Here is a 55284-nt window from a genome sequence, read left to right on the forward strand (position 1 = left end):
ATGAAGAAAGGGTGCAACGGGCGCCGTACAACACATCCAACGACAGCGCCTTCAAGGTTTGACGTCCGATGCATCACGATGCGCCTTTCCGTTATCAGGCTCCGTAGACGGGGAACTTCTTGCACAGCGAGGCCACCTCGTTGCGCACGCGTTCCAGCACGGCTTCGTCATTCGGGGCATCAAGCACATCGGCTACCAGGTGGGCGATGCGTTCGGCCTCGATCTCGGTGAAGCCGCGGGTTGTCATGGCCGGGCTGCCGATGCGGATACCGCTGGTGACGAAGGGCTTTTCCGGGTCGTTCGGGATGCCATTCTTGTTGACCGTGATGTGTGCCTTGCCGAGGACGGCTTCCGCTTCCTTGCCGGTGATCTTCTTGTTGCGCAGGTCGACCAGGAAAACATGGCTCTCGGTGCGGCCGGACACGATGCGCAGGCCACGCTCTTCGCCCAGGACGCGTGCCATCACGCGAGCATTGCGGACGACCTGTTCCTGATAGTTCTTGAACTCGACCGTTGCAGCTTCCTTGAAGGCGACCGCCTTGGCCGCGATCACGTGCATGAGCGGGCCGCCTTGCAGGCCGGGGAAGATCGCCGAGTTGATGGCCTTTTCGTGTTCGGCTCGCATCAATATCACGCCACCACGCGGCCCCCGCAGCGTCTTGTGGGTGGTCGAGGTCACCACATCGGCGTGCGGCACCGGGTTTGGGTAGTAGCCGGCGGCGATCAGGCCTGCGTAGTGGGCCATGTCGACCCAGAAGATGGCGCCGATTTCCTTGGCTACCTTGGCGAAACGTTCGAAGTCGATGCGCAGTGCGTAGGCCGATGCGCCGGCAACGATGATCTTCGGCTTGTGCTCGCGGGCGAGCGCTTCCATCTTGTCGTAATCGATCTCTTCCTTCTCGTCGAGACCGTAGGCCACCACGTTGAACCACTTGCCCGACATGTTCATCGGCATGCCATGGGTGAGGTGGCCACCTTCAGCCAGGCTCATGCCCATGATGGTGTCGCCAGGCTTGGCAAAGGCCATCAGCACGGCCTGGTTGGCCTGGGAGCCGGAGTTGGGCTGGACGTTAGCCGCTTCCGCGCCGAAGAGCGCCTTCAGGCGATCGATCGCGATCTGTTCGGCCACATCCACATGTTCGCAACCGCCGTAGTAGCGCTTGCCCGGATAACCCTCGGCATACTTGTTCGTCAGCTGCGAGCCCTGAGCCTCCATGACGGCGCAGCTCACATAGTTTTCGGAAGCAATCAGTTCGATGTGGTCTTCCTGACGCTTGTTCTCGGCGGAAATCGCGGCGAACAGTTCGGGATCGATGCGGGAGAGGGTGTCTTGTCTGGAAAACATGGTGTCTGGCCGGAAAGAACGATGAGGGAAGAGGCCGAATGATAACCCGGGTGGCCATTCTCCGGCGAATTCCGGCGCCCGCCGGGCTACGGGGCAGAACGTGCTTCAGACGGCGATTTCGTCCTGGCTGCGAGTGAGGTGGGCGCGTTCGTCCCAGGCGAGGAGTTTCCAGCCGTCCTTGCCGGATTCGATCCAGTTCAGCGTGGCATTGCCCAGAGGAAAGTCCCGTGGCTCATTCATCAGCTTGCCGGTCACCATGCGGTAGATCACGTCGAGACAGCCTCCGTGGCAGACCACCAGGATCTGTGAGTCCGCGTGGCGCTCGGCGATCTGCCGGATCGTAGTGCTCACCCTCGCTGCGAAGGCGAGAAGGGATTCGCCACCGCCCGGGGGCGTGGCTTCGGGCTCCCGCGTGCGGAGTCTTGCGTATTCGCCGGGGTGAAGCTGATCGGCCTCTTCGCGTGTGAGTCCCTGGAACATGCCGAAATGCCGCTCGCGCAGTCCCGCGTCGAGTTGAACGGACTGGCCCCTGTCATGTGCGATGGCTTCCGCAGTTTCCCTGGCGCGAATCAGGTCGGAGCTGTAGATCGCGGAAAACGCGTGCGCTTTCAGCGCCTCTGCGGCGGCCCTGGCCTGCTCGCGCCCCCTTGCGTTGAGCGCGATGTCTTCATGACCCTGGAGCCGGGTTTCGGCGTTCCAGGCGGTTTCACCATGGCGGACGAGACAGATTCGTGTAATTGGCATCAGGACAACCGCAAAGCTCATGCCGAACGCATTGGCAACGCGTGACCGGACAGGAATTCTCGTATTCTACCCGTCGCAACCGGGTCTTTGCTCTGGAGGGCAGATGCAGGCATTGTTGAAGATATCGCGGGGGATCGACATCCTGAACGCGAAAGTGGGCGGCATCGCCGTGTGGCTCGTGCTGATCGTGACGCTGATCGGCGCGGGTAACGCCATCGTGCGCAAGTTCTTCGATTTCAGCTCCAACGCCCTGCTGGAAGTGCAGTGGTATCTGTTTTCCGCCATTTTCCTGCTCTGCTCGGCGCATGCGCTGCAGAAGAACATTCACGTACGCATCGACGTGCTGGCCGGGCGATTTTCTCGACGCACCCAGGCGTGGATCGATATTTTCGGCGCGCTGTTTTTCCTGCTGCCGGTCTGCCTGTTGATCCTGTGGCTGTCTGCCGGTGTGTTTCTGGAGGCGTGGCAGAGTGGCGAGCGCTCGTCGAGTGCGGGCGGCCTTGCGCTCTGGCCCGCGCGCCTGCTGGTGCCCACCGGATTCTTGCTGCTGGTCCTTCAGGGTATTTCCGAGCTCATCAAGCGGGTCGCCTTTCTTGCAGGACAGGGGCCGGACCCGCTCGGCACCCATGATGGTCCGAGCGCAGAGGAGCAACTGGCGGCAGACATCGCCCGCTCACGCGCCGAGGCGAAGGAGGGGCAGGCATGATCGCCTTCCTGACAGCGAACATCGCGCCGCTGATGTTCTTCACCATGATCGTTTTCCTGTTGCTGGGCTACCCGGTCGCGTTCGCGCTGGCTGCCTGCGGGATGCTCTTCGGCTTTGTGGGGATCGAGCTGGGCATCCTGCCGGCGGCCCTGTTCCAGGCCTTGCCTGACCGGATCTGGGGCGTGATGAGCAACGATACGATGCTCGCCTTGCCTTTCTTTACTTTCATGGGGCTGATTCTCGAGCGAAGCGGCATGGCAGAGGATCTGCTCGAAACCATCGGTCAGCTGTTCGGACCGGTGCGGGGCGGTCTGGCCTTCGCGGTGATTTTCGTCGGTGCGATGCTGGCCGCAACAACCGGGGTGGTGGCCGCATCCGTGATTTCCATGGGGCTCATCTCGTTGCCGATCATGCTGCGTTACGGCTATGAGCCGCGTCTGGCGACCGGGGTGATTGCCGCGTCGGGCACGCTGGCACAGATCATTCCGCCCTCGCTTGTTTTGATCGTGATGGCAGATCAGCTCGGGCGCTCTGTTGGGGACATGTACAAGGCCGCTTTCGTGCCGGGTCTGGTCCTGACGCTGCTGTATGCAGTGTATGTGGCAGCCATCGCGATCCTGAAGCCCTCGTGGGTGCCGGCCATTCCGCCCGCAGACCGGATTTTCCGCGAACCCTCCGGTCGCAGCGGCTTCCGCTCGCTGCTGGTGCTGTCTGCCGTCGCCGGCGCGGTGACCTGGCTCTTCCTGAAGAGCAGCGTACCGCTCTGGATCATGGTCACGCTCTCGAAGGGAACGGTCGAGGAAGTCGCGCTGGATGGCGCGATCGTGCTGGGGCTGACCTGCTGGACGCTGGTGGCTTTCGCGATCGCCGGGCTGCATCGCGTGCTGGGGCTGCGCTTCCTTTCGCGCATGAGCGAGCAGTTCACCTTTGTGCTGGTTCCGCCGCTGGCGCTGATCTTTCTGGTGCTGGGTACGATCTTTCTGGGTATTGCGACACCCACCGAAGGCGGCGCAATGGGCGCGACCGGGGCATTGCTGATGGCGATGGTACGCAAGCGGCTGGGCATGCCGCTGCTGCGTCAGGCGATGGAATCCACCGCGCGTCTCACCGCCTTTGCGGTCTTCATCCTGATCGGTGCGCGGGTGTTCAGTCTGGCCTTCTACGGGGTCAACGGCCATGTCTGGGTCGAGCATCTGCTGACGGCACTGCCCGGGGGCGAGACCGGTTTCCTGATTGTCGTGAACATCCTGGTGTTCGTGCTGGCCTTCTTCCTCGATTACTTCGAGCTCGCCTTCATCATCATCCCCTTGCTGGCGCCGGTGGCCGACAAGCTGGGCATCGACCTCATCTGGTTCGGCGTACTCCTCGCGGTGAACATGCAGACCTCGTTCATGCATCCACCTTTCGGATTTGCGTTGTTCTTCCTGCGCTCGGTCGCACCGGCCTCGGTCCGGACCATGGATATCTACTGGGGCGCCGTGCCTTTCGTGCTGATCCAGATCCTGATGGTGAGCCTGATCATCGTCTTTCCGCAGTTGGTGAAGGTCGGACTGGGCAGCAAGGCGGGCGTCGATCCACAGTCGATCCAGATCAACGTGCCGGTCGAGGAGACGGAGACTCCGTCGCTGGAAGATCTTTTTGCCCCGCCGCCCGATCCGGCCGCCTCCGGTGCAGCGGCGGGTGCTCCGGCGAGCATTGACGACGAAATCCAGCGTCAGCTCGGAGGGCAGGGCGCAGGGCCCGGCCGCTGATCATTCCATCAACCGTGCGCGCTCCCGGGCGCGTGCCTGTGCGCGGCTGAAACGGGCTTCTCGTTCGCGACGGGTCTTGCGCGTCTTGACGATGCCGTGACCACAGGCGACGACGAGGCACAGACCTGCAATGGCTGCCATGTAGGGCATAAGTTCCTCCTTCGGGTGTCGGGAGTGCATTCTTGCGTTCTCTGCAGCCCTTGGGCAGGGCTCAAAGGATGCAGATCGTTTCGCTGCAAGCCGCGCCCGTCCGAATTTTCAATTTCTTGCAAAGCGGCCTGCCGGAGGGCGTTTTCCCGGGCCTGCCGCTCCCATTCCGGGTAAGCGGATGTCCTGATCAGGCATTTCCGCCGGGCCTGCTTGCCGCCCGTCAGCCCGCCTGCCGAATCGGGTGAATGACTTATAGGGGTTTCCCCTTATTGCGATAGAATCCGCTCCGGATTGACGGCTTTGATCCGCCGGTCGAAAGGCCGTTCTGCCCGTTCACCGGTGGCCCCGCCGTCTCGTCGCAAGTGAAGTCACGTACCCCTATTCCCGCAGGAGTTTTGCAATGTTCCGTTTGTGTGTTCGCCCCTCCCTGAAGATCGTCGCCAGCGTGCTGGGCCTCTCCCTGCTCTCCGGTGCGGCGCTCGCCGGCGCGTCTTGTCCGCTGACCAGCAAGGATGCAGGCGGCAAGGTGGAGTCGCTGGCCGAAGTGCAGGTGGTGGCTTGGCCCGCCAAGGAAGCGCGCCCGGCAGGCGTGCTGCAGACGCCGGCGCTGCATCCGGATGAGGAAATGCCGGTCAAGGGCGGGCTCAAGCAGGTCTGGAACATCAATCCGGCCGGCCGCAACGTTCAGGCGGACTGCTACTACGGCGGCAACAACAAGCCGGTGAGTGTGGACGTCACGGCACTCAAGCACTGCACCGCCGAGATCTCGACCAAGGGCGTCTGGAACTCGTTCAACTGCGATTGATTCCAGCTGCGCTGCCCCGAAGGGAGCAGAACAAGCCGCCCGTGCGAGAGCCGGGCGGTTTTTTTTCGCCTGCCGAAACCGGTCGGGCGACACGAAGCGCGATTGATGCGGCGCGCATCGGGACTCCGGCCCTTGCGCTATGCTTGCTCCTTGCCCTGAATCAGGGCGGGACGGTGCGCCGGCAAGCCTGGCGCGGCCCCTCGATCCACGCTTGGCGGAGAAGGCATGGCCCAGGAATTCCGGACGGTTTCAATCAGGCAGGGGCTGCTCGTCCAGATTTTCGCGATTGTTTCGCTGGCGCTCGGTGTGTTTGCGCTGAGCATCTGGCTCCTGATCATTCGCCCTGCCGAGCAGAGTTCGGCTCAGCTGCAGCTCGATTCCACCGCTTCCGAAATCGAGCAGCAGATCCGCCAGCTGGTGCGAACCGTGGAAACCACGCTCTCGACCAGTCGTCGCTGGCTGCGCGATGTGCATCCGGAGATGAATTTCGACGTCGACTTTGATCAGGGCATGAACCTGAGCATGGCGACGCTGGTCCGCATCAACCAGTATTTCGTGCCGATGATGGATACCAGCCATGAGATCTCTTCGGTGCTGTTTGCCCATGAATCGGGCAGCGAGGTGCTGGTCCTGCGCCTGCCTGACGGGCAATTGCTGAACCGCCTGAGTAACCCCGCGCGCTGGGGCAATCGCGTCTACTGGGTGATGTGGCCACTGGATGGCGGGCCGCCGGTGATCGATCGCCGCGAGCTCGATTATGACGCTCGCACGCGCCCCTGGTTCCGTGAGGCGATGGCTCACCCGGCAGGGCCACAGTCCTACTGGACGCAGCCCTACAAGTTTTTTTCCACCGGTGACCCCGGCATTACGGTGTCAACCCGGCTGGTGATGCCGGATGGGCAGAACTATGTGGTGGCGCACGATGTGCTGCTGATGGATATCTCCAACTTCACGCGCGAACTGCGCGCCGGCAAGCGGGGCGTCGGAGCGCTGTTCGATGACCGCATCCGCCTGCTCGGCGTGCCGAATGACCCGCGCTACCGTGACGTCGCGGCGATCCGGCGCGATGTGCTGCAACCGGTGAAGAACACCCATCTGGCGGTCGGCGAAGCCACGAGTGCCTGGGTCCGCGATGGCAGCAAGCCGGGCAGCTTCGAGTCTGTCGTCCTTTCCGATGGCGCGCGCTGGTTCTATCAGTTCCGCTCGATGAACATGGGCAGTACGCCGGTCTGGCTGGGGGTCTTCGTGCCGGAGTCGGACTTCTCGCTGCTGGGCCTGCGTGAAATGGGCCTGCTGTTCCTGCTGGCCTGCGGAACGCTGCTGCTCTCCGGGCTGGCCATGTTGCGCAACGCCAGACGCTTTGCCCGGCCGCTCGAAAAACTCGTGCAGGAGAGCGAGCGCATCGGTCGCATGGCGCTCGAAAAACCGGTGGAGGTTTCGTCCGGACTGCTCGAGGTGAGTCAGCTCGTGTCCGCACAGGAGCGCATGCGTCTGAGCCTGCTCGACGCCACGCGCGGGCTGGAAGAGGCAAACGCGACGCTGGAAGCGCGCGTCTCGGAGCGCACGCACGAGCTTGAAAACCTTACGCAGGAAGCGGAGGACTCGCGACGCCAGCTCACTGCCATGGCGGACTCGCTGCCCTGCGCGGTATTTCGCTTCGACCTGGATGCCGACGACAAGGTGCAGTTCAGCTTCATCAGCGCAATGGCCTGCGACATCTGGGGCATTTCGCTGGCCGAGCTGATGCGCGGCTTCGAAGTCCGCTGGGAGCGTCTGCATCCCGATGATCTGGCCGAAACCCGCCGCCGCTATCAGGAAGCCATCGCGAGCCGCAGCGACGTGAAGCTGCTTTGCCGGATTGCCCGTACTGACGGCGCCCTGCGCTGGATCGAGACGCGTGCCAAGGCCGCAGCCCAGCCGGATGGCTCATGCATCTGGAATGGCTACTGGCTGGATGTGACCGATCAGCAGAACGCCAGCATCGAGCTGGCCGACCGGATTGCCTTCCAGCGCGTGCTGATGGATACGATTCCCTATCCGATCTTCTACAAGGACGCGGAGGCCCGCTTCCTGGGCTGCAATCGCAGCTACAACGAAACCTTCGGTGTGACCCTGGAGGCCGTGCAGGGGCTCAAGGTCAGGGAGGTCGCGCATTACTCGGAGGCGGAGCGCGAGCATTACCAGCAGGAGGACGAGGAGATCATCCGGAGCGGCGGCAGCCTGCAGCGTGTGACCGACATTCCCTATGCCGATGGCGAGCTGCATCACACCCTTTACTGGAAGTCGGCCTTCTTCAAGGCGGACGGGCGCCCCGGCGGCCTGATCGGCACCTTTGTCGATATCTCGGCGCAGAAGAAAGCGGAAGTCCAGATGGCCCAGGCGAAGGAGCTTGCCGAGGAGGCCGCACGCGTCAAGGCAGACTTTCTGGCCAACATGAGCCATGAAATCCGCACGCCGATGAACGCGGTCATCGGCATGGTGCATCTGCTGCAGAAAACCTCTCTGGACGATCGCCAGCGTGACTACCTCGACAAGGTGCAGCGCTCCAGTCGCCATCTGCTGGGCATCCTGAACGACATCCTCGACTTCTCGAAGATCGAGGCCGGCAAGCTGGGGCTGGAGCAGGGCGATTTCGAGCTCGAACGGGTCTTGCGCAATGTGGCCGATCTGATCGGCGAGAAGGCCGCGGCCAAGGGGCTGGAGCTGATCTTCGATGTCGCGCCCGATGTGCCGGCGACCCTGACCGGGGACGCCTTGCGCGTGGGGCAGGTCCTGATCAACTACGCCAACAATGCGGTGAAGTTCACCGAGACCGGAGAGGTCACCATCGAGGTTCGCCGCCTGGCAGCCAGCGATGAGCAGGTCACGCTGCGCTTTACTGTCCATGACACAGGCATTGGCCTGACCGAGGCGCAGAAAGGGGGACTGTTCCAGAGCTTCCAGCAGGCGGATGCTTCGGTCACGCGCCGCTTCGGCGGTACCGGCCTGGGTCTGGCCATCAGCAAGAGTCTGGCCGAGCTCATGGGCGGCGAGGTGGGGGTGGAGAGCACGCCCGGGCAGGGCAGCAGCTTCTGGTTCAGTGCCGTGTTCGGTCTGCCTGCCGAGGGCGCGCACGCCCTGCTGCCGGACCCGGATCTGCGCGGGCTCCGGGTACTGGTGGTGGATGACAATGCCCAGGCACGCAGCGTGCTGGCCGACATGCTCACCGGCATGAGCTTCAAGGCCCGGACGGCCGCGTCCGGCGCCGAGGCGCTGGCACTTGTGGGGCAGGCCGATGCAAGCGGCGAAGCCTTCGGCGTGATCTTCATGGACTGGCAGATGCCCCGCATGGACGGCCTCGAACTGGCCCGCCGGGTGCGCGGCCTGGCGCTTGCAGAGCCGCCGGCAATGGTCATGGTGACCGCCTACGGCCGCGAAGAAGTCATGAAGGCTGCCCCGGCTGCCGGCATCGCCAGTGTGCTGGTGAAGCCGGTCGCCCCCTCCATGCTGTTTGACACCGTCATGAGAGCGCTCGGGCGTTCGGCAGGCAGCAGCACACGGGGCGCGGCACCGGCGCCGGAGCTTGATGCGCGCCTCGCCGCGATTGCCGGCGCCCGCCTGCTGCTGGTGGAAGACAACGAACTCAATCAGGAAGTGGCCTGCGGCCTGCTGCGCGACGCAGGCTTCGAAGTGGACGTTGCCGCCAACGGCCTTCTGGCGCTCGAGGCTCTGCGCAAATCGACCTACGATCTCGTATTCATGGACATGCAGATGCCGGTAATGGACGGCACCACCGCTGCGGTGGAAGTCCGGCGGATTCCGGGCCTGTCCGACATTCCGATCGTGGCGATGACCGCCAACGCGATGCAGGCCGACCGCGATCGCTGCATCGACGCCGGCATGGATGATTTCCTGACCAAGCCGATCGAGCCCGGTGAGCTGCAGGCCGCGCTGCTGCGCTGGATCAAGCCGCGGCGCAGGGCGGAAAAAGCCGCGGCGGCTGGGCCAACCTCCTTGTCCGCAGTGCCTGCCATGCCTTTGCCCGACGCCATCGCCGGGCTCGATGTGGCGGCCGGCCTGCATTATGTGATGGACAAGCGCGAGCTCTATCGCACGCTGCTCGACGGCTTTGTCGAGGAACACGGCCGCTTCGGTGAGCAGTTTCGGGCTGCCGTGGCTTCGGGGGAGCCGGGTGCTGCCGAGCGCCTCGCGCATACGCTCAAGGGGGCTGCCGGCACCCTGGGGGCCGGAGAGATCCGGCGTCTGGCGGCTGCGCTGGAGGACTGCCTGCGGGGGCGCGCGGATGACGCCGCGGTGGAGCAGGCCTTGCTGGCGCTGACCCTGCAGCTTGAAGCCCTGGTCGAGGCCCTGCTTGCCTGGCGCGCGAGTCTCGCGTCATGATCAGACGCTGCGATTGCCCCGGTTGTTGTCGGAAAATGATGCAGGAGTGTTGAGGATGTTTCTGGGTATTACCGATCTCTGGACCTATGTGCTGGGCGCCATTTTCATTGTGCTCCTGCCCGGGCCCAACTCGCTCTATGTGATGTCGGTGGCCTCCCGCGAGGGCGTGGCGGCAGGCTACCGGGGCGCCTGCGGCGTTTTTCTCGGCGATACGGTCCTGATGGTGCTGACGGCAGCGGGCGCGGCCTCGCTGCTTCGAACGCATCCGGCCGTGTTCCTGATGCTCAAGTATGCGGGGGCGGCCTATCTCGCCTGGGTCGGGCTCGGCCTGCTGCGCCAGTCTTTCGTGAGCTGGCGCGGGGGGGCGTCTGCTGCGGGCAGCTCGGTAGCGGAGGCTTCAAGCCCCTTCCGCCGTGCGCTGGTGATCAGCCTGATGAACCCGAAGGCGATCCTTTTCTTCCTCTCCTTCTTCATCCAGTTCGTCGACCCGCAGGCGGCTCAACCGGCGCTGGCCTTTCTGGTGCTGGGGCTGATCCTTCAGCTGCTCAGCGCGCTGTATCTCTCGCTGCTGATTTTCGGCGGAGCCTTTCTTGCTGCCCAGTTCCGCCGTCGGCAGCGCCTTGCCGCGGCGGGCACGGCCAGTGTCGGCGGGGTCTTTCTCGGTTTCGGTTTCAAGCTGGCCACGGCCAGTCTGGGTTGAGGTGCGCATGCCTGCCTGGATGATTCTGGCAGTGGCCATCCTGAGCGAGGTGATTGCTACCTCCGCCCTCAAGTCGGCCGAGGGCTTCACACGCCTGTGGCCGTCGCTGGTGGTCGTGGCCGGCTACGGGCTGGCTTTCTTCTGTCTTTCGCTGGTGATGAAGACCTTGCCGATCGGCGTGATCTACGCGATCTGGTCCGGTGCCGGCATCGTGCTGATCGCGCTGGCCGGCTGGTTGCTCTTCGGCCAGAAACTGGACGGGCCCGCCGTGCTGGGGCTGGGCCTCATCATTGCCGGCGTGGCGGTGATCCAGGTCTTCTCGAAAACCGTCAGCCACGGCTGAAGGCGCCGGGCTGCAGGAGCGCTTTCCAGCCCGGCTCAGAGCTCGCCTGATTCGTCCCGCCTGTCGATGCCCTGGTTGCGGTAATGAGCACGCTTGGCGGCGTACATGCCTTCGTCGGCACGCTGCATGGCCAGCAGCAGGCCGCCGCCCTCGTCGCAGGTCGCCGTGCCGATGGCAAATGAGAGGCGCGGCCCGGCATAGAACTGGTTGTTGAGTTCGCTGACCGCCTGGATCCGCTCGATCGCGCTTTCCGCTTCTTCTTCGTTTGCGCCGGGCATCAGGATGGCGAACTCGTCGCCACCGATGCGTGCGATGCAGTCGGCGTCTCCCATCGCTTTTCTGAGTGCTTCGCCCGCGCGGCGCAGCAGGTCGTCGCCCGCCGCATGACCGATACTGTCGTTGGCGTGCTTCAGCCCGTTGAGATCCGCGATGATCACGCTGACCGGGAAAGGACCCTTGCGGGTAAGGCGCGCGATCTCTTCATCAAACCAGGCCCGGTTGCAGAGTTTTGTCAGTGCGTCATGACGACCCAGGAATTCGAGATAGGCCTCGGCTTTCTTGCGTGCGGTGATGTCGGTCAGCGAGATCAGCACGCGTGACCAGTCCGCCTCATGCCCCGGCAGGATGGAGAACTGCATGTGCACATTCACGACCTGGCCGGTGAGTGAGTAATTGATGGCCTCGCGCTGCTGGAAGAGCTGGCCGTTCCAGAGATCGATCAGCTGTTCGGCAAAGTGCAGACGCATCTCGTCGCGGAAGATGCGCCAGACGTTGTGGATGACGTCCGCCTTGTCGCGCGCGCCGAACATTCGCAGCGTCTGCCGATTGACGTCCAGCACCTGGATTTCCTGCATGCACAGCGACACGAACTCCGGGTGTACGTTCAGGAAGGTCCGGAAATCCTGGATTCCGGCTTCACGGACTTCGTTGATCAGGACGCGGATGCGCGAAAAATCCTCGACCCACAGCGACACGGGCGAGTGCTCGAACAGCCCCTGGGCATAGGCTTCGCTTCGGCGCAGCTGTTCTTCTGCCCGGGCGCGCGCGGTGATGTCTTCCACGCTCACGATCACTCGTTGCCAGTCCTCTTCATGACCGGGCAGGATGCGGGCATTGATCAGCACATCGATGCGCTCACCGCGGATCGTGTAGTTCACGCTCTGGCTCGAGAATCCGCCTTCGCCCCGCCAGAGCGCGGCCATGTCATGAGCATGCTGGTAGTTCATGTCGCCGCTGAAGATCCGCTGCAGGTTGGCGACCAGTTCGCCCTGATCCGCCGCACCTACCAGCGCGAGGGTGCGCTGGTTGACCGCGATGATGCGGATGGCTGCCGCGCATTCGTCGACCGCAGCCGGGTTTGCTGCAAAGAAGGCGTCGATATCCTCGACACCATCGGCTCGCCAGCGTGCGAAGCAGGCCTTGATCCCGGAGAAATCCTCCAGCCACAACGCGATCGGTGCATGCTCGAAGAGCGGATCGGGGTGGGTGATGTCGTGCGGGACCGGCGAGTTCATGCTGAAGCTTTCACGGCAGACATTGGCGGGTAGGGGCACGCCGGGCGGCTGCCCCCGGGGTACAACAGGGTCAGGCGGCGCGCAGCATGCCCTGGCTTTCGATGAAGGCAATGATCTCGGCGAGGCCCTGACCGGTTTTCTGGTTGCTGAAGACGAAGGGCTTGGCGCCGCGCATCTTTTTCGCGTCGCGATCCATCACCTCCAGCGAGGCGCCCACGAGCGGCGCGAGGTCGATCTTGTTGATGACCAAGAGATCGCTCTTCATGATGCCCGGCCCGCCCTTGCGCGGGATCTTGTCGCCGGCGGACACGTCGATCACATAGAGCGTGAGGTCCGACAATTCCGGCGAGAACGTGGCGGCGAGGTTGTCGCCACCGCTTTCCACGAAAATGATTTCCAGACCGGGGAAGCGGCGGTTGAGCTGATCGATTGCTTCGAGATTGATCGAGGCGTCTTCACGGATCGCGGTGTGCGGGCAGCCGCCGGTTTCCACACCGAGGATGCGGTCGGGCGAGAGTGCTTCGTTGCGCACCAGGAACTGCGCATCTTCCGCCGTGTAGATGTCATTGGTGACGACGGCGATGTTGTACTTCTCGCGCAGCGCGCGGCACAGCGCGAGCGTGAGCGCCGTCTTGCCGGAACCGACGGGGCCGCCGATGCCGACGCGGAGGGGTTGGGAGGTGGCTTGATTCATTTAGCGGTCCTTTTTTGCCGGGAGTCGAGAGTCGGGAGTAGAGAGTCGTTGATATTTCCGGTCGGCGCTGCCGCCCGCATTTTCGACTCCCCACTCTCTACTCCCGACTCCCCGATTTCATGAACGGAACAATCTCGTGTACTGCGTTTCGTGCCGGCAACTTGCCAGCGTCATGCCAGGCGTGAAGTTTTCCCAATCCTCGTCGTCCGCGCGCCGGCAGGCTTCTGCGGCGAGTGCGGGCAGGTCCGGCGCGAGTGCGGCGAGCATGCGCTGGCCAGCGGTCTGGCCCAGCGGCACGAGCTTGACCGCGGCCATCACCTGGTTCTCGAGCCAGGCCCAAAGGTAGGTGCCGGCGGCTTCCGTTTCGTCGATCTGCCACATCGCGGCCGCGGCGGCCCAGGGCAGCGGGTAGGCGAGCTCCTGGCCGGACGAGAGCGGGCCACGCAGGGCGTCAGGCGTGTCCGGCAGGTCACGGAGCAGCCGCGCCAGCGAGTAGCCCATCTGCAGGGTCTCGCTGCGCAGCTCGGCGGTTTCTCGCGTGGCGATGAATTCGGTGTTGAGCCGGAGGGCTTCCGCGGGCGTGCCGGCTTTCCATGCCCCCATCATGCCGATCAGCGCCGGGGTTTCGCAGCGGGCGAGCGCAAAGTGCAGCGCGTCGCGGATCCAGCCCAGCGCAGCGGATTCGTTCGCGACCTTGCCGCATTCCACGGCCCATTCCAGCCCTTGCGAATACGAGAAGGCTCCGACCGGCAGGGCGGGGCTGGCGAGATGCAGCAGGCGGATGAGCTGCAGGTTCAAGCCGCGCCGCCCATCACATGGATGCGGGCTTCGGTGGCGCCGCGTTCCGAATGGTGATGGCCGTGGGCATAGGCACCGGCTTCCGGCTCGAAGGGTGCGTCGAGCCGGGTGAGGCGGGCACCGAGGCCTTCGAGCATGTGTTCCAGCACATGATCCTGCTGGATGCGCAGTGCGTTGTCGCAGACCTGAACTGCTACATGGCGGTTGCCCAGGTGGTAGGCGGCGCGGGTGAGTTCCAGCGCGCTGGCGCAGCGGGCCTCGACCAGTGCTTCCGGCGCGGAGACGACTTCAACGATCCGCCCGTCCTTGCTTTCAAGCATTGCGCCGCCGCGCAGGATGGTGCCGCGCGGCAGGAAAAGCCCCACTTCTTCGCCAGACGCCAGCTGCGTGCGCAGCCGGCTCTTGGTGCGGGCATCGAAGTTCAGGACCAGTTGTTCGGTGGCCGGCGTATCGCCGGTGTAGAGAGATTCGATCAGCAGCATGTTTTTTCTGGAGCGGGCCGTTCATGCTGCGGGTGTCGGAGCACGAGCGGCGGGTTGCCGGAATGTCACTCGCCCCTTTGACCGATCCGGGGCGAATGACATTCCCTGGTTAGAACAGGAAGTAGCGCTGAGCCATGGGCAGCGAGGTGGCCGGCTCGCAGGTGAGGTGTTCGCCGTCAGCCCGGACCTGATAGGTTTCGGGATCGACCTCGATCTTGCCGCACCAGTCGTTGAGGATCATGTCGGCCTTCTTCACCTTGCGGATGTTTTTCACCGCGACCAGTGGTTTCGAGAGGCCGAGGCCTTCCAGCGAGCCTTTGTCGAGGGACGATTGCGACACAAAGGTGAGCGAGGTTTTCAGACCGCCACCGAAAGCGCCGAACATCGGCCGGTAGTGCACCGGCTGCGGCGTGGGGATGGAGGCGTTCGCGTCGCCCATCGCAGCCGCGGCGATCATGCCGCCCTTGATGATGGTGGTGGGCTTCACGCCGAAGAAAGCGGGGCGCCACAGCACCAGGTCGGCCAGCTTGCCGACTTCGACCGAGCCCACGATGTGGCCGATGCCGTGCGCGATGGCCGGGTTGATCGTGTATTTGGCGATGTAGCGGCGGGCGCGGAAGTTGTCATTGCGGGCGCCATCACCCTTGAGCGCGCCGCGCTGCTGCTTCATCTTGTGCGCGGTCTGCCAGGTGCGGATCACCACTTCGCCGACGCGGCCCATGGCCTGGGAATCCGACGAATACATCGAGAGTGCGCCGATGTCATGCAGGATGTCTTCAGCGGCGATGGTTTCGCGGCGGATGCGGGATTCGGCAAAGGCCACGTCTTCAGCGATCGAGGGATCGAGGTGGTGGCAGACCATCAGCATGTCGAGGTGTTCGTCGATCGTGTTGACGGTGTAGGGGCGCGTCGGATTGGTCGAGCTCGGCAGCACGTTCTCAAGACCCGCGAGCTTGACGATGTCCGGTGCATGACCGCCCCCCGCGCCTTCGGTGTGGAAGGTGTGGATGGTGCGGCCCTTGAAGGCGGCGGCCGTGTCTTCGACGAAGCCGGATTCGTTGAGCGTGTCGGAGTGGATCGCGACCTGCACGTCCTTCTCTTCCGCCACAGCCAGGCAGTTGTCGATGGCGGCCGGTGTCGTGCCCCAGTCTTCATGCAGCTTGAGGCCGATGGCGCCGGCATCCACCTGCTCACGCAGCGGGTCGGGCAGGCTCACGTTGCCCTTGCCGAGGAAGCCGAGGTTCATCGGGAAGGCGTCTGCCGCCTGCAGCATGCGGGCGATATGCCAGGGGCCCGGTGTGCAGGTGGTGGCGTAGGTGCCGGTAGCAGGACCGGTGCCGCCGCCGATCATGGTGGTCACGCCGGACATCAAGGCTTCTTCGATCTGCTGCGGGCAGATGAAGTGGATGTGGGTGTCGATGCCGCCGGCGGTGAGGATCATGCCTTCGCCGGCGATGATTTCGGTGGCGGCACCGATGGCGATGGTCACGCCGGGTTGCACATCCGGGTTGCCGGCCTTGCCGATGCCCGAAATGAAGCCGCCCTTGATGCCCACGTCGGCTTTCACGATGCCCCAGTGATCGATGATCAGCGCGTTGGTGATCACGGTGTCGGCCACTTCAGCAGCCACGCGCTGGCTCTGGCCCATGCCGTCACGGATGACCTTGCCGCCCCCGAATTTGACTTCTTCACCGTAGATCGTGAAGTCTTTCTCCACTTCCACGATGAGGCCGGTGTCAGCGAGCCGCAGGCGATCGCCCGCGGTGGGACCGAACATTTCCGCATAGGCGCGGCGCGAAATGCTTGTCATCTCAGAGTGCTCCTTGCACGAGGCCGCGGAAGCCGTAGACCTGGCGGTCCCCGGCATAGTCGACGAGTTCGACGGTGCGGTGCTGGCCCGGCTCGAAACGCACGGCGGTACCGCTCGCGATGTTGAGGCGCATGCCACGCGCGGCGGCACGGTCGAACGCGAGTGCCGCGTTGGTTTCGGCAAAGTGGTAATGCGAGCCGACCTGGATCGGGCGGTCGCCGGTGTTGGCCACTTCAAGCGTGAGGGTGCGGCGTCCTGCGTTGAGGATGTGCTCGCCCTCGTCGACGAGGAGTTCTCCCGGAATCATCGCGATGCTCCTCAGGCGGCCAGCAGCGAGAGGCCGAACAGCGCCACGCCGGTACCTGCCAGGCGCGGCAGCCAGACGTTGCGGGCCAGGCCGAAGCGGGCGATCAGCATGCCGGAAGCATGGAGCGCCAGGGTGCCCAGCAGCATGCCGGTGAGCGCAGCCGCGGCGCGGGCAGCGGGCAGTTCGGCGCCGTGGGCCAGACCGTGGAAGATCGCGAAGGCGCCGACGATGGCCGCACCGGCTGAGGCCGGCAGCTTCACCTGCAGCGCGACCATCAGGCCCAGCACCAGCAGCGAGGCGGCAATCATCGGTTCCACGCCGCCGATCGTGACACCGGCAAAGCCGGCGATGCCACCGGCCAGCAGCAGGCCTGCGAAGGCGAGCGGGCTGGCGAGCGCTGCACGCGGGCTGTGGCGGAAGCTCAGCATGCTCCACACGCCAACGGTGATCATCGCGGCAAGGTGATCCAGCCCGGTGAAGGGGTGAGTGAAGCCTTCGAGAAAAGCCGAGCCGTGATGCATGCCGGCATCATGTCCGGTGTGGGCGAAGGCGAATGCCGGCAGCAGGGCGGACAGGGCGATCAGAGTGCGTTTCATGGTTTCTCCTGAAGTGTCGGGCGTGTGAAGCGGCGTTTGCGGGTTCCGGGGCCGGGGCACGCAGCGCCTGCTTCAGGCGTGTCAGATGATGGGGTTGTGGACGGTCACGAGCTTGGTGCCGTCGGGGAAGGTCGCTTCCACTTGGATTTCCGGGATCAGCTCGGCAATGCCTTCCATGACATCGTCACGCGAGAGCAGGGTGGTGCCGTAGTGCATCAGCTCTGCCACGCTGCGACCATCGCGCGCGCCCTCCATGATGGCGGCAGTGATGAAGGCGACGGACTCCGGATAGTTCAGCTTGAGGCCACGCGCACGACGGCGCTCGGCCAGCAGGGCGGCGGTGAAGATCAGCAGCTTGTCTTTCTCGCGAGGGGTCAGTTCCATGGGCGTTTTCCAGTCAGGTCTGCCAGTGATGGCTGTGTGGACGATGCGTGGCCGGATTGTGCGTCATCCGGCAGGCACTGCGATCAGGTTTTCCAGATTCTCGGCCGCAGCGCCTCGCGTGCGGTGAGGGGCGGGCGCGCCAGCGTCCACGCGGCTTCGAGGTATTCACGGGCATGTTCGGCAGAGTGTGCCAGTACACGCACGATGGTGACATGCGGCAGCGCCGATACGCCGCATATGCCATGGCGGATATCGAGCGTGCGCAACGCTTCGGTGAGGGCGGCGGTGTCATGCCGGCCGGCGATCCAGAAGGTGGCGAACACGCGGTGGCCATCGAGGGAGGCCGCGGCCTGCATCGCAGGATCGCTGCCGGCAAGGTGCATGGCCTCCTGCCACACGGGGGTGCCGTCCGGGCGCTCGAGGCGCAGTTTCTGGCGGAAGCTGCCGCTCAGGAAATCTTCACCGCTGGCCTGACGCCCGAGGCACAGGATGTCCCAGCCGAGGCAGCAGCCTTCTTCATGCAAGCGGATGGTGGTGCTGGCGCGTGCGCGGGCCTGGTCGAAAACGATCACTTCCTGCGGCAGCCATTCCAGTGTTGCGCCGGCCGCCACCTCCAGCACGATGTCCTGGGTTGCCAGCGGGCCGAGGCTCTTGTACCACTTGCCTGCACCGGGGGTGGTGAGCTGGGCGTGCGCACCCGACGCAACGCTGACATTGATGCGCAGCTCGTCACCGCCGGCGATGCCGGCAGGCGGGTGCAGCATCAGGATCTGGCAGACGCCGTCGCCCTCCGGATAGAGCGCTTTCTGCACCCGCAGCGGCCCCTTGTGCAGATTGTGGGCCAGCACGCTGCGGCCGCCCCGGGCCTCGCAGCGCAGATCGAGCGAGGCTTTCCAGCCGGTCTTGTGGGAGTGTTCCTGCAGCAGGCTGGAGTCGGTGACGGCGTTCACGGATGAGGAAAACAGAAACGTTGGCGGGCGCTCAGATCGCGACCAGACTCTTCACGTTTTCGGCCTGCATCTCGGCTCCGGGTCCGGCCTTGATGATTTCGCCTCGAGCCATGACTGCGTACTGGTCGGCAAGGGATTCGGCGAAATCATAATACTGTTCGACCAGCAGGATGGCCATTTCGCCGCCTTCTGCCAGCTTGCGGATCGCGGCACCGATGTCCTTGATGATCGAGGGCTGGATGCCTTCGGTGGGCTCGTCAAGGATCAGCACCTTGGGCCGCATCGTCAGCGCGCGGCCGATCGCGAGCTGTTGCTGCTGCCCGCCGGAGAGGTCGCCGCCGCGCCGCTTCAACATGTCTTTCAGCACCGGGAACATCTCGTAGATGTAGCCAGGGATGCCGCGCGAAGCCTTGCCGTTGGCGAGCCCCATGAGCAGGTTCTCTTCCACCGTGAGGCGCGGAAAGATTTCGCGCCCCTGCGGCACATAGGCCATGCCCAGCGCCGCACGCGTGTAGGACGGCAGCTTCGTGATGTCCCGTCCGTCGAAACTGACCGAGCCGCGAGCCACGGGCAGCAGGCCCATCAGGCATTTGAGCAGGGTGGTCTTGCCCACGCCGTTGCGCCCCAGGAGCGTGGTGACTTCTCCCTGCTTGAGGGAGAGCGACACGCCGCGCAGCGTGTGGCTGCCGCCGTAGTACTGGTTGAGGTTTTCGATTGTCAGCATATGTTCGGGAGTGGGGAGCAGGGAGTGGGGCGTCGCTTGCCGACCGTTCCCCGACTCCCGACTCCCGACTCACTATCTCCCTAAGTAAACTTCGATCACGCGTTCATCGTTCTGCACCTGCTCCAGCGAGCCTTCGGCCAGCACGCTGCCTTCGTGCAGACAGGTGACGCGGCCGCCGTGCGAGATCTGCTTGATGAAGTCCATGTCATGCTCGACGACGACCAGCGTGTAGTCGCCCGCGAGTTCGAGAAAGAGTTCGCCGCTGCGCTCGGTTTCCTCGTCGGTCATGCCGGCAGCGGGTTCATCCAGCAACAGCAACAGGGGCTCCTGCATCAGCAGCATGCCGATTTCCAGCCACTGCTTCTGGCCGTGCGAGAGCAGGCCGGCCGGGCGGTGGGCGTGGTCCTTGAGGCGGATGAGTTCGAGCTTCTGCTCGATGGTGCTGCGTGCCTCGCCCGAGAGCCTGAAGAAAAGGCTGGCCCAGATGCCCTTGTCGGTTTTCATCGCGAGTTCGAGATTTTCGAACACGGTGAGCTCCTCGAACACCGTGGGTTTCTGGAACTTGCGACCAATGCCGGTGTGGGCGATCTGCGCCTCGTTGAGGCGGGTCAGATCAATGGTCTGGCCGAAGAAGGCGCGGCCTTCGGTAGGGCGTGTCTTGCCGGTGATCACGTCCATCATCGTGGTCTTGCCGGCGCCGTTGGGGCCGATGATGGAACGCAGCTCGCCGCGGTCGATCGCGAGGTTCAGGTTGTTGATAGCCTTGAACCCGTCGAATGACACCGTAATCCCGTCGAGATACAGGATCACGCCGTGGCTGGTGTCGAGCTGGCTGACGTCGACCGGCCGTTCGAGACCGACGGCGCGATCCGCGGCGCCGTCGATGGACGCCCGCGGCTCGCCCGCCGCGCCGGTATGGATGGCGGCGTTCATGCGCGCTCCTCCTTCTTGTTGAACCAGGCCTGCAACTGGCCGACCACGCCGCGCGGCAGCCACAGGGTGACCAGGATGAAGATCAGGCCGAGGAAATACAGCCAGTATTCGGGGAAGGCCACGGTGAACCAGCTCTTCACGCCATTGATGAGGCCGGCGCCGATCAGTGGGCCGACCAGGGTGCCGCGCCCGCCCACGGCCGTCCAGATCGCGATTTCGATCGAGTTCGCCGGGCTCATTTCGCCGGGGTTGATGATGCCGACCTGCGGGACATAGAGCGCCCCGGCAATCGCGCAGATCACGGCCGACAGCGTCCAGATGAAGAGCTTGTAGGGCAGCGGGTTGTAGCCGGAGAACATCACCCGCGACTCGGCATCGCGGATCGCGGCCAGCACGCGGCCGAGCTTGCTGGTCACGATGTAGCGGCCCAGCAGCAGGAAGCCTGCGAGCGCGAGGGCGGTCAGCGCGAAGAGGGTGACGCGGGTCTCCGGCGCAGTGATCGCGAAACCGAGGATGCGCTTGAAGTCGGTGAAGCCGTTGTTGCCGCCGAAGCCCGTTTCATTGCGGAAGAAGAGCAGCATCGCGGCATAGGTCAGCGCCTGGGTGATGATCGAGAAATACACCCCCTTGATCCGCGAGCGGAAGGCGAAGAAGCCGAAGACCAGCGCGATCAGGCCCGGCACCAGCACCACCAGCAGCATCGCCCAGAGGAAATGCTCGGTGCCCTGCCAGTACCAGGGCAGCTCTTTCCAGTTCAGGAAGACCATGAAGTCCGGCAGATCGCTCTGGTAGTTGCCTTCGCGGCCGATGGCGCGCATCAGGTACATGCCCATCGCATAGCCGCCGAGTGCGAAGAAGATGCCGTGACCGAGCGAGAGGATGCCGGTGTAGCCCCATACCAGATCCATCGCGAGTGCCACGATGGCATAGCACATGATCTTGCCGATCAGCGTGACCCAGTAGGTGGAAAGGTGGAAGGCGCTGCCCTCGGGCACGGCCAGGTTCAGGACCGGGACGAGGACCACGGTGACCAGCGTGAAGGCCAGCAGCGCGGCCCAGGCCTTGGGGCCGAAGAGGCGGGAACTGAGTGTCTTGTTCATGATGTGATGTGGCTCGCTCGGTGTTCGATCTCAGTTGTCAGCAAACCGGCCCTTCACCGCGAAGAGTCCCTGCGGACGCTTCTGGATGAAGACGATGATGACGACCAGAACGGTGATCTTGGCGAGCACCGCGCCGGCAAAGCCTTCCAGCAGCTTGTTGAGAATGCCCAGACCCAGGGCGGCATACACGGTGCCGGCCAGCTGGCCGACGCCGCCCAGCACCACCACCATGAAGGAGTCGATGATGTAGCTCTGGCCCAGATCCGGCCCCACGTTGCCGACCTGGGAGAGGGCACAGCCGGCCAGCCCGGCAATGCCGGAACCGAGCCCGAAGGCGAGGGTATCGACACGCGGTGTGGCCACGCCGACGCAGCCCGCCATCTGGCGGTTCTGGGTGACGGCCCGAACGAAGAGACCCAGCCGGGTGCGGGTGAGGATCAGGCTCATGCCGATCACCACGATGATCGCGAAGGCCACGATGGCGAGCCGGTTGTACGGCAGGATCAGGTTGCTCATCGCCTGCACGCCGCCCGAGAGCCAGGCCGGGTTTTCGACCATCACGTTCTGCGCGCCGAACACGTTGCGCACCAGCTGGATCAGCACCAGGCTGATGCCCCAGGTGGCGAGCAGGGTTTCGAGCGGGCGGCCATAGAGGTGGCGGATCACCAGGCGCTCCATCAGGATGCCGACCAGGGCCGAGGCGCAGAAGGCCACCGGAATCGCCAGCAGCGGGTAGAACGCGAAGAGGCCCGGTGCATGCGCCTGAACGAGGTTCTGGACCATGTAGGTGGCATAGGCGCCGATCATGATCAGCTCGCCGTGGGCCATGTTGATGACGCCCATCAGCCCGTAGGTGATCGCGAGGCCGAGGGCGGCGAGCAGCAGGATGCTGCCCAGGCTGATGCCGGTAAAGGCGCTGCCGAGCGCTTCGCCCAGCTTGAGGTGGGAGTTGATCGAGTTGATCGCCTGCTGGGCGGCCACGCGCACCGATTCGTCGGCTTCGCGGTAGTTCGCGCCATCTTTCTCGAGCAGGCTGCCGAGCAGGGCGCGGGCGTTCGGTTCGCCGCTCTCGCCCAGCATCCTGATTGCGCTCAGGCGTACCGCACGATCGGCATCGCGGAGCTGGGTGGCGGCCAGCGTCAGGCGCAGGATGCCGCCAATCTGCGCATCCTTTTCATTCGCCAGGGCTTTCTCGAGCAGCGGACGGATAGCGGGCGTGGCGGCTTCCTGCAGCGTGCGGGCGGCATCCAGCCGGGTGGCGCGGTCGTCGGCGCCGAGATTGAAGGCGGCAAACGCGGCGTCCAGCGCCTGGGTGACGCGGTTGTTGCTGACCACGTCTTCGAGTTCATCGGGCACGGTGGCGAGTTTTTCGCCGGTGAGCGCGTCGGTGGCGGTCTCGCCGTCATAGATGATGGCGCGCTTGCCTTCGAGGGATTTCAGCGTGTCGTCGCGCAGGGCTTCGAGCAGGGGCAGCACCTCCGGGTCGGCGCTGCCCGCCAGCGCTGCGAGTGCGGTGATCTTGGCGTCGTTGTCGCCGGTGGCAAGCTGCAGGACCAGTTCGGGCGCGGGTCTGGCCAGCGCGCAGACGCTGAACAGTCCGACGGCCAGGGCGGCGCAGGTGGTCCGGATTCGGGCGAGGATTGGAGTCATGTGTGAGGTGCCGGGAGAGCTTTCCGGGGTTCGCTGCGCAAGCGTGCGCATCAGGACCCGTCGTGCCGAGCCTGGTCGATCGGCATGATCGGGCTCACGATCCGAAGTGCATTGAGGCTTCTGGCGGTCTGGCCGTCCGCCCTCGAGGAGGGCAGGGCGAACGGTCAGAGCCGGGTGAATCAGGTCAGCGCGGAATTACTTCTTTTCCGGCTCATCCTTCTTCTTGTCGTTGCCTTCGATGAAGGGGCTCCAGGGTTGGGCCTTGATCGGGCCCGGGGTCTTCCAGACCACCTTGAACTGGCCGTCAGCCTTCACTTCGCCGATGAACACCGGCTTGTGCAGGTGATGGTTCTTGGCGTCCATTTCAGCCACGAAACCGCTCGGTGCCTTGAACTTCTGGCCGGCCATCGCAGCGATCACCTTGTCGGTGTCAGTCGACTTGGCTTTCTCGACAGCCTGGGCCCACATGTGGATGCCGATGTAGGTAGCTTCCATCGGGTCATTGGTCAGGGGCTTGTCGGCCGAGGGCAGCTTCATCTTCTTGGCGTAATCGCTCCATTGCTTGATGAAGGCGGTGTTGGTCGGGTTCTTCACGCTCATGAAGTAGTTCCAGGCGGCCAGGTGGCCCACCAGCGGCTTGGTATCCACGCCGCGCAGCTCTTCTTCACCCACCGAGAAGGCCACGACCGGCACATCGGTCGCCTTGATGCCCTGGTTGCCGAGTTCCTTGTAGAAGGGCACGTTGGAGTCGCCGTTGATGGTCGACACCACGGCCGTCTTCTTGCCTTCGGAAGCGAACTTCTTGATCTTGGCGATGATGGTCTGATAGTCGCTGTGACCGAAGGGGGTGTATTCCTCCATGATGTCGGCATCGGCCACGCCCTTGCTCTTGAGGAAGGCGCGCAGGATCTTGTTGGTGGTGCGCGGATACACATAGTCGGTACCCAGCAGCACGAAGCGCTTGGCCGAGCCGCCGTCCTTACTCATCAGGTATTCCACGGCCGGAATGGCTTGCTGGTTGGGCGCAGCCCCCGTGTAGAACACGTTCTTGGAGAGTTCTTCGCCCTCATACTGCACCGGGTAGAAGAGCAGGCCGTTGAGTTCCTCGAATACCGGCAGCACCGACTTGCGCGACACCGAGGTCCAGCAGCCGAAGGTCACCGCGACCTTGTCCTTCGAGATCAGCTGGCGTGCCTTTTCGGCAAACAGCGGCCAGTTGGAGGCCGGGTCGACCACGACCGGCTCCAGCTTCTTGCCCAGCACGCCACCCTTGGCGTTGATCTCATCGATCGCCATCAGGGCGGTGTCTTTCAGCACGGTTTCCGAAATGGCCATCGTGCCGGAGAGCGAGTGCAGCACGCCCACCTTGATCGTGTCGGCAGCGTAGGCGCCGAACGAAGCGAAACCTGCCATGGCCATGGCGGCCGAGAGGGCCGACACCTTGATGAAGCTGCGACGTGATTGCATGTAGGACTCCCTGAGATGACTTCGAGATGACGGCGTCGATATGTCCGCCGGGTGAAGCCACTTTAGGGAGGTCTGCGCTCAGGCTGAATACGTCAGAGTGCGTAGATGTGCGCAGATGTGTGAAGGCTGCTTGCGCGCACCGCCCGCCGGCGGCACGCATCGCAGGGCCGCTCAGGCGCTGCGCCGGGATTCCGTGGCCGCGCGCTGCGGCATGGCCAGCGTGCCCAGTGCGGCAGCGAGCTTCATGATCACCGGCGCCCAGTTGCCATCCCGCTCCTGGCGGAAGAGCCGCATGCCCTGCGGATACCAGGCGCTGTCGGTGCGCTCGCGTTGCCAGCGCCAGTCGGTGCCGTAGTCAGGCAGCATCAGCCAGCAGGGCACGCCCATCGCGCCCGCAAGATGCGCCACTGCGGTATCCACGCTGATGACGAGATCAAGGTTCGCCAGCACCGCTGCGGTATCGGCGAAATCCTGCAACTGCGGGCCGATCAGGCTCAGCGGCTGGAGGCGGCTGAAGGCCACTGCATCGTCTTCGCCAGCACCTTTCTGCAGGCTCACGAAGCTCACACCCGGCACCGTCCACAGGGGCGCGAGATCGGCCACGCTGCGCAGCGAACGCTCGCTGTCGTTCTCGAACCTGGGATTGCCTTGCCAGACAAGACCCACCCGCAGGCCGGACGTGGGCAGGCAGGCCTGCCAGCGGAGGAGGTCTTCGGGCGTGGCGTGAAGGTAGGGAATCGGGGCCGGAATGTTGCGGCCTTCCGTGCCGCAGTAATGCGGCAGGCTCAGCGGGGGCGACCAGCAGTCCCAGTCTGCACTGCTGACCGACTGATCGAGAGCATGGATCCGGTCTGCGTCGGCCAGGCTGGCAAAGAGGCGGGTGAGCCCGGGGTGGCAGAGGATATCGACCCGGCGCGCGCCGCGTTTGCGCAGCTCGCTGGCGTAGCGGCTGAACTGGATCATGTCGCCGGCACCGGCCTCGCAGCTGATGAGAATGCTCCTGCCCTCCAGCGATTCACCCTTCCAGCGCGGAATGCCCAGCGTGTCCGAGAGCACCTTCTCCATGCTCGCGTACCAGTCCCGCGCCTCCAGCCCGGCAAAACCTTCACGCAACAGTCCCTGACGAAGCTGCAGAAAGCCGAGGTTGTAGCGGGCGCTGGAGTAGTCGGGCGAAATGTCGAGCGCGGTGCGGAAGCAGTTCTCCGCGTGCGCGTCCCGTTTCAGATTCGCGAAGAGCACGCCCAGGTTGGACCACAGCGCGGCCGAGCGGGGATCTTCGCGCAGGCCTTCGTGGTAGACCGCTTCGGCCTCTGCGTGGCGCTTCGCGCGGTTGAGCAGGGCACCGTAGTTCAGGAAGAGCTGTGGATGGGTGCCGCCCAGCTCGATCGCGCGCAGATAGCACAGCTCCGCACCTTCCCGGTCGCCGCCGCGGTCGAGCAGGAATCCCATGTTGCCCCAGGCCTCGATGAAGTCCGGCTCCAGGGCACAGGCCTGGCGCAGCTTCAGCAATGCTTCGTCCGGATGCCCCTCGGCGATCAGGACGAGCGCCTCGTGGAACAGGCTCTGCGCAGGCGTTTGCCCGGCAGCTTCGGGAATCATCATTACGCGCTCTTTTTTGCGGCAGGAATGTTGCGATTCCACCCGATTTTTGCCGCAGGAATGGAAATTCTTACTTTTTTTTAATCTTCGGAATTGCCTGTTGCGGCGCTCAAGGGAGGCATGGTTCCGGTCGTAAACGAATGAAATTTTCCGGGTCGATCCAGTGTGCGCATGACTGTTTCCCGTTCGTTTTCCTCTTCCTGGCTGATCCTGGCCGTCTGGCTTGTGCTGAGCCTTGCCGGCCTGCTCTGGCTCGAGTACCGGGACGCCCTTCGCGGCGTGCTGTGCATGGCTGGCAGCACATGAAGCCAGTGCTGGAAAACCGTGTGGCGAGACCGGCGCCGGAGACCCCGCAATGCATGCAACAGGAGGCCCTATGAGTGACGAGAACGCGATGTCGATGGATGACCAGGCCCTGCGCAGCTTCCGCGCGCAGTCCGACCGCCTGCTGCTGGGCGTGCTGGCCGCGCATCTGCTGATCTGCCTGGTGGTCGCTGCTTTCAATGGCAGCTGGCTGCCGGCCTTGCTGCTGGGCGTACCAGCCTTCGCGGTGCCCGGCTTGCTGATCCGGATGGATCCGGGCGGGCTGCCCGCACGCCTTGCCGTTGCGGCAGGCTTCATGGTGTTTGCAGCGCTGCTGATCCATCAGGCGCAGGGCATGATCGAGGCGCACTTCGGCATCTTCGTGCTGCTCGCCTTTCTGGTGCTCTATTGCGACTGGAAAGTGCCGGCCTTCGCCGCCGCACTGATCGCGGTACATCACCTGCTGTTTTCCTGGCTGCAGGCCGGTGGCATGGGCATCTATGTGTTTCCGCAGGCCGGAACGGTCTCCATCGTGCTGCTGCATGCGCTCTATGTGGTGGTCGAGACCCTGGTGCTGTGCTTCGTGGCGCTGCGCCTGCGCGCCATGGTGCTGGATGCGGCCGATGTGTCCCGCTTTGCCAGCGAGGTGAGCCGGGGCAGGCTGGATTACCGCTTTGACCCGGCGCGTGCCGGCGGCAGTCAGGTACTCGGCGCGGTGGCCACCATGCAGGCCCAGCTGCGTGAATCGCTGGCGGTCGTGCGCCAGAGCGGCGAGCGCCTCGCCTCGCTGGGCTCGCGGCTCAACCAGTCCGCACGCGGCATTGCCGGAGATGCCGCAGAGCAGAGCCGCGCCACCACCGAAATGGCGGCTTCGGTGCAGGAAATGACCGCCTCGATCAACCTCATTACCGACGAGGCGAGTCAGGCGCGGGGGCTTTCGGCGGCTTCGCGCGAGGCTGCGCTGGAAGGCAGCTCGGTGGTGAATAACGCGGTCAGCGAGATGTCCGGCATCGCCAGCGTGATCGCGCGCACGTCCGAACGTGTCGAGGAGCTGGGAGAGCGTTCGGAGCGGGCCGCGCAGATCGTGAACATCATCAAGGAAATCGCGGATCAGACAAACCTGCTCGCGCTCAACGCGGCCATCGAGGCCGCCCGGGCGGGCGAAACGGGGCGTGGCTTCGCGGTGGTCGCGGACGAGGTTCGCAAGCTTGCCGAGCGCACCACGGTGGCGACCAACGAAATCAACCGGATGATGGCCGAGATGCGCGACGCCAAGGATGGTGTGCTCGAAACCATCAAGGACGCGGTGCGGCGGGTGGAGACAGGCGTCAGCCATGCCAGCGCGGCAGGCGGCAAGATGGACGAGATCCTGAGCCAGGCCGACTGCGTGGGGCGGATCGTTGAAGCGATTTCGGGCGCGCTGGTCGAGCAGAGCATGGTGGCAGCGGAAATCGCCCGCCATGTCGAGCAGATTTCCAACAAGGCGGACTCCGCCTCGGGTTCAACGCGCGAGATCGCGGCCGAAGCTGCCGAAGTGGATGATGTGTCGAAGAAGCTGAGCGACTCGCTCTCGCGCTTCACTTTCTGAGTCCGAGTCGCAGGATCGCAGCGCGATTGCGGACGGCATGGCCTGCGTGGGCGGCGCGTATCTGCGCGCAGCCCGGGCGACAAGGGCCGCGCCAGACCCGCGTGTGAGCGGGGCTCAGCGGCTGCCCCGCAGTCGCAGTGTCAGGGCTTCGTCAAACTGCAGGCGGGTAACGCAGGCTTCCAGGCGGGCGGCCGTCTCCGCGCCCAGACGGCGCTGCAGATCCGGCGCGAGCGCGGCATGACAAGCGAGAGCGCCCAGATCGGCCTCGCGCAACATCACGATCAGCGCGTCGATACTTTCATCCGCCCTCTGCGTTTCGCGGGGGCGCGCGCTGGCGGGCGTGACGAGCGGCGCCGGGTCAATCGCGCAGCGCGGGCGGCGGGGCGAGGTGTCTGGCGAGCCGCCGCGCGATCATCGGCCCGGTCATGATCACGATCAGTACGCGTGGGGTCTGGAAGGCCATCACGAAGGGCCGATTCACGCCCGAGGCCTCAGCGATGACGGCGACGGTGTCCTGCCCGCCGGGGCTGATTGCAGCATGACGGCGAGCATCGCGCCGAGCCACAGCAAGGGCCGGGCCGGCAGCGGATCAGCCGGCGAAGCCGAGGGTGGCGAGCTTCGCCACCCGAGCAATGCGCGGCAGGATCGCGGTCACGCTCATCTCGTGCAGGGCTGCGCTGGTGCTGGTGCAGGCGTCTTCCGCGACGACGACCCGATAGCCCATTTCCCAGGCCTGGCGTGCAGTCGACTCGACGCCGAAATTGGTGGCCACGCCGCCCAGCACAAGGGTGTCGATGCCACGCCGGCGCAGTTGCAGGTCGAGGTCCGTGCCGTAGAACGCGCCCCAGTGGCGTTTGAGGATCACATGGTCGCCGGGCTGCACCACTCCATCGACGAAGTCGCTCCAGTTCGCCGGGAGGCCGCCGGGCGGCACCGGGGCAGGCTGGTCTACCGGCTGGGTGGGGGCGTCTTTCCTGTCGTCCGACCAGCCGACATGCACCTGGACCACGAAGGCGCCGGCTTCGCGGCAGCGAGCGGCGAGTACCTTGCAGCTGCTGAGGACCGTGTCGGCGTCATACGGCGCTCTCGGCATGCCGAGGATGCCGTGCTGCAGGTCGATGAGAACGAGGGCGGTGCGAGCGGGGTCGAGTTCGATCATGGGGAGCTCCGGGCGGGCTTGGTGTCGGGGGGAGTCCGGGTTATATATGAGGGTATCCTCATAAAACTCATTCTAGTGTGATGAGCAAACAAAACCAAGCCTCGGCCGCGGCCGAACTTCCGGTTGCCCGGGCGCCCAGGCGCGAGCGGGGCCGGCAGCGGGTCGAATCCCTGCTGGACGCTGCTGCGGCGCTCTTTGCGGAAAACGGGTTCGAGGCGACCACCATGACCGCCATTGCCCAGCGGGCTGGCGCTTCAATCGGCTCGCTGTACCAGTTCTTTCCGACCCGTCAGTTGCTCGCGGACGCTTTGCGCTCACGCTTCGAGCAGCATGTCGGCGAGGCGCTGACGCGGCTGGCCGAAGACTGCCGTTGCCGCACGCCCGAGGGGCTCGCCGCCGGCCTTGTCGAACTCATGAAGGGCCTGCGCGAGGAGCGCACGGCCGCACTCGCGCTGGTCGACCCGAATGATCCGCGGGACGCGCACCGGCTCCAGATCCGGAACCTGATGCGCACGCGGATTGCGGCGCTGATCCGCCAGGCTGTGCCTGAAACGGATGCGGATACGGCCGCGCAGCGGGCGGTGCTCACCCTGCACCTGCTCAAGCTGGTGCACCAGTTGCCGCATGAGGAAGCGCCCGCTGTGCTCGAAGACGCGCTGCGTGACTGGCTGGCCCGGGCTTTCGTTCAGCCGCCGCAAACCGGCCGCCTGCGCGACTGAGGCAAAGCCGCGCGCTCAGCCGCGCAGGCGCGCGAGTGCGAGCTTGGTGGCCGCGGTGCGGTTCTCGACGCCGAGCTTTTCGTAGACGTGCTCCAGATGCTTGTTCACCGTGCGCGGGCTGGAGCCGAGGATGTCGCCGATATCCGGGCTGGTCTTGCCCTGGGTCACCCAGTAGAGCACTTCGGCTTCCTTGCGGGTGAGCGGGAAGGCGGCGAGCAGTGCCTCGATCTGCGCGGCGTCGTTCTCTTCACGCAGCACCACGAGCCATTCGCCGTCGGCGGTCTGGTCGTGCAGGCTGAAGATCAGGCGCCTGCTGTCATGCGAGATGTGCAGCGGCAGCGGCGTGCCGGCAGGCGTGGTGCGCAGGGCGGCGAGCGTGGTTTCAAGCCAGTGGAGCAGGGCCGGTGGTGTGCTGTCGCCATGGTTTTCATGCGGGAAGTAGTCGGCCAGCAGCTTGCGGGCGAGCGGTGTCTGCCAGGTGATGCGGCCGGATTCGGTGCGCAGCGCCAGCGTGGCCTGGCCGAAGGCGTCCAGCGCGCTGCGCGCCTGCTTCATCTGGCGGGCGCTCGCGAGGTGGGTGTGAACGCGTGCGATCACTTCGCCGGTGCGTACCGGCTTGGCCACGTAATCGGTGCCACCGGCCGCGAAGGCCGCCACGATGTGCTCGGTTTCGGTGAGCCCGGTCATGAAGATGATCGGGATGTGGCGCGTCGAGAAGTCCGCCTTGAGCCGGCGGGCGACTTCGAATCCGTCCATGCCCGGCATCATGGCGTCGAGCAGGATGATGTCGGGCAGGCTCTGGCGCGCGCGGGCCAGGGCACTCTCGCCGTTGGTGGCCACCAGCACGGTGAAGCCGGATTCGTCGAGTGCGTCGTGCAGGACCGAGAGGTTTTCCGGTACGTCGTCGACGATCAGGACGATGTCGGTGCGGCTGCGATCAAGCTCCAGCGGCATCGTGACTCCTTGCAAGCAGGGTGTTGAGCGTATCGAAATCGAAGCGGGCGAGCGCTTCGCGGGCGCGGCCGATCCACTCCGCCTGCCCGGGGCAGGCGGACTCGATCCCGTCGAGCGCCTGCTGGATGCCGCGAACATAACCCAGTCGCACCTGCGCGGCCAGCGCGTCACGCAGGGCGTCCGGGATCGGCTGCGGGCCGCCGGGCGCGGGGGCGGGCCGGGCGGCGGGCTCGGCCTCGATCCAGTCAAGCGTGAGCTGGCGGCCGATCCAGTCGAGCAGCTCGGTCATGCGCACCGGCTTGAGGACGAAATCCTGCGCGGGAATGCCGGCGTCATTGTCCAGGCCCTTGTCGAAGGCGTTGGCGGAAATCACCGCGATGCGCGCGCCGGGCGCCAGACCGCCGGCACGGATGCGGCGGATGGTTTCCCAGCCGTCGATGCCCGGCATGGCGAGATCCATGAAGATCAGATGCGGCTGGAAGCGCGGCAGCACCTCGATGCACTCGATGCCGGAGGCGGCCTGATCGAGCTCGAAGCCCAGCGGGGCCAGCACGCTGGCCAGCAGCTCGCGGTCATCCGCTTCGTTGTCGACGATCAGGATGCGGCGCCGCTCACCGCGATAGCCGGTGTAGTGGCGCCGCGGCAGCTCGGTGGCAGCCTGGGCTGCGGCGACCTGGGGCAGGAAGAGCTTGACCGTGAAGCAGCTGCCGCTGCCCGGCGTGCTGCGCACCGAGAGCTCGCCGCCCATCAGGCCGGTGAGCATCGAGGCGATGGTGAGGCCCAGCCCGGTGCCGCCCGCGCCGCTGGCGGCCGAGCTGCCGCGCGCAAAGGGCTCGAAGATGCGCTCGAGTTCTTCCGGCGCGATGCCGGGGCCGCTGTCCTCGATCTCGAACACGGCCATGTCACGCGCATACCGGAGGCGAAAGGCCACGCCGCCTTCACGCGTGAATTTCACCGCATTGCCCAAGAGGTTGATGAGGATCTGGCGCAGCCGTTTTTCGTCGGCGCGCACGGCCAGCGGGCGTTCGCCCTGGCAGGTGAAATCGAAGCGGATGCCCTTGTTGTGTGCCTGCAGCGCGAACATGTGGACCAGCTGGTCGAGCAGCGCGGCGAAGTCGATGGCGCGGGTGTCGAGCGTGAGCTTGCCGCCTTCGATGCGGGCGATGTCCAGGGTGCCTTCGATCAGCGAGAGCAGATGGTCGCCGCTGCGCCGGATCACCCGGATGGCCTGCTGGCGGTGGGCCGGAATGGTCGGGTCGCCATCCAGGATCTGGGCATAGCCGAGAATGGAGTTGAGCGGCGTGCGCAGCTCGTGGCTGACCGAGGTGATGTAGCGGCTCTTGGCCTGGTTGGCGGCGTCCGCGCTGCGCTTGGCGCGCTGCAGGGCTTCATCGGTTCGCCGGTGGGATTCGATCTCGCGCATCAGCAGATGGGTCTGCCGGTTCGATTCTTCCTGCGCCACCTTGCGGCTCTTGTGGGTCAGCACCAGCCACCAGGCCATGATGCCCGCCACCAGCAGCAGGATGCAGAAGAGCTTGAGGTAGGAGGCACGCAGGGCGGGGAGGAGATCGGGGTCTATCGTCTGCAGCTGCGGGAAGTAGAGCATGCCGAGCACCGTGGCCAGGCCGGCGGTAACCACGCTCATCAGCATCAGGTAGTGGCCGATGCCGCTGTCGACATAGGGCCACAGCGCGCGCGGCAGCAGGCCGCGCATGGCCTTCTGCCATTGCATCGCGGCGCGCGCTTCGGGCTTGCAGAGGTCGTGACAGCGGGCGTCGAGCGAGCAGCAGAGCGAGCAGATATGGCCCTGGTAGGCCGGGCAGCGGGCCATGTCGTCGGTTTCGTATTCGCGCTCGCAGATCACGCAGCGCAGCGTGCGTTGTTCCGCCGGGTGTTCCGGCAGGTCGTGCCGCGCGATGTAGTAGCGGCCACCGGTCAGCCAGGCAATCAGCGGCGAGGCCAGCAGTGCGGTGGCGAATGCGATGAAGGAGGTCAGCGCTTGTGCGGTGCTGCCGAAGGCGCCGAGGTAGGCCAGGATCGAGGTGGTCGAGGCGATCAGCATCGCGCCCACCCCGACCGGATTGATGTCGAACAGGTAGGCGCGGCGGAATTCGATGCCGGCGGGCGAGAGTCCGAGCGGCTTGTTGATGACGAGGTCGGCCACCACCGCAGCAAGCCAGCCGATCGCGATGTTGGAGTAGAGCCCCAGCACCGAGCCCAGTGCCTGGAAGACATCCAGCTCCATCAGCATCAGCGCGATCACGGTGTTGAACACCATCCAGACCACGCGGCCCGGATGGCTGTGGGTGAGCCGGGCGAAGAAGTTCGACCAGGCCAGCGAGCCGGCATAGGCATTGGTCACGTTGATCTTGAGCTGGGAGATGATCACGAAGCCCGCGGTGACGGCGACTGCCAGGCGCTGGTCATGGAAGATCGTCTCGAAGCCGACGAGATACATCTGGTTGGGGTCGACGGCGCGATCGGTCGGTACGGCGTTCCTGATCGCGAGCCAGGCCAGCAGGCAGCCGCCCAGCATCTTGGCCACCCCGATCACGACCCAGCCCGGGCCGCCCACCAGCACGGCCGCGAGCCAGCTGCGCCGGTTGGCTTCGGTGCGTGCAGGCATGAAGCGCAGGTAATCCACCTGCTCGCCCATTTGCGTGATCAGTGCGATGCCCACGGTCAGTGCGGCGCCGAAGAGCGGCAGGCTGAACGCCGGCTCATGGCCGTTCATGCCGCCGTAGCGCACGAGTTCGCCAGGCAGTTCCGGATAGCGCGAGAGCACGAAAAGATAGGGCAGGGCCAGCAGGATCAGCCAGACCGGCTGGGTCAGCGCCTGCAGGCGGCTGATGGTGGTGATGCCGTGGGTGACAAGCGGGATCACGACCAGCGCACAGATCAGGTAGCCCCATGCCGGCGGAATATCGAAGGCGAGCTCGAAGGCATAGGCCATCACGGCCGCCTCCAGCGCGAAGAAGATGAAGGTGAAACTCGCGTAGATCAGCGAGGTGATGGTGGAGCCGATGTAGCCGAAGCCCGCGCCGCGGGTCAGCAGATCCATGTCCAGCCCGTGGCGCGCAGCATAGAGGCTGATCGGGGTGCCGCACAGGAAGATCAGGATGCCGGTGGCAAGAATGGCCAGCGCCGCGTTGGTGAAACCGTAATTGACCAGCAGCGTGGCGCCCACCGCCTCCAGCACGAGGAAGGCCGAGGCGCCGAAGGCGGTGTTGGCGACCTGCCAGGCCGAGAGCTTGCGGAAGCTCTTGGGGGTGTAGCGCAGAGCGTAGTCTTCGATGGTCTCGTGGGCGACCCAGCTGTTGTAGTCGCGTCTGACCTTGACGACGCGTTGCAGGGCTTCATCCTGCCGGGCGTCGGCGGGCGGTGTTGCGGTCGGGTTCATGCGTGGGGCACTCGGGGTCGGTCGGCGCTGCGCTCGCAGCGTTCAGAGCGGAGTATGCCTGCCTTGTGCCCGCTTCAGGCAAGGCTCACCCGGTTGCGGCCGCTTTCCTTGGCGGCATACAGCGCCGTGTCGGCCCGGGCGATCAGGCTGTCGAGCGATTCGCCGGGCCGATGCAGGGTGACGCCGGCGCTGAGGGTGACGCTGATCACGCCGGCATCACAGTGCAGCGGCGCCTCCGCCAGGGCAAGCCGCAGACGTTCGGCGACCTGCAGCGCGTCCTCGGCACCGGTGTGGGGCAGCAGCACGATGAATTCCTCGCCGCCCCAGCGGCCGGGAATGTCCGGCCGGCGCAGGGTCTGGCGCAGCCGCTCGGTGGTGCGCACCAGGACCTGGTCGCCCGCGTGATGGCCATAGCGGTCATTGACCAGCTTGAAGTGATCGAGATCGATCAGCACCAGCGAGAGTGCGTCCGGATAGCGTGAGAGATGTTCGAGCAGCGACTGGGCGAGCACCTGGAAGTGGCGCCGGTTGGCAATGCCGGTGAGCGGGTCCTCCTGGGCCAGCAGTTGCAGCGCATGCTCGGCCACGCGCCAGCGCGTGATGTCATGGTCGATTCCGATCACCACCGGCGTGCCGTCGAAATACAGGCTGCGCCGCTTGTTGACGATGCGGTGGACCACCTCGCCGGTCGCCTTCCGGATGACGCATTCTTCCTTGACGATTTCCGCCCCGGCCAGTACCTGGCTGTCTTCGTCGCGCGAGGTCTGGCGGACACGGCTGAAGGGGCCTTCGGGCGGATAGTGCGGGCCGGTGAGATAGTGCCGGTCCTGCTGGCGGTAGTCGGCGAACGCGCGGTTGACCAGCAGGTAGCGGCTCTCCTGGTTCTTCACGTAGACCGGGTCGGGGATCACGTCGATGAGGCGCTGCACGAAGTCTTCGGTGTTCCGGCGAAGCGCCGTTTCGCGCGCGAGGGCGTCTTCGAGCCGGGCGGATTTTACGGTATCAGGCGCAGACGCCAGCCTGCGCCAGTTGCCCAAGAAGCTCGCGATAAAAACGGCCAGCAGCGTGAGCACCGGCGGCCATTCGAGGGTCACTCCAGCGGTGGCGGCCAGCAAGCCGGGCAGTGCAAGACAGAGTGCGAGCGATGCACGGTGCGAATCGAGTCGCGACGCATCCCGCTCGCTCACGCGGCATCCTTTCCATCTCCAGGCGCCGTTTGTACGCGATTGCGTCCGTTCTGCTTGGCGGCATAGAGCGCCGTATCCGCGGTGGATACGAACTGGTCGATGCTCATTTCGGGCTCCCATTGCGCCACCCCGGCACTGAGCGTCGCCCGGATTCTGCCGCGCGAGCTGTTGATCGGGGCGTGCTCGAGCGCTTCGCGCAGTCGCTCGGCGACCTGGCAGGCTTCGGCCAGATGCGTGTGGGGCAGCAGGATGATGAACTCTTCGCCACCCCAGCGCGCCAGCAGGTCGGTGGCACGCAGGCAGACGAGGCAACGCGCGACGGTTTCGCGCAGCACTTCATCACCGGCGTTGTGACCCCATTGATCGTTGATGAGCTTGAAGTGATCGAGGTCGAACATGATCAGGCTCAGTGATTCGTCATACCGGGTGGCAAGCAGCAGCGCGCGCTCGGCCTCCTGCATGAAGTGGCGGCGATTGGCGAGGCCGGTCAGCGCGTCTTCACGTGCGAGGCGCTGCAGTTCGCGCTCGGCGATCCGCCAGCGGGTGATCTGGTGATCGATGCCGACGACGACCGGTTCGCCATCGAAATAGGTGCTGCGGTGCTTGGTGACGATGCGGAAGATTTCTTCGCCGGTTGCCTGGCGCGTGGTGTGTTCTTCCTTGTTGATGTCGCCGCCCGCGAGCACGATTTCGTCTTCCTCCAGCGACAGCTGACGGACCTCCGCCCGCGCGTAGCGCAGGCTGTTCGGCCCGGCCAGGACTTCCTCGCGCTCGCGCTGGTGATAGTCGAGGAAGGCCTTGTTGATCAGAACATACAGCCCGCCGGATTTCTTCACGTAGACCGGATCGGGGATCAGGTCGATCAGCCGCTGCACGAAGAGCAGGGTGTTTTCGCGCAGCTGGGTTTCGCGCTCGAGTGCATGCTTGATTTCCTGCTCGGCTCGGCGCCAGCTGGTGATGTGGTGATCGATGCCAACGATCACCGGCTCGCCATCGATATAAACGCTGCGCGTCTTGGATACCACCCGATAGACCTCCTCGCCGGTCACCCGCCGGCGGGTGCGCTCCTCGCGCAATACTTCGGCGCCCTGCAGCACGCGTGCATCTTCATCGAGCGAGCGCAGGCGGCTGGCCTCCGATGCGTCGTGGAAGCTGCGCGCCGGATCGAGCAGCTCGGCGCGGCTCTTGCCGTGATACGTGGCAAAGGCTTCGTTGATCAGGATGTAGTGACCTTCGCGCTTGACATAGAACGGATCGGGAATCACGTCGATGAGGCGCTGGATGAAGGCTTCGGTGCGCTCGCGCAGACGGATCTCGCGCTCGAGTGCGGCCTTCAGTTCGCGTTCGGCCTGGCGCAGCTCGGTCAGCTCGACCATGGTGCCGACGATGACCGGCTCGCCCAGCGCGTCGAGACAGCGCGCCTTGGCAAGGATGCGGAAGGTGTCCTTGCCGGTGTTCGGGTGGCGGATCTGCTCTTCGCGCAGGATGCGCCGGCCCGAGAGCACTTCGCCGTCCTCCTCGAAAAGCGATCGCATCTCCGTCGCGCTCGCGGCGTCCGGCAGCCCTGTCGAGCCGAGCAGCTCGTCGCGCGGAATGAAGCTGTCTCGCGACATGGCTTCGTTGAGCATGATGTAGCGGCTCTGCGCATCCTTGACGTAGACCGGCCAAGGCAGGAGGTCGAGCAGGCGCTGCACGAAGCTCTGCGTGTTGTGGTGCTGCTCGCGCTCGCGCTCGAGGGCTGCGGCCAGGCGTTTCTCGGATTCGCGCAGGTCTGTCACGTCGATGTTGATGCCGACGATGACCGGTTCGCCACGGGTATCGGGGCAGCTGCCCTTGATCACGATCTGGTAATAGGGCGTGCCGTGCACCGGGTGTTGACCGTACTCTTCCTTCTGCACATGCAGGCCGGCGAGCACCTCGCGGTCTTCCAGCCATGAGCGGCGCGACTGCTCGGCTTCGGGGTGCAGATCGATGATGGTCTTGCCGATCACCTCATCGGACCGCAGGCCATAGCGCGCGAGCATGGCGCGATTGACGATGCGGTAGCGCGACTCGGCGTCGCGCACGTACATCGGATAGGGAATCTCGTCGAGCAGGGTCTGGATGAAGTCGCGGGTGCGCTCGGCCACCGAGGTCTGTTCGGCCAGCGCCGCCTGCAGCTGCTGCTCGGCCTGACGCAGTCCGGTTACATTGAAATTCGCGCCGACGATGACCCGCTCACCCAGGCTGTTGTAGCAGCGGCCCTTGGTCACGATGCGGCAGAGCAGGATCCTGCCGTCTGCCGCGCGGGTAATGTCTTCCTTGTACACGTTGCGACCGGCCAGCACCTCGGCATCTTCGGCCGCCACCATGGCCGCGGTTTCCGGATCGGGGGCGAGGTCGCGCGCGGAACGGCCGAGGATTTCGCTGGCGGGCATGCCGCGTTGCGCCGAAAAGGCCGCGTTGATCATCACATAGCAGCCCTTGCTGTCCTTCACATACACGGGCTCCGGAATCACATCGATGAGGCGTTGCACGAAGGCCTGGGTCTGGCTGGTGTCCGGCTGGCCGCGGCCGCTGCGCCGCCATTCGAGTCCCAGCGCAGCCACCACTGTCAGGGTCAGCGCAACACCGCTGGGCAATCCGGCGAGAAAGCAGCAGAGCGCCACGACGGGCACCAAACCTGTCCGGATCGCCGCCTTGACTCGCATGCTTTCGATCAACTTGCATCCCCTCCGATTTCTCTTTGCCGAGTTTAGGGCCAGCCCGGCGGCACAGCGTTATAAATCGTTAAAAACACCATACATCCAGTGCGGGTGTTTCGGGCTTTATTACACATACAATCCCTGTCATGAACAACGCAAAGATCTTCGGCATCTCCGGCTGGTCAGGCTCGGGCAAGACCACGCTCATCGAAAAACTGCTGCCGCTGTTTCGCGCGCGCGGCCTCGTGGTTTCTCTGGTCAAGCACACCCACCACGGCTTCGATATCGACAAGCCGGGCAAGGATTCCTGGCGTTTCCGCGAGGCTGGTGCGCAGGAGGTGCTGCTGGCCGGCGCGCAGCGCTGGGCGCTGATGCACGAGTTGCGCGAGACGCCTCAGCCGGCGCTGGCCGATCTGCTCGTCCATCTTGCGCCCTGTGATCTGGTGATCGTCGAGGGTTTCAAATCGGCAGAGCTGCCCAAGATCGAAGTCCATCGGCCCGCGCTCGGCAAACCTTTTTTCCATGAAGCGTTTCCCGCCGTCGTGGCGCTGGCCAGCGACGCGCCGCTCGATACTGGCCTGCCGTTGCTGGATCTCAACGATCCGCCGGCCATCGCGACCTGGATCCTGAACCACGTCGGGCTTGCCTGAATCCTTCAAGCCTTGCCTCGCACCTTCACCTTCGTTTTCCGTTTCGGTTCCTGCCCATGCTCAGTTACGAACAAGCCCTTGAAACCCTGCTGGCGGATGCCAGTCTGTCGTCCGGCTCGCGCATGCGCGTCGAGACGCTCGATCCTGCCCTGGCGCTGGGGCGGGTGCTCGTGGCGCCGGTCTGCTCTACGCTGGCGGTGCCGCCTGCCGACAACTCCGCGATGGACGGCTACGCGCTGCGCGTTGCCGATCTCGTTCCCGGCGCGCTGCTTCCGGTGAGTCAGCGCGTGCCGGCGGGCAGCGTGCCGCAGGCACTGGCTGCGGGCACGGCGGCGAGGATTTTCACCGGCGCTCCGATTCCGCCGGGGGCTGACTGCGTGGTGATGCAGGAGTTGTGCGAAGCCGAGGGCGACGCCGTCCGCATCGCACATCAAGCGAAACCCGGCGAAAACATCCGGCGTGCGGGGGAGGACATCGCCTGCGGGGCCGAGATCATCCCGGCCGGCACACGGCTCGCCGCGGCGCATCTCGGGCTGATTGCCTCGGTCGGTATCGCCAGCGTGGAGGTGGTGTCGCGTCTGCGTGTGGCGGTCTTCTTTACCGGAGACGAGCTGGTGATGCCGGGCAGGCCGCTGGCGGCCGGGCAGATCTACAACTCCAACCGCTATGTGCTGCTGGGCCTGCTGGGGCGGCTCGGATGCCAGGTCACCGATCTGGGCATCGTGCCGGATGATCTGGAGGCTACCCGCCAGGCCCTGCGTCAGGCTGCCGCGGGCCATGATCTGGTGATGACCTGCGGAGGCGTGTCGGTGGGCGAGGAAGACCATGTGAAGGCGGCCCTGCAGGCCGAAGGCAGCCTGCAGACCTGGAAGATCGCCATCAAGCCCGGCAAGCCCTTCGCGCTGGGCCGTGTGGGGGCTACACCCTTCATCGGTCTGCCGGGGAATCCGGTCTCCAGTTTCGCCACCTTCCGCATGCTGGCCGAGCCCTATGTGAGGCGCCTGCAGGGCGAGACGGAGGTGCTGCCGCGCGCCGTGTCGGTACGCGCCGACTTTGCCTGGCCGCGTGCCACGCCGCTGCGTGAATTCCTGCGTGTCCGTCGCAATGCCGCGGGGGGGCTGGATCTCTTCCCGAAGCAGGGCAGTGGCGTACTGAGTTCCTGTGCCTGGGCCGATGGTCTGGTGAGTCATCCGCCGGGCCAGGTGATCCAGCCGGGGGAACTCGTTTCCTACATTCCTTTCAACGATTGAGCGAAGGGGGCCAGCGTGGCCGTTGTGAAAATTCTCTACTTTGCGAGCCTGCGTGAGGCGGTCGGATGTGACCAGGAAACCCTCGATGTGCCGGATGAGGCCGGCACCGTGGGGGCGCTGCGCGCGCTGCTCTGTGCGCGGGGCGGCGACTGGTCCGCGCTGGAGGGCGGGCGCGCGGTGCGCGCGGCCGTGAATCAGGTGCTGGCTCGGCCGGAAACTGTCATTGCCGCGGGCGATGAAGTTGCCTTTTTCCCGCCGGTGACCGGAGGCTGATGATGGAGGAAGCCTTCCGGGTCAGCGTCAGCGAGGCGGATTTCGATGTCGGCGCCGAGCTCGACGCGCTGGCAGCGGGCCGCAGCGACATCGGCGCGGTCGCGAGTTTTGTCGGTCGCGTGCGGGGCGGCGAGGGCCTGATCGCAATGAGCCTCGAGCACTATCCGGCGATGACCGAAAAGGCGCTGGCCGGCATCGTGAGCCAGGCGCGTGTGCGCTGGCCGCTGATGGGCGTGCGCGTGATTCATCGCGTGGGTCGCCTCTTGCCCGGCGCGCAGATCGTGATGGTCGCCGTGGCCAGCGGCCATCGGGGCGCGGCCTTCGAGGCCTGCGAGTTCATCATGGACTTCCTGAAAACGCGTGCGCCGTTCTGGAAGAAGGAAGAGCTGCCGGGCGGTGCCCGCTGGGTCGATGCGCGCGAGAGCGACGACGCGGCCGCTGCGCGCTGGGACACGGACCAGCCCTGAGCCTGCCAGTGTCCTGGCGGACTGCTCAGAGCGTGCGCAGTTTGCCGCGAACCTCTTCCAGGCTGCGATAGCCCTTGCGCTGCAGGATTTCAGCGAGCTCCGCATTGAGGCGAGCGAAGATGCCGCAGCCTTCCTCCTGCAGTGCGGTGCCGACCTGGACCAGGGAAGCGCCGGCCAGCAGGTGCATGAACACTTCGGCGCCGCTTTTCACACCACCGCAGCCGATGACCTGCTTGTCCGGGCAGCGGCGGAAGAAGGCATTCACGTTGGCCAGGGCGGTCGGCAGCACATAGTCGCCGCCGATGCCGCCGAAACCGTCCTTTGGCTTGATCACCACCGATTCGCGCTCGATGTCGATCACCAGCGCATTGCCGATGGAGTTGATGCAGGTGATGAACTTCACCAGCGGATGGCGGTTGAGGATGGCCGCTGCTTCGTCGAAGTGGGCGATGTCGAAGTAGGGCGGCATCTTCACGCCGAAGGGCTGTGCCCAGACGCGGCTGGCTGCTTCCAGCATGCTTTCCATGGCTTCGAAGTCATAGGCGATCTGGGGCTTGCCGGGCACGTTGGGGCAGGAGAGATTCAGCTCGACAATCGCCGGCAGCTTCGCTTCGCGGATTGCGGTGAGCATGGCCATGTTGTCTTCGAGCGAGAGCCCGGCGACCGACATGAAGAGCGGCTTCTTCGCGTAATCATGTTTCACCGCATAGTCGAGGTAGTACTCGTAGCCTTCGTTGGGCAGGCCCATCGAGTTGATGCTGCCCAGCGCGGTCGCGGTGTAGCGCGGTTCCGGATTGCCTTCGCGCGGCAGCAGCGTGCAGCTCTTGGTGATCAGGCTGCCTGCATCACTTGCCAGCATGGCGTCGAGTTCTTCGTTGTAGCGGCAGCAGACACCCGAGGCGTTCATCAGGGGGCTGGCAAAGTCGATGCCAAGCAGGGAAGCGGACAGCAGGCTCATGTTCGGTGTTCCAGGGTTGCTTTCGAGGAGGCCGGATTTTACCGGCGCGGATCCGGCCGCATGGCGAGGCAGGTCAAGAGCCGCGCGGGTTGTTACACCACACAGGCGCCGGGCTGGATGTGCGGTATGAGCCGGTGCAGCAACTCTTCCGCCGGCAGACGGCTGCCGTAGCAGAGCAGGAAAACCGGCAGCAGCGCGATCAGCAAGGGCCGCAGCGAACGACCCGGATGGCGATCCTTCAGGTAGGGCCAGACGAAGATAGCAAGCGTGGCCAGCCCGGCCAGGCCGCCGATCACGACTTCACCGGGATTGTGTGCGCCCAGCATCACGCGGGTGACGCCGATCGTGATCGCCAGGCCCAGCGCGGTGAGCGGCGCGAGCCAGCGCCAGGGGGATGGGAGGCGGGCGAACACGATCGCGGCAAGCGCGCCGAAAAAGAAGGTCGACAGGCTCATGTGGCCGCTGGGCGACATCACGGCGCTGCCGAGCGCCCGGCCGCAGGACAGGAAGCCCAGCTTGAGCAGGGTCATCGTGGCCAGACAGGCAAGGAGTGCGAGCAGGAAGTGGCCCGCCATGCGGCGGGACTCCAGCAGCCACAGCCCCACGGCGAGGATCATGCACAGGGGCAGGATCAGCGCGCTGTCGGCCAGATCGGTCAGGGCGCTGATCAGATGCGGCGACATGGCATGCCTCAGGCCTTGAGCAGCGCCTGCAGCGCTTCTTCGGTGAGGCTTGCCTCCCAGTTGAACTTCGCGCCCTCGGCATAGGCCCGCTGCACCGCCGGGCGTTCGCCCATGCGTGCGATGTAGGCCGCCACGTTGGGGAACTGCGTCATGTCCATCAGTTGCCGTTCATGGAGCAGCACCCAGGGGTAGATCGCCATGTCGGCAATCGAGTAGTCGCCGGCAACGTAGTCGCGCCCGGCGAGCTGCCGGTCGAGTACGCCATAGAGGCGGGCCGTTTCATCGGTGTAGCGCTTCATCGCGTAGGGAATCTTTTCCGGCGCGAACTGGTTGAAGTGGTGGTTCTGGCCTGCCATCGGTCCCAGTCCGCCTATCTGCCAGTTGAGCCACTGCAGTACCGCCGCCCTTGCATGGCCTGCCGCCGGCAGGAAGCGACCATGCTGCTCGGCCAGCACGGTCAGGATCGCGCCGGACTCCATCAGGGCCAGCGGGCCGCCGGGGAAATCCTGATCGACGATGGCGGGAATCCGGTTGTTGGGGGCGATCTTGAGGAAGGTGGGCAGGAACTGGTCGTTCTTGCGGATGTTGATCGGAATGATCCGGTAGGGCAGGCCGAGTTCTTCGAGCAGGATGGCGATCTTGTGGCCGTTGGGGGTCGGGGCGTAGAAGAGGTCGATCATGCATGCTCCTGAGTGTTATCGGAATCCGGCATTGCACAGGTAAAGCCGTGGCTTGGCAAGTTCGCCGGGTTCATCTGGCGATGGATTCCGGCGTGTCACCCCGGACCAGGCAGGCTTGGGCAAACTGCTCGACCGCCTGCCAGTCAGTGTAACTCACACAGGTTGCGGGATCGGTCGGGCCGCCGGTCATGTGCATGATGAGACGGATCATCAGGCGATCGAGCGGCCGGTAACGCGCATAGTCGAGCTTGCCGGCGAAAACGGCGCAGGGCTCGGGTTGCCAGCCGGTGTTTTTCAGGAAGCGGCGGACATAGGCATTGCCTTCAGGGCTCGCCTTGCCGGGTTTGCGCGCGGTGAGGCAGACCGAGAAAAAAGCCTGACGGCGCCGCGCGAGCCAGCAGACGTGTTGCTGCAGCAAGCGGGCAAGTGCCGGACGGTGGTGACCGTAGCGGATGCTGGCGCCGATTACGACAAGCTCCGGATCGTGGCCGGCAGGCGAGAAATCCTGCAGCGGCAGCAATGTGACATTGATGCCTTTGTCATGAAATGTCCGTTGCAGCCGTTCGCAGATGGCCTGTGTGTGTCCATCGATGCTGGAGTGGAGGATCAGGATGCTGCGCGGTGCGTGGTTAGCGGGCGTGGTGTGGGTCTTCATGTGCTGACAGACCCCGTATTCCTGTTCGAGTTCAGCAGGAACGGATGCGGCCGGATCCGTGTCGGGTGGATCCGGCCGCATCCGGCACGACTCAGGGCTTCAGCACCGAGGGCAGATTGTGGCGGACGATCCAGGCTGGATAGTCCTTGGCCAGCAGCGGCGCAGCCTCACCTGTGAGCCAGTTGTACTTCACCCTGCGCTCGTAGTTCACGTCCTCGAAGCGCTCGCGTGGCTGGCTGTCACGCGAAGAGAAGAGGGGCTGGCCATCACTGAGCCGGTAGAAGCGGGCCCAGGTCACGTCTTCCGGCGCCGATTTTTCCAGCACGAAGTCAAAGCCGTATTCCAGGGTCGGATCATTCCTGCGCACGCGCTTGACCCCCTTGAGCTTGACGTTGTCCAGCCAGGCCACCGCGTCCTGCACGGCGCGGATGACCTCGGCCGAAGGCTTCTCGATGCTCATCAGGAAGCGCACGACATTCACGCTCTCGCCACCCGAAATCGAGGGCAGTTCGAAGGCGCGGCCCATCGCTGGCTGCAGGGTATTCTCGTCATACTGCGCGCACCAGCCGGTGCGCTTGCCGGCGACCGTGATCTGGGTCTTGAGGATCAGGTTGATGCCGGCTTCATAGGAAGCGCTCGCGCGCCTGGCCTGGACTGGCGAGACAAAGGCGAAGTCGCCCTGAACGGCTGCGACGTCGCGGAGGATCTCCAGCACATTGGCGATGGCGTCATCGTTGAAGGTAATGCGTGCCTTGTAGCCGAGCGGTGCAGGCCAGTACTGCTGCCAGCCGCCATTGGGCAACTGGGCCGAGAGCAGGTAGTCCAGCCCCTTGTCGATACCGGAGCGGATGCTGTCATCCCGGTGTGCTGCATAGGCTGCGGCGAGCGCCTTGATCTGCTTGGTGGTGGAGTCGTTGTCGATGGTCGATTTGGCCTTGAAGCCTTCCAGGGCTTCACGGTTGACCGGCGAGAGCAGGCTTACGTTGCGTTCGAGCTTGGGCCAGCCGCCATCCGGATTCTGATAGCCGAGAATCACCTTCGCTGCACGCAGCCCGTCATCGCTGGCCCAGAAGGCAGCGGTCTGCTTGTCGAGCGTGGCTTCGGTCAGCTTGCCGCCCAGCGTAAAGCCGCTGACCTTGGCGCTGATCGGCAGAACCAGCGAGGCGGTGTAACGCTGGCGCGGCACATCCCATTTGCTCCAGGCACCGAACTGATCGAAGAACCAGTAGGCCGACACCCACAGATTCCCCTTGCGCCATTGCGGCACGATGTCGGTGTGGACTTCCTTGCCATCCACCGTGGCTTCAAGCTGGCCTGCCTTGAGCCACACGGAGTGTCCGGCCAGGGTGTAGCGGCCGCTTTGCTCGGCAGGGTCAAGTGTGACCTCGCCGCCGAGGTTGAGGATGATTTCATTGAGTGGTGCAAAGATGCGGCTGCCGGAGACGAGTTCCGGCTTGCTGTAGAAGCCTTCCTCCAACTCCTGGTAGGCGCCATCCACCGAGTAGTTCGGCTCGCCCATGATCAGCGAAACAGTTTTCAGCACGCTGTCTGACCGGGCCGGCGACGAGCCGGACGGCGGCGCAGGCATCGGCTCGGCCTGTTGTGCTGCGGCGTTTCCAAGAAGGAGGCTGGTGACAATCAGGCAAAGCAGTCTGCGTGTGCTGGGCATGAGGATTTTCCAGTGGACTGAAGGAGTGATCAGGGTAAACACTAGGAGTACTGACTGACAAGCCCTGTTGATGTCGTCAGCCGCGCCGTCTTGTGACGCGACCGGACCGGGCTGCTTCAGTTAGCATTGTCTTCATCGTACAACCGGCAGAATTTCGAAAAATGACTATTGGTTTTTCGAAAATTGACCATCTGGATTTCGGAAAATGACTATTGAATATCGCGTGGAAGCCATGAACCCCCAGGCCCATCTGTTCCGGGTCACGCTGGCGGTTCCGGAGCCCTCGCTGGAGGGTGAAGTGCTGAGGTTGCCGGCCTGGATTCCCGGCAGCTACATGATCCGCGAATTCGCGCGCAACATCGTCGAGCTGAAAGCCTCGCAAGGCGAGCGCAGCGTCGCCCTGACCCAGCTCGACAAGCATTCCTGGCAGACCGCTCCGCTCAAGGCCGGTGCTGCGCTGACGGTGCAGGCCACGATCTACGCCTGGGATCTCTCGGTGCGCTGCGCACACCTGGATGAAAGCCACGGCTTCTTCAACGGTACCCAGCTTTTCCTGCAAGTGGCGGGGCGCGAAACGGAGACGCACCGGGTCGAGATCTGCCGGCCGGCAGGCGAGGCCTTTGCCGCATGGAAAGTGGCCACGACGCTGCCCGCCGTGGGCCGGCGCAGTGTCGACAAGGCCGGCTTCGGCCTGCGCGAAGCGCCCGATTACGACACGCTGGTGGATCATCCGGTCGAGATGGGTAGCTGGCAGTCGGTGAAATTCGAAGCCTGCGGCGTGCCGCATGAAATGGTCGTAACCGGCGTGGCGAGGTTTGACACGGCAAGACTGGCGGCCGACCTGAAGAAAACCTGCGAGAGCGTGATCCGGTTCTTCGGCAAGACGCCACCTTTCTCGCGCTACCTCTTCATGACCCTGGCCGTCGGTGATGGTTACGGCGGCCTGGAGCACCGCGACAGCACGGCCCTGATCTGCTCGCGCAACGATCTGCCGGTCATCGGTGACAGCAGCACGAGCGATGGCTACCGCACCTTCCTCGGGCTCTGCAGCCACGAGTATTTCCATGCCTGGAACGTCAAGCGCATCAAACCCGCGGCCTTCGTGCCCTATGCGCTCGATCGCGAGAACCACACCCGGCTGCTGTGGGTCTTCGAAGGCTTCACTTCCTATTACGACGATCTGGCGCTGGTGCGTGGGGGCCTGATTTCGCAGGGCGAATACCTCTCCCTGCTGGCCAAGACGGTCACGGCGGTGGAGCGCAATCCGGGGCGCCTGCATCAGAGCGTGGCGCAGTCGTCCTTTGATGCCTGGACCAAGTATTACCGGCAGGACGAAAACAGCCCCAATGCCATCGTCAGCTATTACCAGAAGGGTTCGCTGGTGGCACTCGGCCTGGATCTGCTGATCCGGACGAAAACTGCTGGCGCGAAGTCGCTTGACGATGTCATGCGGCATCTGTGGCGGCATTACGGCGAAGGCTCGTCGGGCGTGCCGGAAGGCGCCATGCCGGCCATCGTGAAAGAAGCCACCGGTGTGGACGTGCGGCGCGAGATTGCCCGCTGGGCCGAAGGCTGTGAAGACGTGCCGCTGGCCCGCCTGCTCAAGCCCTTTGGCGTGACGCTGTCGCGCAAGGCGGCTGCTCGCATCAGCGGGCTTGGCATCCGCACGAAGGCCGAGGGCACAGTGCTGAAGCTGGCCAATGTGATCGAAGGCGGCAGCGCTCAGGCGGCAGGTCTTTCGGCCGGTGACGAGCTGGTCGCGCTCAATGGCCTGCGCGTGACTGCCGGTAATCTCGACAGTCTCCTCGCGCGTTGCCAGACGGGGGAGACACTGGATCTGCTGGTCTTCCGCCGCGACGAGCTGCGTCACTTCAAGCCGGTGCTCGAAGCGCCGCGCCTGGAAGAGTGCGCGCTGGGGCTGGATGCCGGCTCGGCGAAATCCCTTGGCTTGCGCAATGCCTGGCTGAAGGGCTGAGCCCGGCCTTCAGAGCAGGATTTCAGCCGCGGCCGGATGCCCGAGGAATCCGGCCGGGCTGGCACTCCGGCCATAGGCGCCACTCTGGAAGACCACCACCAGATCTCCCGGCTCGGCGATCGCCAGTGTCATGCGGTCGGCCAGAATGTCGAGCGGCGTGCACAGCGGCCCCACGACCGATGCGATTTCGGTTTCCGCCGGGGTCGCCTTGTTGCCGATGATGACGGGATAATTCTTGCGGATCAGCTGGCCGAAGTTGCCTGAAGCCGCCAGATGGTGGTGCAGGCCACCATCACAGACGAGAAAGACCTGGCCGCGCGAGATCTTGCGATCCAGCACGCGGCAGACATAGATGCCGGCTTCTGCCACCAGATAGCGGCCGAGTTCGATGACCAGGCTGGCCTGCGGCAGCTCGCCGGCCGCACGGCTGGCCAGTACCGCCAGGTTTTCGCCGATCGGCGCCAGATCCAGCGGCAGCTCGCCGGGGAAATAAGGCACGCCGAAACCGCCGCCGAGATTCAGGCAGCGGACCGGAGCCGGCGCGCTGGCCGCGAGCCGAAGCGCCAGATCGAAACTCAGCTGCTGCGCTTCCACGATGGCTTCGGCGCGCAGGTTCTGCGAACCGGCAAAGAGGTGGAAACCTTCGAACGCGAGTCCCAGCTCGCCGATGCGGCGGAGCAGGCGAGGCACGTCTTCCGCATCCACGCCGAAGGGCTTGGGCCCGCCGCCCATCTTCATGCCTGAGGATTTCAGCTCGAAGTCCGGATTCACGCGCACCGCCACCCTGGCCGCGAGCCCCAGGCGCTGCGAGATCCCGGAGAGGTGTTCGACCTCGCGGAAGGATTCCACATTCAGCAGCACCCCCGCACGCACCGCAGCTTCAAGCTCCGCTTCGCGCTTGCCGGGGCCGGCAAAACTAATTTCCTGCGGATTGCTGCCGCTGGCCAGTGCGACCTCCAGCTCGCCGCCGGAGGCGACATCCAGCCCGTCGAGCTGGCGGGCAAGATGCGATACGAGCGCCGGCATCGGGTTGGCCTTGATGGCGTAATGCAGCTTGATGGCGGGCGGCAGTGCGCTGCGCAGCTCGGCCACCCGGCGATCGATCACGCCTCTGTCATAGGCATAGAAAGGCGTCTGGCCAAGCTGCTCCGTCAGTTGCGTCAGCGGGATGCCGGCCAGCATCAGCTCGCCATCGCGTACCGGAAACTGCGTCATCGGCGCATGAACGGGGCGGGCAGTCATGGCTGGCTTTCAAAGAGGGTGGCGAATTCGCCCGCGAGGCGCTTGCGGTCGATCTTGCCATTGGCATTGCGGGGCAGGGGGGCTGTGCGCATATCGATGTGGGCTGGCCATTGCCAGGCCGGGCAGCGCGGCTTGAGCGCAGCCAGCAGTGCTGCCGCATCGGCGCCCGCAGTCGGGCAGGCGACCAGCACGATGGCCGCACCGAGCGCGGGATGCGGTACGCCAAAGGCTGCGCATTCGGTGACGAGACCGGTGGCATGGACTTCTTCTTCGACTTCGCCGGGGCTGACCCGGTAGCCGGAGGTCTTGATCATTTCGTCACGCCGGCCGATGAAGTAGAGGAAGCCGTCGGCATCCCGGCGCACCGTGTCGCCCGAATACACCGCCACCTCGGGCAGGACCAGTCCCTCGGGGCGCAGCGCCGCGGGCAGCGGGCGAAAGCGCTCCGCCGTTTTCTCCGCATCGTTCCAGTAGCCCATGGCCACCAGCGGGCCGCGCTGCACGAGCTCGCCGGGCTCGTCCGGCGCACATTCGCTGCCATCCTCACGCAGCACGAATACTTCGTTGTCGGGAATCGCCCGGCCGATGGAGTCCGGGCGACGATCCACTTCGGCGGGCGGCAGCCAGGTCGCACGAAAGGCTTCGGTCAGGCCATACATGAGGAAGGGCTGGCTGTCGGGCAGTTGCTGCCTGAGCGCATCCAGGGTCTGCCGCGGCATGTGGCCGCCGGTGTTGGCGAAGTAGCGAAGGTGCTTCGCGACCGTGTCCGGCAGCTTCAGGGCGGCGAGCTGGATCCAGAGCGGCGGTACGGCCGTGAGGCCGGTGATGCGCTCGCGCTCCAGCGCCTTCACGATGTCGCGCGGCATCAGGTAGTTGAGCAGCACGACGCGTGCGCCAACATGGAATGCGGTCGTCAGTTGCGAGAAGCCTGCATCGAAGGACAGCGGCAGTACGGCCAGCAGGCTGTCACCCGCATGGTTGCCAAGGTAGGCCGCCACGCTTTTCGCGCCGGCCACCAGGTTGCGGTGCGAAAGCACCACGCCCTTGGGCCGACCGGTGCTGCCGGAGGTGTAGAGGATGCCCGCCATGTCCAGCTCGGTGGCCGCGGGGCGAGGCTCGGCCTCGGCCAGCAGGAAGTCATGCCACTGATGCGGTACCGGCGTAACGCCGGGAAGCTTTGCGGGTGCAGTCAGCAGGAGGTGTTCGAGATCCGGGCATTGCGGCAGCACGGCGCCGAGCGTGGCCAGGCGCTCGGGTGAGGTCAGCAGCAGGCTGACCTTGCAGTCGCGGAGGATGTAGGCGACCTGCTCCGGTTTGAGGAGCGGATTGATCGGCACGAACACGCAGCCGGCGAGACCCGCGCCGAAGCTTGCAATGACTGCCTCGGGGCGCTTGTCGAGCCAGATACCGATGCGGGCGTGGCGGGGCAGGCCGAGCGCCATCAGTCCGCAAGCGAAGGCCTGCGTGGCCTGCCAGAGCTCTGCATAGCTGATCGTGCTCTGGCCCGCGCTCAGCGCCGGGCTGGCAGGGCTGCGTTCCGCGCTGCGTTCAACAAGATGATGGAGAAGCCAGGAGTCTTGCATGCTGTGTGTTCACGGAGCCGGGCAGGTCGCGCCTGGGCTTATAATCCCGCCCTTTCGCGCAGCATCCCGAAGGAAAGAATCGTGTCTTCGCTTGATACTACCCGTCAGCAGGTCCTGCAGGTTCTGGAAGAAGTCCTGGGCCTTGGCGGACGCACTGCCTCGTTTGATGATGAAACCCCGCTGCTGGGAGCGGTGCCGGAGCTGGATTCGATGGCGGTCGTTGGCGTGATTGCCGCGCTGGAGGAGCATTTCGGCTTTCATCTGGCTGACGACGATATCGATGGTTCAACCTTCGAAACCGTGGGCAGCCTGAGCGCTTTCGTGGCAGCCAAACTGGCCGCCTGAGGCCGGAGCGGCAGGGCCGCCCCGGCCGACCCGCGTCACTTGCTCTTGATCATCGTGCCCACGCCGTGGTGGGTCAGCACTTCGAGCAGCAGGCAGTGCTCGACACGGCCATCGATGATGTGCACCGAATGCACGCCGCTGCGGGCGGCGTCGAGCGCGGAGCTGATCTTGGGCAGCATGCCGCCGGAGAGCGTGCCGTCGGCGACCAGATCGTCGATCTGGCGCGGCGTGAGTCCGGTCAGCAGCTTGCCGGACTTGTCCAGCACGCCCGGTGTATTGGTCAGCAGGATGAGTTTTTCGGCCTTGAGTACTTCGGCCAGCTTGCCGGCGACGAGGTCGGCATTGATGTTGTAGGTCTCACCCGACTCGCCGATGCCGATCGGTGCAATCACCGGAATGAAGTCGCCGGCGTCCAGGAAGCTGATGATCGAAGGGTCGATCGAGGAAATCTCGCCGACCTGGCCTATATCGAGCATCTCTTCCGGATTGTCCTTGTTCGGCATCATCAGCTTGCGTGCGCGGATGAAGGCGCCATCCGCCCCGGTCAGGCCCACTGCCTTGCCACCGTGCTTGTTGATGAGATTGACGATGTCCTTGTTCACCTGACCGCCGAGCACCATCTCGACGATGTCCATGGTCTCCGCATCGGTGACCCGCATGCCCTGGACGAACTGCCCCTGCTTGCCCACCCGCTTGAGAAGATCGTCGATCTGCGGGCCGCCGCCGTGCACCACCACCGGATTCATGCCGACGAGCTTGAGCAGCACCACATCGCGTGCGAAGCAATCCTGCAACTGCGGATCGGTCATCGCATTGCCACCGTATTTGATGACGATGGTCTTGTCGAAGAAACGCTTGATGTAGGGCAGTGCTTCCGCAAGGATTTCGGCCTTGAGGGCGGGCGCCAGCTGCTGTGTGTCTGCGGACATTGTTCTACCTTGTTCGGGGGTGAGCAGAAAGGGGCGATTCTAGCGCATTGAAAAGCGTGAACATTGCACGTTTCTGTCAGACCCTCGGAGGGGGCTCAGCGCACTGGCCGCGCCGGCAGCATCAGGATCGCGTCCCGGTTGCTCCAGGAAAAGCACTTTTCTGCCGCGGCCTGATACGGCAGCCAGCACTGGTCACGATGTTCCTCGGGGGCGAGCGTGGCTGGCAGAGCCTGCGGCACGCAGAGGCTGAAGACGTGTTCGAGATTGTGGGTGACGCCCGGGGCGTAGCGATCACGCCAGCGCTCCAGAATCTCGAAGCGGTTCGTGATGCGCCAGTCCTGCAGCATGCCCGGCGCCGCACGGATGCCGGTTTCCTCGAAAAGCTCACGGACGGCTGTCCGGGCCGGCGTTTCGCCGGGTTCCAGACTGCCGGTGACGGATTGCCAGAATCCGGGGTGGAGCGCGCGTTCGATCAGGAGTACCTGCAGGTCCGGCGTATGGATGACGACCAGCACGGATTCCGGCTGCTTGAAGGGCTTGTTCAAGTATGAACCTCGAGCCTTCCGAGCTCCGGGATGTCTCCGATGAAGAGCACCCAGAAGGATTGACCCTGGTCGCGCCAGAAGGCGACCGTGTCGCGCAGGATCCCGAGCAGGGTCGAGAAGCCTGCCGGATCGGCGTTGGCAAAGACTTCGGCGCGCTGCATGAGAATCACATAGCCGTCCGCCTCGTTCCACGACATATCGGTCAGGCAGTCTGCCAGGGCGTCCCAGTTGTGGCCGTACCACTCGGGGAAATGCAGCGCACGCGAGAGCACATGGTGGAGCTTCGTTTCGTCGAGCGCCAGATTCAGATCGATGCGATAAGCATTGAAACCCGCGTTCGGCCCCGCATGAAACAGCGCCCGGGCGCTTTCTTCACTGCAGGCATAGATGCCGGCCCGGGCTGGCAGGCGAAGCATTTCGACGGCGTCAGGCGCCGGTGGCGTGATCTTCATTGGGTGATCCGTTGGAAGCTGCGGTAATGATCGGCCGTGTAGTAGTACTCGCGTTCGCTGCCGGAAATGATGCGGCGGGCGCCACGGGAGCGCTCACCGGGTGTCGGGACGGTGTACTCGCGGTAATAGCCCCGGCGCTGCGCGGGCAGCCTGCGTTCGCGGTTCTGGAACTCGATGCCATCCCGGCTGTAGGGGAAAGGGCCGCCGCGTTCGATCAGTCGAAGGGTGTCGCGGGCTTCCGAGGGCAGGGCCGAGCGGGAGATCGTGTTGCCGCTGAAGGCCGCGTCGTTGCGTGCAGCCAGAGGGCCCGAGGCCAGCAGGCAGAGCGCCAGCAGAATGGGCTGGAAGAACTTGAGGAATCGCATGCCGGCATTCTAGCAGCGGCATGTTTCAGCTTGAGGCCCGTCTGCCTTGCCGGCCCTAACGTATCTGCTCGGGGCTGATGCCGTTTTTCTTCAGCAGCGCGTGGTAGTAATTGACCAGTGCGGCGAGGCGCCGGTTGCCGGGGTCTTCCTTGCGGACGCGGTCGATGAAGCGCTTGGCGTTGCGGGCGAAGTGTTCGTTCCAGCCGATGTTCTCGATGTGCTTGAGCAGTGCCAGCGCAGCATTGAATGCCACGTTCGTGTTGCCGGGCAGTTTTTCGGAGGCGTCGAGCATCTGGCGCACCGCACCGTCATAGTCGCCACTCTGGGCGAGCTGGGCGCCTTCCGTCATGATGCTGCGCACCTCGCTGCGGATGCGCTCGGCAAGCTGGTGGCCGAGTTCCGGCCGGCCAAGCTCGATCAGCATGTTCTTGATCGCCTCGACCGCGGCGTCGTCCGCTGCGTGGCGCATCACATCCATGATGACTTCGGCGGCCTTTTCGTCCTGCTTGTTCTCGATGCAGATGCGGGCAAGGTCTTTCTTGATCGACATCGAGGCGCCCAGGCGCGGGTCATTGAACTTGATGGCTTCGTTGAGGGCGGCGGCCGCCTTGTCGCTGTCTCCTGCATGCGTGGCCACCATTGCGTCAGACAGCGCCTTGCAAAGCGCCATCTTGGGCTGGCCGTCCATGCTCCGCTCCAGGTCGCGCACGGTGTTTGCGGCGCCCGCTGCGTCACCCGAGCCGAGCTGTGCCTTGACGAGCAGGACGTGATCTTCGGGATCGCGGAAGTCCGAATACTTGCCCTTGGCGACGACGGTATTGAGAACGCGTGTGGCCGTCGCCATGTCGCCCACCGCCGTCGAGACTTCACCCAGCTTGCGCAGGCGGCGGACCGTGTGAGGCGACACCTTCACCGCTGATTCGAGGGCTTCCTTGGCCTCGTCGAGCCTGCCGGCCGCCTCGCGGGTCCGGGCAAGCCAGTCGTAGGCATCCAGATACATTTCGTTTTCGGCCAGCAATTCTTTCAGATGCTCTTCTGCCGCACCGAACTGTTTCTGCATGTAGAGCGTCTTGGCCAGGCCCAGTTTCGCCCAGGGCACGGCCTTGGTATCGAGGACGCGATCGTAGACTTCCTGCGCCTCTGCCGCCTGGCCCGCCGAGATATGCAGTTCTGCCCGCAGACGGAGGAAATCGATCAGGTATTGCGGGTTTTCCGCTTCGCCCTTGCGGCAGGATTCGATGGCTTCCAGCGTGTTGCCGGCTTCGATCAGCTTGTAGGTCGGGATGAAGATGTCGCGCTTGGAGAGCGCGCGCGAGATCCGGCTCAGCAGCTTGTCAGCCGAGAAGGGTTTGAGGATGTAGTCGTTGGGGGCGAGTTCGGCGGCGCTGATGACCTTTTCATGCTGGCTCTCGCCGGTGATCATCAGGAAGAGGGTCGCCAGCGGGATCAGGTGGTGGTGGCGCAGGTCTTCAAGCAGATGCTGGCCGTCCTGACCGTCACCCAGATGGTACTCGCACAGCACGATGTCGAAGTTCTGGTCCCGCAGCTTGCGCACGGCGACGCCCGCCGACACCGCAAGCGCCAGCTTCGTGATGCCGCACAGGCCGAGCATGTTGCGCAGCTGGGTGCGCATGCCGGCGTTGGCGTCCACGATCAGGACCGAAATATCTTCGATTTTCTGGGGCATTGGCTGGCGCGCAGGCGTGGCTGTTGTCGCCATGTACGGCACGGGCGACGCTTTTCTTGAGGGCAGGGCTTTTCAGGATAGGCACCCGCCCCGGTCGATTCTCGCCCATGCCCCCAATGTCAGCCCAGACAGCAGAGCGCGAAGGCCAGCTGCCTGGCGCGCTCGCGCAGCGAGTCATAGCGGCCTGAAGCGCCGCCATGGCCCGCCTCCATGCTGGTAAGCAGCAGCAGGGGGTGTGGATCCTGTTTCATGCGGCGGAGTTTTGCCACGTATTTCGCAGGCTCCCAGACCATGACCTGCGTGTCATGCAGGCCGGCTTCGATCAGCATGGGCGGGTAGTCACGCGCTTGGATATTGTCATAGGGGGAGTAGGCCAGCATTCGGCGGTAATCGCGTGGCTTGCCCGGGTTTCCCCATTCCTCGTATTCGCCGACGGTCAGGGGCAGATCCGGGTCCAGCATGGTGGTGACGACATCCAGGAAGGGCACTTCCATGATCGCGGCACCGAAAAGCCCCGGTGCCATGTTGAGTGCGGCACCCACCAGCAGGCCGCCCGCACTGCCACCATTGGCGAGGATACGGCCCTCGCGGGTGTAGCCGCGCGCGGCCAGTGTGCGGGCGCAACTGATGTAATCGCTGAAACTGTTCCGCTTGCATTCGAGTTTGCCGGCCTCATGCCAGCGCTGACCCAGGTCGCCACCGCCGCGGACGTGGGCCAGCGCGAAAACCCAGCCGCGGTCGAGCAGCGAAAGTCGCGTTGCAGAAAACCAGGGGTCGTTGCAGATCCCGTAGGCGCCGTAACCATCAAGCCAGAGCGGGGCGGTGCCGTCGAGTGCAAGCCCCTTGCGGTAGACGAGCGAAACGGGAATCCGCGTGCCATCACTGGCTTCGGCATGGATGCGCTCGGAGCAGTAGTGCGCCGGATCGAAGCCTCCCAGTACCGGCTGGCG

The 55284-nt window shown here is 64.9% G+C and carries 53 protein-coding genes (1 of these 53 only partly in view); 15 read left to right on the plus strand and 38 right to left on the minus strand.

Annotation, left to right across the window (positions count from 1 at the left end):
- Positions 1-94: 94 nt before the first annotated feature.
- Both glyA and ABDB87_RS09880 read right to left on the minus strand, forming a co-directional pair.
- Entirely contained in the window at positions 95-1345 is a 1251-nt protein-coding gene (glyA, locus tag ABDB87_RS09875) for a serine hydroxymethyltransferase (RefSeq protein ID WP_345926477.1), read from the minus strand.
- Positions 1346-1450: 105 nt separating this feature from the next.
- Positions 1451-2089 carry a histidine phosphatase family protein gene (locus ABDB87_RS09880; RefSeq protein ID WP_345926479.1) on the minus strand — a complete coding sequence of 213 codons (639 nt, stop codon included), beginning with the start codon at positions 2087-2089 and terminating at the stop codon, positions 1451-1453.
- A gap of 19 nt (positions 2090-2108) precedes the next feature.
- On the opposite strand from ABDB87_RS09880, the gene ABDB87_RS09885 reads away from it, so the two are divergent.
- Both ABDB87_RS09885 and ABDB87_RS09890 read left to right on the plus strand, forming a co-directional pair.
- Positions 2109-2795 (plus strand): TRAP transporter small permease subunit, encoded by a 687-nt coding sequence (locus ABDB87_RS09885; RefSeq protein ID WP_345926481.1) that lies wholly within the window; start codon positions 2109-2111, stop codon positions 2793-2795.
- Positions 2792-4546: a TRAP transporter large permease gene (locus tag ABDB87_RS09890; RefSeq protein WP_345926483.1), complete on the plus strand. Its 1755-nt coding sequence runs from the start codon at positions 2792-2794 to the stop codon at positions 4544-4546. The genes ABDB87_RS09885 and ABDB87_RS09890 overlap by 4 nt, the downstream gene beginning before the upstream one ends.
- On the opposite strand, the gene ABDB87_RS09895 is transcribed toward ABDB87_RS09890, so the two are convergent.
- A complete protein-coding gene (locus ABDB87_RS09895; RefSeq protein WP_345926485.1) occupies positions 4547-4696 on the minus strand; it encodes a hypothetical protein in 150 nt (49 codons plus the stop codon). It lies immediately after the preceding gene.
- Between the two features lie 400 nt (positions 4697-5096).
- On the opposite strand from ABDB87_RS09895, the gene ABDB87_RS09900 reads away from it, so the two are divergent.
- From ABDB87_RS09900 to ABDB87_RS09915, 4 genes are all read left to right on the plus strand, one after another.
- Complete coding sequence (locus ABDB87_RS09900; protein WP_345926487.1) at positions 5097-5501, plus strand: hypothetical protein; 405 nt, start codon at positions 5097-5099, stop codon at positions 5499-5501.
- 225 nt (positions 5502-5726) lie between these two features.
- Entirely contained in the window at positions 5727-9881 is a 4155-nt protein-coding gene (locus tag ABDB87_RS09905; protein ID WP_345926489.1) for a response regulator, read from the plus strand.
- A gap of 55 nt (positions 9882-9936) precedes the next feature.
- Positions 9937-10581 carry a leucine efflux protein LeuE gene (gene leuE, locus ABDB87_RS09910; protein ID WP_345926491.1) on the plus strand — a complete coding sequence of 215 codons (645 nt, stop codon included), beginning with the start codon at positions 9937-9939 and terminating at the stop codon, positions 10579-10581.
- Positions 10582-10588: 7 nt separating this feature from the next.
- A complete protein-coding gene (locus ABDB87_RS09915; protein WP_345926494.1) occupies positions 10589-10924 on the plus strand; it encodes a DMT family transporter in 336 nt (111 codons plus the stop codon).
- Positions 10925-10959: 35 nt separating this feature from the next.
- Here ABDB87_RS09915 and ABDB87_RS09920 read toward each other — a convergent pair whose 3' ends face one another.
- From ABDB87_RS09920 to ABDB87_RS09990, 15 genes are all read right to left on the minus strand, one after another.
- The gene (locus ABDB87_RS09920) at positions 10960-12438 is read right to left on the minus strand and encodes a sensor domain-containing diguanylate cyclase (protein WP_345926496.1); all 1479 of its coding nucleotides are present in this window, start codon (positions 12436-12438) and stop codon (positions 10960-10962) included.
- A gap of 70 nt (positions 12439-12508) precedes the next feature.
- The gene (gene ureG, locus ABDB87_RS09925; RefSeq protein ID WP_345926498.1) at positions 12509-13132 is read right to left on the minus strand and encodes an urease accessory protein UreG; all 624 of its coding nucleotides are present in this window, start codon (positions 13130-13132) and stop codon (positions 12509-12511) included.
- 117 nt (positions 13133-13249) lie between these two features.
- The gene (locus ABDB87_RS09930; RefSeq protein ID WP_345926500.1) at positions 13250-13930 is read right to left on the minus strand and encodes an urease accessory protein UreF; all 681 of its coding nucleotides are present in this window, start codon (positions 13928-13930) and stop codon (positions 13250-13252) included.
- Entirely contained in the window at positions 13927-14412 is a 486-nt protein-coding gene (gene ureE, locus ABDB87_RS09935; RefSeq protein ID WP_345926502.1) for an urease accessory protein UreE, read from the minus strand. Before ureE ends, ABDB87_RS09930 begins: the two co-directional genes overlap by 4 nt.
- Positions 14413-14521: 109 nt before the next feature.
- Positions 14522-16222, minus strand: a complete 1701-nt coding sequence (gene ureC / locus ABDB87_RS09940) for an urease subunit alpha (protein ID WP_345926504.1) — start codon at positions 16220-16222, stop codon at positions 14522-14524.
- Position 16223: 1 nt separating this feature from the next.
- Positions 16224-16529, minus strand: a complete 306-nt coding sequence (locus ABDB87_RS09945) for an urease subunit beta (RefSeq protein ID WP_345926506.1) — start codon at positions 16527-16529, stop codon at positions 16224-16226.
- Positions 16530-16540: 11 nt separating this feature from the next.
- Positions 16541-17125 (minus strand): HupE/UreJ family protein, encoded by a 585-nt coding sequence (locus ABDB87_RS09950; protein WP_345926508.1) that lies wholly within the window; start codon positions 17123-17125, stop codon positions 16541-16543.
- Between the two features lie 81 nt (positions 17126-17206).
- The gene (gene ureA / locus ABDB87_RS09955) at positions 17207-17509 is read right to left on the minus strand and encodes an urease subunit gamma (RefSeq protein WP_345926510.1); all 303 of its coding nucleotides are present in this window, start codon (positions 17507-17509) and stop codon (positions 17207-17209) included.
- An 83-nt stretch (positions 17510-17592) separates the two neighbouring features.
- Positions 17593-18459 carry an urease accessory protein UreD gene (locus ABDB87_RS09960; RefSeq protein ID WP_345926512.1) on the minus strand — a complete coding sequence of 289 codons (867 nt, stop codon included), beginning with the start codon at positions 18457-18459 and terminating at the stop codon, positions 17593-17595.
- A gap of 31 nt (positions 18460-18490) precedes the next feature.
- Entirely contained in the window at positions 18491-19183 is a 693-nt protein-coding gene (urtE, locus tag ABDB87_RS09965; RefSeq protein WP_345926513.1) for an urea ABC transporter ATP-binding subunit UrtE, read from the minus strand.
- A gap of 72 nt (positions 19184-19255) precedes the next feature.
- On the minus strand, positions 19256-20116 hold the full coding sequence (gene urtD, locus ABDB87_RS09970; RefSeq protein ID WP_345926515.1) for an urea ABC transporter ATP-binding protein UrtD: 861 nt from the start codon (positions 20114-20116) through the stop codon (positions 19256-19258).
- Positions 20113-21216, minus strand: a complete 1104-nt coding sequence (urtC, locus tag ABDB87_RS09975; RefSeq protein WP_345926517.1) for an urea ABC transporter permease subunit UrtC — start codon at positions 21214-21216, stop codon at positions 20113-20115. Before urtC ends, urtD begins: the two co-directional genes overlap by 4 nt.
- Positions 21217-21246: 30 nt before the next feature.
- Positions 21247-22866 carry an urea ABC transporter permease subunit UrtB gene (gene urtB / locus ABDB87_RS09980; RefSeq protein ID WP_345926520.1) on the minus strand — a complete coding sequence of 540 codons (1620 nt, stop codon included), beginning with the start codon at positions 22864-22866 and terminating at the stop codon, positions 21247-21249.
- Positions 22867-23061: 195 nt separating this feature from the next.
- Positions 23062-24333 carry an urea ABC transporter substrate-binding protein gene (urtA, locus tag ABDB87_RS09985; RefSeq protein ID WP_345926522.1) on the minus strand — a complete coding sequence of 424 codons (1272 nt, stop codon included), beginning with the start codon at positions 24331-24333 and terminating at the stop codon, positions 23062-23064.
- 171 nt (positions 24334-24504) lie between these two features.
- Entirely contained in the window at positions 24505-25935 is a 1431-nt protein-coding gene (locus ABDB87_RS09990; RefSeq protein ID WP_345926524.1) for a tetratricopeptide repeat protein, read from the minus strand.
- Between the two features lie 168 nt (positions 25936-26103).
- Between ABDB87_RS09990 and ABDB87_RS09995 the strand changes: the two genes are divergently transcribed.
- Positions 26104-26238 (plus strand): hypothetical protein, encoded by a 135-nt coding sequence (locus ABDB87_RS09995; RefSeq protein WP_345926525.1) that lies wholly within the window; start codon positions 26104-26106, stop codon positions 26236-26238.
- A 70-nt stretch (positions 26239-26308) separates the two neighbouring features.
- The gene (locus ABDB87_RS10000) at positions 26309-27823 is read left to right on the plus strand and encodes a methyl-accepting chemotaxis protein (protein ID WP_345926527.1); all 1515 of its coding nucleotides are present in this window, start codon (positions 26309-26311) and stop codon (positions 27821-27823) included.
- 114 nt (positions 27824-27937) lie between these two features.
- Here ABDB87_RS10000 and ABDB87_RS10005 read toward each other — a convergent pair whose 3' ends face one another.
- The 3 genes from ABDB87_RS10005 to ABDB87_RS10015 all read right to left on the minus strand — a co-directional run bounded on the left by ABDB87_RS10005 (position 27938) and on the right by ABDB87_RS10015 (position 28982).
- Positions 27938-28102, minus strand: a complete 165-nt coding sequence (locus ABDB87_RS10005) for a hypothetical protein (RefSeq protein WP_345926528.1) — start codon at positions 28100-28102, stop codon at positions 27938-27940.
- Positions 28103-28181: 79 nt separating this feature from the next.
- A complete protein-coding gene (locus ABDB87_RS10010; protein WP_345926529.1) occupies positions 28182-28388 on the minus strand; it encodes an AbrB family transcriptional regulator in 207 nt (68 codons plus the stop codon).
- Between the two features lie 24 nt (positions 28389-28412).
- On the minus strand, positions 28413-28982 hold the full coding sequence (locus ABDB87_RS10015) for a hydrolase (protein WP_345926531.1): 570 nt from the start codon (positions 28980-28982) through the stop codon (positions 28413-28415).
- An 80-nt stretch (positions 28983-29062) separates the two neighbouring features.
- Here ABDB87_RS10015 and ABDB87_RS10020 point away from each other — a divergent pair, with 80 nt between their 5' ends.
- Entirely contained in the window at positions 29063-29701 is a 639-nt protein-coding gene (locus tag ABDB87_RS10020; protein WP_345926533.1) for a TetR/AcrR family transcriptional regulator, read from the plus strand.
- A 15-nt stretch (positions 29702-29716) separates the two neighbouring features.
- On the opposite strand, the gene ABDB87_RS10025 is transcribed toward ABDB87_RS10020, so the two are convergent.
- From ABDB87_RS10025 to ABDB87_RS10040, 4 genes are all read right to left on the minus strand, one after another.
- On the minus strand, positions 29717-30655 hold the full coding sequence (locus ABDB87_RS10025; RefSeq protein ID WP_345926535.1) for a response regulator: 939 nt from the start codon (positions 30653-30655) through the stop codon (positions 29717-29719).
- Positions 30639-34055, minus strand: coding sequence for a hybrid sensor histidine kinase/response regulator (locus ABDB87_RS10030; protein WP_345926537.1), 3417 nt, complete (start codon positions 34053-34055; stop codon positions 30639-30641). The genes ABDB87_RS10025 and ABDB87_RS10030 overlap by 17 nt, the downstream gene beginning before the upstream one ends.
- Before the next feature lie 74 nt (positions 34056-34129).
- On the minus strand, positions 34130-35242 hold the full coding sequence (locus ABDB87_RS10035; RefSeq protein WP_345926539.1) for a sensor domain-containing diguanylate cyclase: 1113 nt from the start codon (positions 35240-35242) through the stop codon (positions 34130-34132).
- The gene (locus ABDB87_RS10040) at positions 35239-37932 is read right to left on the minus strand and encodes a sensor domain-containing diguanylate cyclase (RefSeq protein ID WP_345926541.1); all 2694 of its coding nucleotides are present in this window, start codon (positions 37930-37932) and stop codon (positions 35239-35241) included. Before ABDB87_RS10040 ends, ABDB87_RS10035 begins: the two co-directional genes overlap by 4 nt.
- Before the next feature lie 140 nt (positions 37933-38072).
- On the opposite strand from ABDB87_RS10040, the gene mobB reads away from it, so the two are divergent.
- From mobB to moaE, 4 genes are read left to right on the plus strand one after another with little or no spacing between them, the layout of a single operon-like run.
- Positions 38073-38576 (plus strand): molybdopterin-guanine dinucleotide biosynthesis protein B, encoded by a 504-nt coding sequence (gene mobB, locus ABDB87_RS10045; RefSeq protein ID WP_345926542.1) that lies wholly within the window; start codon positions 38073-38075, stop codon positions 38574-38576.
- A 56-nt stretch (positions 38577-38632) separates the two neighbouring features.
- Positions 38633-39826 carry a molybdopterin molybdotransferase MoeA gene (locus ABDB87_RS10050; RefSeq protein WP_345926543.1) on the plus strand — a complete coding sequence of 398 codons (1194 nt, stop codon included), beginning with the start codon at positions 38633-38635 and terminating at the stop codon, positions 39824-39826.
- A gap of 15 nt (positions 39827-39841) precedes the next feature.
- On the plus strand, positions 39842-40099 hold the full coding sequence (gene moaD / locus ABDB87_RS10055) for a molybdopterin converting factor subunit 1 (protein ID WP_345926544.1): 258 nt from the start codon (positions 39842-39844) through the stop codon (positions 40097-40099).
- Entirely contained in the window at positions 40099-40566 is a 468-nt protein-coding gene (gene moaE / locus ABDB87_RS10060; RefSeq protein WP_345926545.1) for a molybdopterin synthase catalytic subunit MoaE, read from the plus strand. The genes moaD and moaE overlap by 1 nt, the downstream gene beginning before the upstream one ends.
- Positions 40567-40591: 25 nt before the next feature.
- On the opposite strand, the gene ABDB87_RS10065 is transcribed toward moaE, so the two are convergent.
- The 5 genes from ABDB87_RS10065 to pelA all read right to left on the minus strand — a co-directional run bounded on the left by ABDB87_RS10065 (position 40592) and on the right by pelA (position 45211).
- Positions 40592-41524, minus strand: coding sequence for a dihydroorotate oxidase (locus ABDB87_RS10065; RefSeq protein WP_345926546.1), 933 nt, complete (start codon positions 41522-41524; stop codon positions 40592-40594).
- A gap of 92 nt (positions 41525-41616) precedes the next feature.
- A complete protein-coding gene (locus ABDB87_RS10070; RefSeq protein WP_345926548.1) occupies positions 41617-42207 on the minus strand; it encodes a phosphatase PAP2 family protein in 591 nt (196 codons plus the stop codon).
- A gap of 8 nt (positions 42208-42215) precedes the next feature.
- The gene (locus ABDB87_RS10075; RefSeq protein WP_345926550.1) at positions 42216-42887 is read right to left on the minus strand and encodes a glutathione S-transferase N-terminal domain-containing protein; all 672 of its coding nucleotides are present in this window, start codon (positions 42885-42887) and stop codon (positions 42216-42218) included.
- Positions 42888-42957: 70 nt separating this feature from the next.
- Positions 42958-43542, minus strand: coding sequence for a menaquinone-dependent protoporphyrinogen IX dehydrogenase (hemG, locus tag ABDB87_RS10080; RefSeq protein WP_345926552.1), 585 nt, complete (start codon positions 43540-43542; stop codon positions 42958-42960).
- A 91-nt stretch (positions 43543-43633) separates the two neighbouring features.
- Positions 43634-45211: a pectate lyase gene (gene pelA / locus ABDB87_RS10085; protein WP_345926554.1), complete on the minus strand. Its 1578-nt coding sequence runs from the start codon at positions 45209-45211 to the stop codon at positions 43634-43636.
- A gap of 205 nt (positions 45212-45416) precedes the next feature.
- Here pelA and ABDB87_RS10090 point away from each other — a divergent pair, with 205 nt between their 5' ends.
- Positions 45417-47186 carry a M61 family metallopeptidase gene (locus ABDB87_RS10090; protein ID WP_345926556.1) on the plus strand — a complete coding sequence of 590 codons (1770 nt, stop codon included), beginning with the start codon at positions 45417-45419 and terminating at the stop codon, positions 47184-47186.
- Positions 47187-47195: 9 nt separating this feature from the next.
- On the opposite strand, the gene ABDB87_RS10095 is transcribed toward ABDB87_RS10090, so the two are convergent.
- A complete protein-coding gene (locus tag ABDB87_RS10095; RefSeq protein WP_345926558.1) occupies positions 47196-48428 on the minus strand; it encodes a pyridoxal-dependent decarboxylase, exosortase A system-associated in 1233 nt (410 codons plus the stop codon).
- Positions 48425-50011: an acyl-CoA ligase (AMP-forming), exosortase A system-associated gene (locus ABDB87_RS10100; RefSeq protein ID WP_345926560.1), complete on the minus strand. Its 1587-nt coding sequence runs from the start codon at positions 50009-50011 to the stop codon at positions 48425-48427. Before ABDB87_RS10100 ends, ABDB87_RS10095 begins: the two co-directional genes overlap by 4 nt.
- A gap of 81 nt (positions 50012-50092) precedes the next feature.
- Here ABDB87_RS10100 and ABDB87_RS10105 point away from each other — a divergent pair, with 81 nt between their 5' ends.
- On the plus strand, positions 50093-50356 hold the full coding sequence (locus ABDB87_RS10105; protein WP_345926562.1) for an acyl carrier protein: 264 nt from the start codon (positions 50093-50095) through the stop codon (positions 50354-50356).
- Positions 50357-50391: 35 nt separating this feature from the next.
- Here the strand turns inward: ABDB87_RS10105 and argB are convergent, their stop codons facing one another.
- From argB to ABDB87_RS10135, 6 genes are all read right to left on the minus strand, one after another.
- Positions 50392-51285 carry an acetylglutamate kinase gene (gene argB / locus ABDB87_RS10110; protein WP_345926564.1) on the minus strand — a complete coding sequence of 298 codons (894 nt, stop codon included), beginning with the start codon at positions 51283-51285 and terminating at the stop codon, positions 50392-50394.
- Between the two features lie 95 nt (positions 51286-51380).
- Positions 51381-51830 carry a dihydroneopterin triphosphate diphosphatase gene (gene nudB, locus ABDB87_RS10115; protein WP_345926566.1) on the minus strand — a complete coding sequence of 150 codons (450 nt, stop codon included), beginning with the start codon at positions 51828-51830 and terminating at the stop codon, positions 51381-51383.
- Positions 51827-52282: a barstar family protein gene (locus ABDB87_RS10120; RefSeq protein ID WP_345926568.1), complete on the minus strand. Its 456-nt coding sequence runs from the start codon at positions 52280-52282 to the stop codon at positions 51827-51829. The genes nudB and ABDB87_RS10120 overlap by 4 nt, the downstream gene beginning before the upstream one ends.
- Positions 52279-52647, minus strand: a complete 369-nt coding sequence (locus ABDB87_RS10125; RefSeq protein ID WP_345926571.1) for a guanyl-specific ribonuclease — start codon at positions 52645-52647, stop codon at positions 52279-52281. The genes ABDB87_RS10120 and ABDB87_RS10125 overlap by 4 nt, the downstream gene beginning before the upstream one ends.
- Before the next feature lie 55 nt (positions 52648-52702).
- The gene (locus tag ABDB87_RS10130; RefSeq protein ID WP_345926573.1) at positions 52703-54334 is read right to left on the minus strand and encodes a tetratricopeptide repeat protein; all 1632 of its coding nucleotides are present in this window, start codon (positions 54332-54334) and stop codon (positions 52703-52705) included.
- A gap of 119 nt (positions 54335-54453) precedes the next feature.
- A protein-coding gene (locus ABDB87_RS10135; RefSeq protein ID WP_345926575.1) for a S9 family peptidase crosses the window boundary here: on the minus strand, positions 54454-55284 show its final stretch. 1299 nt of this gene lie beyond the right edge of the window; only the last 831 of its 2130 coding nucleotides appear in the window; its start codon lies off the right edge, out of view; the stop codon is at positions 54454-54456.

The sequence above is a fragment of the Uliginosibacterium paludis genome, from assembly GCF_039631355.1.
Classification (GTDB): Bacteria; Pseudomonadota; Gammaproteobacteria; order Burkholderiales; family Rhodocyclaceae; genus Uliginosibacterium; species Uliginosibacterium paludis.

What these genes read in the sequence shown, in the direction of transcription:
- glyA (WP_345926477.1), bottom strand. Translation starts at nt 1,345, where the DNA reads ATGTTTTCCAGACAAGACACCCTCTCCCGCATCGATCCCGAACTGTTC.
- ABDB87_RS09880 (WP_345926479.1), bottom strand. Translation starts at nt 2,089, where the DNA reads ATGCCAATTACACGAATCTGTCTCGTCCGCCATGGTGAAACCGCCTGG.
- ABDB87_RS09885 (WP_345926481.1), top strand. Translation starts at nt 2,109, where the DNA reads ATGCCGAACGCATTGGCAACGCGTGACCGGACAGGAATTCTCGTATTC.
- ABDB87_RS09890 (WP_345926483.1), top strand. Translation starts at nt 2,792, where the DNA reads ATGATCGCCTTCCTGACAGCGAACATCGCGCCGCTGATGTTCTTCACC.
- ABDB87_RS09895 (WP_345926485.1), bottom strand. Translation starts at nt 4,696, where the DNA reads ATGCCCTACATGGCAGCCATTGCAGGTCTGTGCCTCGTCGTCGCCTGT.
- ABDB87_RS09900 (WP_345926487.1), top strand. Translation starts at nt 5,097, where the DNA reads ATGTTCCGTTTGTGTGTTCGCCCCTCCCTGAAGATCGTCGCCAGCGTG.
- ABDB87_RS09905 (WP_345926489.1), top strand. Translation starts at nt 5,727, where the DNA reads ATGGCCCAGGAATTCCGGACGGTTTCAATCAGGCAGGGGCTGCTCGTC.
- leuE (WP_345926491.1), top strand. Translation starts at nt 9,937, where the DNA reads ATGTTTCTGGGTATTACCGATCTCTGGACCTATGTGCTGGGCGCCATT.
- ABDB87_RS09915 (WP_345926494.1), top strand. Translation starts at nt 10,589, where the DNA reads ATGCCTGCCTGGATGATTCTGGCAGTGGCCATCCTGAGCGAGGTGATT.
- ABDB87_RS09920 (WP_345926496.1), bottom strand. Translation starts at nt 12,438, where the DNA reads ATGAACTCGCCGGTCCCGCACGACATCACCCACCCCGATCCGCTCTTC.
- ureG (WP_345926498.1), bottom strand. Translation starts at nt 13,132, where the DNA reads ATGAATCAAGCCACCTCCCAACCCCTCCGCGTCGGCATCGGCGGCCCC.
- ureE (WP_345926502.1), bottom strand. Translation starts at nt 14,412, where the DNA reads ATGCTGCTGATCGAATCTCTCTACACCGGCGATACGCCGGCCACCGAA.
- ureC (WP_345926504.1), bottom strand. Translation starts at nt 16,222, where the DNA reads ATGACAAGCATTTCGCGCCGCGCCTATGCGGAAATGTTCGGTCCCACC.
- ABDB87_RS09945 (WP_345926506.1), bottom strand. Translation starts at nt 16,529, where the DNA reads ATGATTCCGGGAGAACTCCTCGTCGACGAGGGCGAGCACATCCTCAAC.
- ABDB87_RS09950 (WP_345926508.1), bottom strand. Translation starts at nt 17,125, where the DNA reads ATGAAACGCACTCTGATCGCCCTGTCCGCCCTGCTGCCGGCATTCGCC.
- ureA (WP_345926510.1), bottom strand. Translation starts at nt 17,509, where the DNA reads ATGGAACTGACCCCTCGCGAGAAAGACAAGCTGCTGATCTTCACCGCC.
- urtE (WP_345926513.1), bottom strand. Translation starts at nt 19,183, where the DNA reads ATGCTGACAATCGAAAACCTCAACCAGTACTACGGCGGCAGCCACACG.
- urtD (WP_345926515.1), bottom strand. Translation starts at nt 20,116, where the DNA reads ATGAACGCCGCCATCCATACCGGCGCGGCGGGCGAGCCGCGGGCGTCC.
- urtC (WP_345926517.1), bottom strand. Translation starts at nt 21,216, where the DNA reads ATGAACAAGACACTCAGTTCCCGCCTCTTCGGCCCCAAGGCCTGGGCC.
- urtB (WP_345926520.1), bottom strand. Translation starts at nt 22,866, where the DNA reads ATGACTCCAATCCTCGCCCGAATCCGGACCACCTGCGCCGCCCTGGCC.
- urtA (WP_345926522.1), bottom strand. Translation starts at nt 24,333, where the DNA reads ATGCAATCACGTCGCAGCTTCATCAAGGTGTCGGCCCTCTCGGCCGCC.
- ABDB87_RS09990 (WP_345926524.1), bottom strand. Translation starts at nt 25,935, where the DNA reads ATGATGATTCCCGAAGCTGCCGGGCAAACGCCTGCGCAGAGCCTGTTC.
- ABDB87_RS09995 (WP_345926525.1), top strand. Translation starts at nt 26,104, where the DNA reads ATGACTGTTTCCCGTTCGTTTTCCTCTTCCTGGCTGATCCTGGCCGTC.
- ABDB87_RS10000 (WP_345926527.1), top strand. Translation starts at nt 26,309, where the DNA reads ATGAGTGACGAGAACGCGATGTCGATGGATGACCAGGCCCTGCGCAGC.
- ABDB87_RS10015 (WP_345926531.1), bottom strand. Translation starts at nt 28,982, where the DNA reads ATGATCGAACTCGACCCCGCTCGCACCGCCCTCGTTCTCATCGACCTG.
- ABDB87_RS10020 (WP_345926533.1), top strand. Translation starts at nt 29,063, where the DNA reads ATGAGCAAACAAAACCAAGCCTCGGCCGCGGCCGAACTTCCGGTTGCC.
- ABDB87_RS10025 (WP_345926535.1), bottom strand. Translation starts at nt 30,655, where the DNA reads ATGCCGCTGGAGCTTGATCGCAGCCGCACCGACATCGTCCTGATCGTC.
- ABDB87_RS10030 (WP_345926537.1), bottom strand. Translation starts at nt 34,055, where the DNA reads ATGAACCCGACCGCAACACCGCCCGCCGACGCCCGGCAGGATGAAGCC.
- ABDB87_RS10040 (WP_345926541.1), bottom strand. Translation starts at nt 37,932, where the DNA reads ATGCGAGTCAAGGCGGCGATCCGGACAGGTTTGGTGCCCGTCGTGGCG.
- mobB (WP_345926542.1), top strand. Translation starts at nt 38,073, where the DNA reads ATGAACAACGCAAAGATCTTCGGCATCTCCGGCTGGTCAGGCTCGGGC.
- ABDB87_RS10050 (WP_345926543.1), top strand. Translation starts at nt 38,633, where the DNA reads ATGCTCAGTTACGAACAAGCCCTTGAAACCCTGCTGGCGGATGCCAGT.
- moaE (WP_345926545.1), top strand. Translation starts at nt 40,099, where the DNA reads ATGATGGAGGAAGCCTTCCGGGTCAGCGTCAGCGAGGCGGATTTCGAT.
- ABDB87_RS10065 (WP_345926546.1), bottom strand. Translation starts at nt 41,524, where the DNA reads ATGAGCCTGCTGTCCGCTTCCCTGCTTGGCATCGACTTTGCCAGCCCC.
- ABDB87_RS10070 (WP_345926548.1), bottom strand. Translation starts at nt 42,207, where the DNA reads ATGTCGCCGCATCTGATCAGCGCCCTGACCGATCTGGCCGACAGCGCG.
- ABDB87_RS10075 (WP_345926550.1), bottom strand. Translation starts at nt 42,887, where the DNA reads ATGATCGACCTCTTCTACGCCCCGACCCCCAACGGCCACAAGATCGCC.
- hemG (WP_345926552.1), bottom strand. Translation starts at nt 43,542, where the DNA reads ATGAAGACCCACACCACGCCCGCTAACCACGCACCGCGCAGCATCCTG.
- pelA (WP_345926554.1), bottom strand. Translation starts at nt 45,211, where the DNA reads ATGCCCAGCACACGCAGACTGCTTTGCCTGATTGTCACCAGCCTCCTT.
- ABDB87_RS10090 (WP_345926556.1), top strand. Translation starts at nt 45,417, where the DNA reads ATGACTATTGAATATCGCGTGGAAGCCATGAACCCCCAGGCCCATCTG.
- ABDB87_RS10095 (WP_345926558.1), bottom strand. Translation starts at nt 48,428, where the DNA reads ATGACTGCCCGCCCCGTTCATGCGCCGATGACGCAGTTTCCGGTACGC.
- ABDB87_RS10100 (WP_345926560.1), bottom strand. Translation starts at nt 50,011, where the DNA reads ATGCAAGACTCCTGGCTTCTCCATCATCTTGTTGAACGCAGCGCGGAA.
- argB (WP_345926564.1), bottom strand. Translation starts at nt 51,285, where the DNA reads ATGTCCGCAGACACACAGCAGCTGGCGCCCGCCCTCAAGGCCGAAATC.
- ABDB87_RS10120 (WP_345926568.1), bottom strand. Translation starts at nt 52,282, where the DNA reads ATGAAGATCACGCCACCGGCGCCTGACGCCGTCGAAATGCTTCGCCTG.
- ABDB87_RS10125 (WP_345926571.1), bottom strand. Translation starts at nt 52,647, where the DNA reads ATGCGATTCCTCAAGTTCTTCCAGCCCATTCTGCTGGCGCTCTGCCTG.
- ABDB87_RS10130 (WP_345926573.1), bottom strand. Translation starts at nt 54,334, where the DNA reads ATGCCCCAGAAAATCGAAGATATTTCGGTCCTGATCGTGGACGCCAAC.